Source organism: Pseudomonas sp. NPDC090233 (assembly GCF_044772285.1).
Classification (GTDB): domain Bacteria; phylum Pseudomonadota; class Gammaproteobacteria; order Pseudomonadales; family Pseudomonadaceae; genus Aquipseudomonas.
Genome location: NZ_JBIVYQ010000004.1, coordinates 56,248 through 110,567, shown reverse-complemented (window position 1 = coordinate 110,567; position 54,320 = coordinate 56,248). Strand labels below are relative to the sequence as shown.

Genomic DNA, 54,320 nt, shown 5'->3' with positions numbered 1-54,320 from the left:
GCGTACCAAGGCCGAGCCACAGGCCGACGGTTCCTACAAGATTTCCGGCACCAAAATCTTCATCTCTGCCGGTGAACACGACATGGCCGGCAACATCGTCCATATCGTCCTGGCCCGCCTGCCCGATGCACCGGCCGGCACCAAAGGTATCTCGCTGTTCATCGTGCCGAAGTTCCTGCCCAACGCCGAAGGCGGCGTGGGTGAACGCAACGGCGTAAGCTGCGGCTCGCTCGAACACAAGATGGGCATTCACGGCAACGCCACCTGCGTGATGAACTTCGACAGCGCCACCGGCTACCTGATTGGCCCAGCCAACAAGGGCCTGAACTGCATGTTCACCTTCATGAACACCGCCCGCCTGGGCACCGCGCTGCAAGGCCTGGCCCATGCCGAGGTAGCCTTCCAGGGCGGCCTGAAGTATGCCCGTGACCGCCTGCAGATGCGTTCGCTGACTGGCCCGAAAGCGCCAGACAAGGCGGCCGACCCGATCATCGTCCACCCGGACGTGCGCCGCATGCTGCTGACCATGAAGGCCTTCGCCGAAGGCAACCGCGCGATGGTCTACTTCACCGCCAAGCAGGTGGACATCGTCAAGTACAGCCAGGATGAAGAAGAGCGCAAGAAGGCTGACGCCCTGCTGGCCTTCCTCACCCCGATCGCCAAGGCCTTCATGACCGAAGTCGGTTTCGAAGCGGCCAACCACGGCGTGCAGATTTATGGCGGCCACGGCTTCATCGCCGAGTGGGGCATGGAGCAGAACGTGCGCGATAGCCGTATCTCCATGCTGTACGAGGGCACCACCGGCATCCAGGCGCTCGACCTGCTCGGCCGTAAAGTGCTGATGACCCAAGGCGAAGCGCTCAAGGGCTTCACCAAGATCGTGCACAAGTTCTGCCAGGCGCAGGAAGGCAATGAGGCGGTCAAAGAGTTCGTCGAACCGCTGGCGGCGATCAACAAGGAGTGGGGCGAGCTGACCATGAAAGTGGGCATGGCCGCCATGAAGGATCGCGAGGAAGTGGGCGCCGCTTCGGTGGATTACCTGATGTACTCCGGTTATGCCTGCCTGGCTTACTTCTGGGCCGACATCGCCCGCCTGGCTGCCGAGAAACTGGCTGCCGGTACGTCGGAAGAGGCGTTCTACACCGCCAAGCTGCAGACGGCGCGCTTCTACTTCCAGCGTGTCCTGCCGCGTACCCGCACTCATGTTGCGACCATGCTGTCGGGCGCCAGCAACCTGATGGCGATGGACGAAGAGCACTTCGGCCTGTCCTACTAAGCCGCCAGGCTTCATGGAAACCCGCCTGCCTTGACCGGCAGGCGGGTTTTCGCGTTTTTATCCCATGGGATCACCTGTCTTGCTCAAATTTCACAAACTTGCGCGATCTGTGTAGGAGCAATCCTGCGAGCCCCCAAAATCCGGTTACAAGAAAAGCTCAAGCCCTGCGCCCCGGCTGCCGTTAACACAGCGGTGTATTCATCAATTCATGTGCGCTGCCGATGAAGTAAAGGCACAATGCCATTATTGATCTGCCGGGTCGGAGATTACCCTTGTTTCGTTTAAACGCTGTACGCGCGAGCCACTTCCTGCCTTCGCTGATTCTGTTGGTGGCGGGGCTTGCGGCGGCTTACGTGAGAGACCTCAGCGTCTTCTTCACGTCCCTGTTCAACGTCCTGCCCACCTTGGTCCTGCTGCTGGGCGGCGCCTACTGCGCGGTGTACCGCCGCCAGCGCGAACTGTTCCTGATGGTCACGGTGTACATCGCCTACTTTTTGCTCGATACCCAGACCGACTACTACCGCGACAACGGCCGCGTGCGCGATGACGCGGCGGTGATTTTTCACCTGGTGTGCCTGTTGTTGCCTGCGTTGTATGGTCTTTTTGGAGCCTGGCAGGAGCGCACGCATCTTGCCCAGGACCTGCTCGCCCGCTTTGCCGTGTTGTTTGCCGTCGGTAGCGTGGCGGTGGCATTGGAGCAAAGTTTCCCCGAGGCACTGCTGGCCTGGCTGGCGGAAATCCGCTGGCCGTCGCTGCATGGCCAGTGGATGAGCCTGATCCAGATGGTCTACCCGTTGTTCATGGGCGTGTTCATTCTGCTGGTGGTGCAATACCTGCGCGAACCCAGGCCCTTGCACGCGGCTCAGCTCATCGGCCTGATCGGCATCTTCTGGATGCTGCCCAAGACCTTCATCCTGCCGTTTACCCTGAATATCATGTGCAGCCAAGTAATGCTGATGATTGCCGCGGCGGTGTCCCACGAGGCGTACCAGATGGCCTTCCGCGACGAACTCACCGGCCTGCCGGGGCGTCGCGCGCTCAATGAGCGCATGCAACGCCTGGGGCGCAACTACGTGATCGCCATGACCGACGTCGATCACTTCAAGAAATTCAACGACACCCATGGCCACGATGTTGGTGACCAGGTGCTGCGCCTGGTGGCCAGCCGCCTGTCCAAGGTCACCGGCGGTGGCCGCGCCTATCGCTATGGCGGTGAGGAATTCGCCCTGGTGTTCGCCGGCAAGACGGCAGAAGAATGCGTGCCGCACGTTGAAGCGGTGCGCGAGATGATCGCCAACTACACCATGCACCTGCGCGATCAGAATAACCGTCCGCAGGACGACTCCGCTGGGCGTCAGCGGCGCAATGGCAGCGCCAGTGGCACGGTGTCGGTGACCATCAGCATCGGCGTGGCCGAACGCCTGGCCGAACACCGCAACCCTGAAGAAGTGCTCAAGGCCGCCGACCAGGCGCTGTACAGCGCCAAGGGCGCCGGGCGTAACTGTGTCATGGTGCATGGGCAACAATCACGGCGCGGGGCAGTTCGCATGGCGTGACCATAGCTGACTATATGGTCGCGTGATGACCCTATGTCTCGCAAAAGTTGTTCGGTTACACTGAATTCAACCCCTGGATTCAACCCGTGCCGCGGTCCCCAGCGACCGCCCCGACCCGACTAGCGAGAGGTTGTCATGGCTGACTATAAAGCGCCGCTGCGCGATATGCGCTTCGTTCTGAATGAAGTCTTCAACGTGGCAGAGCAGTGGGCGCAACTGCCCGAGCTGGCCGAGGCGGTCGATGCTGAAACTGCCCTTGCCGTACTGGAAGAGGCCGGCAAGGTCACCAGCAAGTCCATCGCCCCGCTCAGCCGCGCTGCGGATGAAGAGGGCTGCCACTGGGACAACGGCGCGGTGCGTACCCCGGCTGGCTTCATCGAGGCCTACAACACCTACGCCGAAGGCGGCTGGGTTGGCGTAGGCGGTGACCCGCAGTTTGGCGGCATGGGCATGCCCAAGGCGATCTCGGCCCAGGTCGAAGAGATGGTCAACGCTTCGAGCCTGGCCTTCGGCCTGTACCCGATGCTGACCGCTGGTGCCTGCCTGTCGATCAACGCCCACGCCAGCGAAGCGCTCAAGGAACAATACCTGCCGAACATGTACGCCGGCGTGTGGGCCGGTTCCATGTGCCTGACCGAGCCGCATGCCGGCACCGACCTTGGCATCATCCGCACCAAGGCCGAGCCCCAGGCCGATGGCAGCTACAAGGTCAGCGGCACGAAGATCTTCATTACCGGCGGCGAACATGACCTGACCGAGAACATCATCCACCTGGTGCTGGCCAAGCTGCCGGATGCGCCGGCCGGGCCCAAAGGCATCTCGCTGTTCCTGGTGCCCAAGTTCATGGTCAACGCCGACGGCAGCCTCGGCGCACGCAACCCGGCGACCTGTGGCTCGATCGAGCACAAGATGGGGATCCAGGCCTCGGCCACCTGCGTGATGAACTTCGACGAAGCCGTTGGCTATATCGTCGGCGAGCCTAACAAGGGCCTGGCGGCGATGTTCACCATGATGAACTACGAGCGCCTCGGCGTCGGTATTCAGGGCCTGGCCACGGCCGAGCGTTCCTATCAGAACGCCGTGGAGTACGCCCGCGACCGCTTGCAGAGCCGTGCCCCTACCGGCCCGCAGGCCAAGGACAAGGCCGCCGACCCGATCATCGTCCACCCTGACGTGCGCCGCATGCTGTTGACCATGAAAGCGCTGATCGAAGGTGGACGTGCGTTTTCCACCTACGTGGCGATGCAGCTGGACAGCGCCAAGTACAGCGAGGATACGGCCACGCGCAAACGCAGCGAAGAGCTGGTGGCACTGCTGACGCCGGTAGCCAAGGCGTTTCTTACCGACCTGGGCCTGGAGTGTGCGGTGCATGGCCAGCAGGTATTCGGTGGCCACGGATACATTCGCGAGTGGGGCCAGGAGCAGCTGGTGCGCGATGTGCGCATCACTCAGATCTACGAAGGCACCAACGGCATCCAGGCCCTCGACCTGATGGGGCGCAAGGTGGTGGCCAGCGGTGGCGCTTACTACAAGGCGTTCTCCGACGAGATCCGCCAGTTCATCGCCAGTGCCGGTGGTGATTTGGACGAGTTCGCCAAACCGCTGGGAGCTTACCTCGATCAACTCGACGGCCTGACCGAGTGGGTGCTGCAGCAGGCCAAGGGCAACCCGAACGAGATCGGCGCCGCCTCGGTGGAGTACCTGCACGCCTTTGGTTATGTGGCCTATGCCTACATGTGGGCGCTGATGGCGCGTGCAGCGAAGGCCGGCGAGGGCGATGAAGCGTTCTACTCGGCCAAGCTGGGGACGGCGCGGTTCTACTATGCGCGGTTGTTGCCGCGGGTGGATTCGCTGGTGGCTTCGGTGAAGGCGGGCAGCGAATCGCTGTACCTGTTGGATGCCGAGCAGTTTTAACGGCGGTCAACATGTTTGTGAATGTGTCCTTTTTGTAAGCGATCTCCTACATGCCGTGGTGACTTTTCGCCACTGGTGTCAGATTGGATCCACGGCTAATCTTTGTACATGGACGTTGCGCAGGAAGCGCAAAGGACAGAACAGGGACAACGAAGGATTTCCTGCCAGGACGGTGGGGCGATAGGGATGTCACAGGGAAACAGTCTGGAAAACCCCGCTTCGGCGGGGTTTTCTTTGTGCGCGTGTTTTATCAGGAGAGCGCGGTGGCAACCACTTGCCGGGTGTCCGTTTCTTCTTCGAGCAAGGTACGCAGCAACTCCACCGACGCCTGTTGGCGCTGGGCGTCGCGGAACACCAGGCCCACCTTCAGCGGCACCCGTGGCTCGCTCAACGGCTTCCACAGCAAACCTTGGTCATCTTCTGCGGCATCCTTGGCCCGTCCTGGGAGAATGGTGGCTAGTGCGGTGTGGGCCAGGCTGTCGAGAATGCCGCCCATGTTGTTCATCTCTGCCTGTACCTGTGGCCGACGCCCTTGGCTGGCGAGCTGTTCCTTCCAGATTTGACGAATCTGGAATTCTTCGCCGAGCATCAGCATCGGCAATTCTGCGGCTTGTCTGATCGACACCTTCTTGAAATCCTTCAAAGGGTGAGTATCGGGGATGACCAGCTGAAGCTCATCTTCATACAGCAGCATGCCATGCAGCCCTGGTTGGCGTGGCGGTAGATAGCTGATGCCAATATCCAGGTTGCCATTGAGCAGCCGACGTTCGATTTCCAGCCCTGACAATTCATAGATCTGCACCACCAGGTGCGGCTGGGCCTTGCGTAGCCGCTCCAGCAACTGCGGGACCAGGCTTGGGCGCACGGTCTGCAGCACGCCGATGGCCAGCGTACGCAGCGATTGGCCCTTGAAGTTGCGCATGGCTTCGTGGGCGCGTTGCAGCCCGTCGAGCAGGGGCAGCGCATGGTTGTAAAGGGTGTGCGCGGCCAGGGTCGGCAAAAGGCGCTTGTTGCTGCGCTCGAACAGGTTCAAGTCGAGACTGTGCTCGAGCTGGCGGATCTGCTGGGACAGGGCTGGCTGCGACAGTGACAGGCGCTCGGCGGCGCGGCCGACGTGGCCTTCTTCGTACACCGCGACGAAATAACGCAGTTGGCGAAAATCCATAAGTAATACTTATCGAAAAAGCTGAAAAAACGAAATGGCCGCAGGGGCTGGCGAAGCCTAGTCTATCGCCGTATTCCAACGGGTTACAGCAATCAATCAGCACATTGTTACCTCGTTTGAAAAACACTTTTGATAGGCAAGACAAAATATCAAGCGCCGGCATAGAGACCGGCTGCTGGCCCCCTTACCGTGCCTGGCTGGAGCCCCGATGAACCTGTTCAACCTGCGTCGCTCGGCCCCCGCCGCAGCTACCGAGCCCAAGCGTGCGTCGGTGGTCGTGGCGGATGCGCCGCCGTTGTCCCGCGAGCGCCTGATGCCGAGCACAGAACGTGCCGCGCAAGTGTTCGTGCGTGGCCAGGGCTCCTGGTTGTGGGACAGCGAAGGGCACGCTTACCTGGATTTTACCCAGGGCTGCGCAGTCAACAGCCTCGGTCACAGCCCCGGCGTGCTGGTCAAGGCGCTGGGCAACCAGGCCCAGGCTTTGATCAACCCGGGCTCGGGCTTTCACAGCCGTGGCCTGCTGGCGCTGGTCAACCGCCTGTGCCAGAGCACCGGCAGCGAGCAGGCGTATCTGCTCAACAGCGGCGCCGAGGCCTGCGAAGGGGCGATCAAGCTGGCGCGTAAATGGGGCCGACTGCATCGCAACGGCGCCTATCACATCATCACGGCCAGTCAGGGTTGCCATGGGCGCAGCCTCGGCGCGTTGTCGGCATCCGACCCGCTGCCGTGCAACCGTTGCGAACCGGGTCTGCCGGGTTTCAGCAAGGTGCCATTCAACGACCTGGCGGCGCTGCATGCGCAGGTCGACTCGCGCACCGTGGCGATCATGCTCGAGCCGATCCAGGGTGAGGCTGGCGTGATCCCGGCTACCACGGAATACCTTCAGGGCGTCGAGAAGCTGTGCCGTGAACTGGGCATCCTGTTGATCCTCGACGAGGTGCAAACCGGCATCGGCCGCTGCGGCGCGCTGCTGGCCGAAGAAACCTACGGGGTGCGCGCCGACATCATCACCCTGGGCAAGGGCCTGGGCGGTGGCGTGCCGTTGGCTGCGTTGCTGGCCCGTGGCACGGCCTGCTGCGCCGAGCCGGGTGAATTGGAAGGCAGCCATCACGGTAACGCGCTGATGAGTGCTGCCGGACTGGCCGTACTGGACACCGTTTTGGAACCGGGCTTTTTCGAGCAGGTCCAGGACAGCGGTCGCCACCTGCGCGATGGCCTCAGCCGTCTGGCCGGCCGCTACGGCCAGGGCGAAGTACGCGGCCAAGGCCTGCTATGGGCCTTGCAGTTACAGGAGCCTTCGGCCAAAGACCTGGTGCAAGCGGCCTTACACGAAGGCCTGTTGCTCAATGCACCGCAAGCGGATGTGGTGCGCTTCTCTCCGGCGCTGACGGTGAGCAAAGGCAATGTCGACGAAATGCTCCTGCGCCTGGCCCGGGCCTTTGCCCGCCTGCATGCGCAACAGCAGCAGGCCCGCCGCGAAGTGTCGGCGTAACACGAATTCAACGAACCGTCTGGCGTTTCTGCGCATCGCCTCTGGCCTGCTTCACTTGGCCCGGGGCGTTTTTTTTGCCTGGGTTGAAACTGGCGCGGGCTGCAAAGTGCTTGTCGGGGGATTTTTGGCGCCCATGAGATCGAGCGCCGCGCGGGCGGCGCTCGATCTCATGGGCGAAGCAAAACCTTCGACATGCGCTTGGTGGCCATCACACTGTTCATGTGGAACCTCTGCGATGCCCAGCTAGTCTCTGTTTAGACCCTTTGAGGAGATACTCGCATGGATTTTATTCGCATCATCATCGCCATCCTTCTTCCGCCGCTGGGCGTGTTTTTGCAGGTAGGGTTCGGCGGGGCGTTCTGGCTGAATATCCTGCTGACCTTGCTGGGGTACATTCCGGGTATCGTGCATGCGGTGTATATCATTGCCAAGCGATGAACCGTTGGGGCCGCCAAGCGGCCCCAACACTCACTGACCTAACACCCGGCAATAGAACTTCCATTCCTCCTCAAGCGCATGTGCCAGGTTCTCTGCCTGGCGGAAGCCATGCCGCTCCCCTGAGTAGAAATGCCCCTCGGCCTCGATGCCATTCGCTTTCAACGCGTCGAGCATCGAACGCGTCTGCTCTGGCACTACCACCGCATCCAGCTCACCCTGGAAGAAAATCACCGGCACCTTGATCTGCTGTGCATGCAACAGCGGCGTGCGGAGGCGATAACGCTCGCCATCCTGCTGCGGGTCACCAATCAGCCAGTCCAGGTAATCGCCCTCGAACTTGTGCGTGGCGCGGCCCAGCGCAATGGGGTCGCTGACCCCGTAAAGGCTCGCGCCGGCCTTGAACACATCATGAAATGCCAGGGCGCAAAGGGTGGTGTAACCGCCCGCGCTGCCGCCGCGAATGAAGGCTTTGCTGGCGTCGATCAAACCTAGCCCGGCCAGATGCTCGACCGCCGCGCAGGCATCCTGAACATCGCTCTCGCCCCAGTTCAGGTGCAGGGCCTGGCGATACTCGCGACCATAACCAGTACTACCCCGGTAATTCAGGTCGGCGACGGCGAAGCCGCGCTGGGTCCAGTACTGGATTCGCGGGTCGAGCACCGGGTAGCAGGCCGAGGTCGGTCCCCCGTGGATGAACACTACCAGCGGCGAGGGGCCTTTGGCACCGGCTGCAGGGTAGAAGAATCCATGGGAAAACTCGCCATCGTTCTCGTAAAGCATCGACTGTGGCAGGCTGATGCACTCCGCCGGCAGTAGCTCGGCGCCCCCCGCCAGGATGTGAACTTCGTGGCTCACCCGATCGATGGCGATGACGGCTGGCGGGCTGATTGGCGAGGCGGCGATGGCGTAGAGATGCTCGGCATCCATAGCCAGGTTGCGAAAGCGGGTGTAGGCGCTGGCGAAACGCTCCACCTGGCCATCGGCGGTACGCAACCCCAGCTGCCCGAAACCGGCTTCGAACCATGTGGCCAGGTAGTTTTGCGGCCCGAGTGCCTGCCAAGTGCTGGTACCGAGCTGCCAGGGGGCGGCAGCGTGATCCGCTGCTTTGGCGGGTAGAGCCTGCCATTGGCCGCAGAGTTCGCCCCACGGCTGCCAGAAACCGTTGCGATCTGACAGGCAATACAAGCGCCCCTCAGCGTCGAAGCGCGGTTGCTGCAAGGACTCGTCATCCCCTGCGATGCAGCGAGCCGTGCCCCAACTGCCATCACCGAGTCGTTCGCTACTCATCAACCGGGTTACCGTCCATGGCTGTGCCGGGCGGTCCCATTCAATCCAGGCCAGGCGTGCGCCATCGGCACTGACCGTGGGCGAGGCATAGAAGTCGGCACCTTCGGCGAGTACTTCAACACTGCCTTCGACCAAGGCCACCAGGCGATGCTCGACGCCCTCGCCATGGCGCTCCTCGACCGCCAGCACCTTGCTGTCGTGCCACTGCAGATCGCCGTAGCGGCACTGCTCATTGCGGGTCACGGCAAGCGGTGCTGCGTCATCCAGAGCTTGGCGGTAGACCTGCTGATCCTGTTCATTGACGAACCAGAGCGCGTCGTCACCCAGGCAGAAGCTGCCACCCCCATATTCATACACCCGGCTGCGCACGCTGAAACCATCCGGCGTCAGGCAGCGTGCCTGATGGTCGCGCCAGTGCCATATGCGGCAGGCGCCATCGGCGGGACGGAATTCGTTCCAGAACAGGCCGTGGGCGCCGACCTTGAGCTCGGCAAAGTCAGTACCTGCGGCTACGGCCTGCGCGGCACTGAGCTTAGCCGCGGGCGATGACTCGTGAGTTGCGTTCATTGCGGAAGGTCATCTGTTCAATGGCGAGTTGGGCAGTCTCTGCTTCCTCGCGGGCCTTGAGAATGATGCCGTGGTCAGCCGACTTGGCGCACACCGGGTCGGCATTGCTGGCATCGCCGGTAAGCATGAAGGCCTGACAGCGGCAGCCGCCAAAGTCCTTCTCTTTTTCGTCGCACGAGCGGCAGGGTTCGGGCATCCAGTCGTAGCCACGGAAACGGTTGAAGCCGAACGAGTCATACCAGATGTGGTGCAGGTCGTGGTCGCGCACATTGGGGAACTGTACGGGCAACTGGCGCGCGCCGTGGCAGGGCAGGGCGGTGCCGTCCGGGGTGATGGTCAGGAACAGGCTGCCCCAGCCGTTCATGCAGGCCTTGGGGCGTTCTTCGTAATAGTCGGGGGTGACGAAGATCAGCTTGCACGGGCTGCCGGCGGCCTTGAGCTTGTCGCGATATTCATTGGTGATGCGTTCGGCGCGCTCAAGCTGTTCGCGGGTCGGCAGCAGGCCCAGGCGGTTGAGGTGCGCCCAGCCGTAGAACTGGCAGGTGGCGAGCTCGACGAAGTCGGCTTCGAGCGCGATGCACAGCTCGATGATGCGGTCGATCTTGTCGATGTTGTGCCGGTGGGTGACGAAGTTGAGCACCATCGGGTAACCGTGGGCCTTCACTGCTCGGGCCATCTCCAGCTTTTGCTTGAAAGCCTTCTTCGAGCCGGCCAGCAAGTTGTTCACCTGCTCGTCGCTGGCCTGGAAGCTGATCTGGATATGGTCCAGGCCCGCTTCTTTGAACGCGGCGATGCGCGTTTCGGTCAGGCCGATGCCGGAGGTGATCAGGTTGGTGTAGTAACCCAGGCGCCGCGCTTCGCCGATCAGCTCGGCGAGATCCTGGCGCACCAGCGGCTCACCGCCGGAAAAGCCAATCTGCGCCGCGCCCATCTCCCGAGCTTCGGCCATCACCTTGAACCACTGCGCGGTGCTCAGCTCTTTACCCTGCTCGGCGAAATCCAGCGGGTTGGAACAGTACGGGCACTGCAACGGGCAGCGGTAGGTCAGCTCGGCCAGCAACCACAGCGGCAGGCCGACCGGTACCTCAGGCGAGGGTGATCCAGTGTTCGCCACGGGCCACCTCCATGAATTGCTCGATGTCGTCGGCGACTTCAGGCACACCCGGGAACTGCCGTTCCAGTTCGGTGATGATCGCTGTGACATCGCGTTTGCCGTCGATCAGGCCGCCGATCAGGCTCGCGCTGTCGTTGAGCTTGATCATGCCTTCGGGGTACAGCAGCACGTGGCCTTTCTGCGCGGGTTCATATTGAAAGCGGTAGCCAGGGCGCCAGTTCGGGACTTGCTTGCGATCAAAGCTCATAGGGCGATCCCCTTGTGCCACACCCGTTGCTGGGTGACGGTGTGATACGGCGGACGGTTCAGCTCGTAGGCCATGCTCATGGCATCGAGCATGCTCCAGAGGATATCCAGCTTGAACTGCAGGATTTCCAGCATACGCTCCTGGCCGTCGCGGGTGGTGTAGTGCTGCAGGGTAATGGCCAGGCCGTGCTCGACATCACGCCGGGCCTGGCCCAGGCGGGTGCGGAAATACTCGTAGCCGGCCGGGTCGATCCACGGGTAGTGCTGCGGCCAGCTATCCAGCCGCGACTGGTGGATTTGCGGGGCGAACAGCTCGGTCAGCGAACTACTGGCGGCCTCTTGCCAGCTGGCGCGGCGGGCGAAGTTGACGTAGGCATCGACGGCGAAGCGCACACCGGGCAGCACCAGTTCCTGGGAGCGCAGCTGGTCGGGGTCGAGGCCGACCGCCTGGCCCAGGCGCAGCCAGGCTTCGATGCCGCCCTCTTCGCCGGGGGCGCCGTCGTGGTCGAGCAGGCGCTGGATCCACTCACGACGCACCTCGCGGTCCGGGCAGTTGGCCAGGATCGCGGCATCCTTCATGGGAATGTTCACCTGGTAGTAGAAGCGGTTGGCCACCCAGCCCTGGATCTGTTCGCGAGTGGCGCGCCCTTCGTACATCGCCACGTGGTACGGGTGATGGATGTGGTAGAAGGCGCCCTTGGCGCGCAGGGCCTGCTCGAACTCGGCAGGCGACAGTGGCAATGCGTCGCTCATCAAGCCTCCTTACAACTCGATGCTCATGCCGTCGAAGGCGACTTCCACGCCGCGGCGCTGCACTTCGGCGCGCTCCGGGGAATCTTCATCGAGGATCGGGTTGGTGTTGTTGATGTGGATAAGCACCTTGCGCTGGCGCGGGAAACCATCCAGCACTTCGAGCATGCCGCCTGGACCGTTCTGCGCCAGGTGGCCCATCTCGCGACCGGTACGGGTGCCGACACCACGGCGTTGCATTTCATCATCCTCCCACAGCGTACCGTCGACCAGCAGGCAATCGGCGCCGTGCATCATCGTCAGCAGCTTGTCGTCGACCTGACCGAGCCCGGGCGCGTAGAACAGCTTGCCGCCGGTGCGCGTGTCTTCGACCAGCAGGCCGAGGTTGTCGCCGGGGTGTGGGTCGAAGCGGTGCGGCGAGTACGGCGGCGCGGCGCTGCGCAGCGGGAATGGCGTGAACCTGAGGTTGGGGCAGGCTTCGATGACGAAGCTGCCTTCGAGCTCGATGCGATTCCACTGCAGGCCACCGTTCCAGTGGCTGAGCATGTTGAACAGCGGGAAGCCGGTGGTGAGGTCCTGGTGGACCATGTCGGTGCACCATACCTGGTGCGGGCAGCCTTCGCGCAGGCTGAGCAGGCCGGTGGTGTGGTCGATCTGGCTGTCCAGCAGGACGATGGCGTTGATGCCGGTGTCGCGCAGTGCCCGGCCCGGTTGCATCGGCGCGAAACCCTGGAGCTGGGCGCGGATGTCCGGTGAGGCGTTGCACAGGATCCAGTGCACACCGTCATCGGAGAGGGCGATCGATGACTGGGTGCGTGCCGTGGCGCGCAGGCTGCCGTCGCGAAAGCCCTTGCAGTTGACGCAGTTGCAGTTCCACTGCGGGAAGCCGCCGCCAGCGGCGGAGCCGAGAATCTGGATGTACATGGCTGTTCTCTATCCGAACTGGGCATAAACCCTGTGCAAAAAACGACGACGCCCCGGCGGGCCGAGGCGTCGTTGCGCAAGCTGGGCTTAGCGGCTGGCGAAGTACATGGTCACTTCGAAGCCGATACGCAGGTCAGTGTAGGCAGGTTTGGTCCACATAATTTGCTCCTTCCGGATCAGGGTTGGGTGATTCAGCTACTGGATTTGAAGGCACCCCGCGCTGGAGGTTCCGTCGGCTGAGATAGCGTTATCTTACAAGAAAATTTTGTACCGAAAGGTTAATTCTTCGAAAAGCGCCCTTGCGGTAAATGTAACAATCCAGACGAAATCAGTGCCATGCCCCATCCGGCGCAGGCGCATTTGCCAGGCACAGCCAGTTGGATTGGGCGTTGAGCAGGGCGCCTGACAGGTCGTCCAGGTCCGCTTGTTGTGTCATCAGAATAGACCTGCGCAGTGCAGGCAAGCCGTCCGTTTGTGTCGCCAGGTGTGTCTGCCATGCCCATTCGGCGACATCGGCGTTGGCCATGGCCATTTCGTCGAATTGCTCGGCCAATGCTTGGCGGGCAGCGGGGTCAAGGTTCACGCCTTGGCGCAGCAGGGTTTGCAGATGATTGAGGATTTCGGCTTGGGTTGCGTGGGGCGATTGCACGCCGAACAGCAGGCCGCCGACGCCTTCGAGCTGACGAAAGGTACTGAACACTGCGTAGCCAAGCTGCAATTCCACCCGCAGGCGTTGGTACACCGGCCCCTGCAGCAATTGAGCGAGAAGACGGCCGCAAGCGTGCTGATCGGCCGGTACTGGGCAGAACAGCAACAGTGCGTGTTCAGTGCCCGGCACCTGCGCGTGGTGCCAGCGGCGGCCGTGCCAGCGGGGTACGGCAGCGGGGGCGCCGGCTTGCCCGGGGCACGCATGCAGCACGGCGCCAAGCGATTGCAGGGTGGCGGCATCGAAGCCGACGGCCAGGCCGTGCCAATGGCTCTGTCGCCAGGCATCGTCCAGCGTTTGCTGGTCGAGCATGGCGCCAGGTTTTGGCATTCGTGTTGGGCCGAGCAGCGCATCGGGCAATTGTTTGAGCAGGGCTCTGATCGGAATCAGCGCGGGTTCCTGTTCTGTAGGGAGTGTCCAGTCATCAGGTGAAATCAAGTGCGCCAGGGCGCATTCGACAGCGCGAACAACGGCTGCAGGCTGACCGCTGCAGCGAAGTTGCCAGCATTCACCCGCGCTGCTGAATTGCAGTTGCAACGAAGCGCGCCTGCAACGCTCCTTGAGCGGGTGCAGAGCGCGATCGAGCACGTCATACAAGGGCTGATGCAGTGGCGCAGGTACCTGCCAACGCAGATAGACCGCTGCGTACTGGCGGGCTTCGGGGAGTAGATCACTGACCGACAGTCCCGCAGGTAGTGGTCGAGCCTGGGTGTGGGGCGAGTCCGCAAGCAGCAGCGGATCGGGCGCAGGTAGCTGCCATTGTCCACGTTCACAGTGCGGCAGGTCTTCGAGTATCGCCCGCAGCGCCACCAGCCCTTGTGCATCCAATGCCGCAAACGGCTGCCCCGCACTGTCGCGGCGGGCCAGCTCAAGGGCGCTGGCGTTGCGCTCCTGGTTTTGTTGCAGCAGGCTGAATTCGGCGTTGAGTTGCGCAGGATCGGCCTGCCGGATGAAGCTGAACCAACCGTGCAGCAGGTCGCGGGCCTGCTCTGAACAGGCGTGTTCAACGAGCTTCAGGTCGATGTGCCAGAGCATCTGGCCGGCGAAGGCGTACAGTAGTTCTGCTTCGAACCCTTGCAGCCAGCCGCGCTGGCGCAAGGCATCCAGCCAGGTGCCCGCCCTGCTGTCGCTCAAACAGGCAATCAACAGTTCCAACGCGTGATAGGCGCCTTCGGGCAGGCTTTCGTGTGTGAAAACCAGCCCTGTATGCGTTCTGGTCAATGCTGGCGGCAGCATTTGCGCGGCCCGTTTCCCTGGCGCAAACACCTGCGCAAACTGCCTGCCGAGCTGTTCCAACTGGTCCAGCGTTTGCGGCCCGCACAGGCTCAAGGTGATCTGACCTGCGTGGTAGAAACGTTGATGAAAACCCTTGAGGGCTTGCTGGAATGCTGGATCCTGCAGTGCCAGGGTATGCCGATTGCCTGCATGAAAACCGCCCAGCGGATGCCGTGCAGACACTGACTGCAACAGGGTGAATTGTTTCTGCGCCTGTGGGTTGCGTGACCAGGCGATGAATTCGGCATGAATCACCTCCCGCTCACGGCGCTGGTGCTCGATGCTCAGGTCTGGCTCGGCGAGCATCTGGCACAAACGCTCCAGCCCACCGGCAAAGGCAGCGGGTGGCACTTCGAAGAAGAAATCGGTGGTGCGTTCGCGGGTGCTGGCATTTACCTGGCCACCGAGGGCCTGAACGTAGCGCATCAAGCCGTTTTCCAGTGGAAAACGAGCGTTGCCCAGGAAGAAAAGATGCTCGAGAAAATGCGCCAGCCCCGGCCATTTCACCGGGGCGTCGTGGCTGCCGGCGTGCACGCGCAGCGCTGCAGCCGCGCGCTTCAGTCGCGGCGCATGGCGCAGCGTGAGGTGCAGGCCGTTGGCCAGGGTGAGCGTGCGCGTGGGGTCAGGCATGGGGTTTCACTCAGCCCCTGCGCAGGTGCAGTTCCTGGCGCAGGTCAGCCAGATACGGGAACGCTTCGCGCCCGTTCACCACCCGCTCATGCTCAAGGTCCGCCAGCAACTGGCACTCATCGCGCCCGGCCATGGCCAGCAGGCTGCCATCCGGCCCGATGATGCTGCTCTGCCCGCAATACTGGATTTCGCCCTCGGCCCCGCAATAGTTGGCGTACACCAGGTAGCACTGGTTTTCCTGCGCCCGCGAGCGCACCGTCACCTGGCAGACGAAGTCGTAGGGGGTCATGTTCGCCGTCGGCACCAGGATCAGCTCGGCCCCGCTTAGTGCCAGGCGCCGGGCATTCTCCGGAAACTCGATGTCGTAGCAGATCAGCAACCCGACCTTCCAGCCTTCCAGCTCGATCACTGGGAAGTGGTCGGCCCCCGCGCTGAACATGGCGCGATCCAGCTCACCGAACAGGTGCGTCTTGCGGTAGTTGCACAGGCTGCGGCCATGGGCATCGATCAACTGCACGCTGTTGTAGATCGCCCCGTCATCGGCGCGCTCCGGATAGCCGTAGGCAATGGCGATTCGGTGCGCCTGGGCGATCTCCACCACCTCCATCGCCGACGGACCATCGTCCGCCTCGGCCAACCGTTCGACCTGCTCCAGGCCGATGTTATAGCCGCTCAGAAACATCTCCGGGCACACCAGCAACTGCGCACCACGCTCGGCCGCCCGTTGCGCCTGGTGGCGCAGCCGTTGCAGGTTGCCGGGCACGTCCAGTGGGTGAGGTGCGCCCTGGAACAGAGCGATGCGCATGCTGCCTCCTTGGTATCAATCGGCCAGGGCGATAGGCCCGAGTTCATCGAACACGTCGCCTGGGCCGGGGTTGTCGGGGTGGGTGTGGCCACCGAAGTGATTCATGATACCCCACACGGCATTGAGCGAGGTCTGCACCGCGCCCTCGACCCAGGCCGGCGTCCATGACACGTCGTCGCCGGCAATGAACATGCCGCGCTGTTCGGCCGGCATGTCCTGCTGCATGAAGTGCGCGTACATGCGCTGGTTATAGCGGTAGTGACCCGGCAATGCGCCCTTGAAGGCGCCGAGGAAGTGCGGGTCGGCCTCCCAGGAAATGGTGATCGGGTCGCCGATGATATGCCCGGCGATGTCGGTCTTCGGGTAGATCTTCTTCAGGGCATCCAGGGCCAGCTGCACGCGCTTTTCCACCGGGTGCGGCAGCATCTTCAGGGCGTCGCTCATCCACGCGTAGGACAGGCAGATCACCCCCGGTTTGTCGTCGCCGTTGTCGAACAGGTAGGTGCCGCGGGTCAGGCGGTCGGTGAGGGTCATGCTCATCAGGTCACGCCCGGTCTGTGGGTCCTTGTCCTTCCAGAAAGGCCGGTCGACCATTACGAAGGTTTTCGACGACTGCATGTAGCGGGTGCGGTCCAGGGCCATCCACATCTTCTGCGAGAACAACGACTCTTCGCAGTTGATCTGCGTGGTCAGCAGCCAACTCTGACACGTGGCGAGCACGGCGCCGTAGTGGCGGGTGTCACCCCAGTTGTCGGTCACAGCCAAGCGCCCATCGGCAGCGCGGGCAATGCGCTTGACCCCGGTGCGCGGCGCACCGCCATGCAGCGAGCTCAGGCTGGTGCCCTCGGGCCAATGTGCGCAGCGCTCCGGCACATGGCGCCATATACCTTGCGGCACCTGCTCTACGCCGCCGACGATCAGGTGTTGGTGGTCGTCGCAGTTGGTCATCACCACGCGGAAGATTTCCAGCATCGAGTTGGGGAAATCCGAGTCCCAGCCACCGGTGCCGAAACCGACCTGACCGAACACCTCGCGGTGCTGGAAGCTCAGTTTTGCGAACGAACGCGAAGTGGCGACGAAGTCATAGAAGGTGCGGTCGTCCCACAGCGGCACCAGCGTGTTCCACAGTGCTTTGAGGCGCGGAACATCGCGGTCGCGAATCGCCTGCTGGATATCGGCGAACTGCGCGCCGCTTTCCAGCGCGTCAGCCCAGGCGTCGGCCACCTCGTGGAACAGCGCAGGCAGGTCGCTGGCCTTCTCGGCGTAGTAGGTCTGGCCTTCGAGGTCGATGACCGTGCTGCGCGACGCTGGCGTCAGCGGGTTGGGGAATGGCTTGGTCTCCAGGCCCAGCTTGTCGACGTAGTGATAGAAGGCGGTTGAAGACACCGGAAACCGCATGCCGCCGAGCTCGGCAATGATCCCATCGGTACCGTTGAAGGCCTGCGATCGCAGCCGGCCACCCAGCTTCGAGGCTTCATACACCACTGGTTTGAGGCCGAGCTTCATCAGCTCATAGGCCGCCACCAACCCCGCGATACCCGCGCCGACGATGGCGACTTCTTCACCGTGCCTTGCTGCCGGGATGCTGCCAAGGCCGGCCGGGTGCTCCAGCCAGTCGTCAAAGCCAAACGGGAAATCCGGGCCGAAGATGGTAATAGGCTTTTTGCCGTCGGCGGGGTGGCGGTTGTTCTTGTTCATGAAGTGACCTTGCCAGAGCGGCTGCGCGGGGGCGGAGCCTGAGTATAGGAGATGCCTGATGGTCATTTTATGAAGCGGGGGGGACGTAAATAAGACGCAAATTAGCGTCAAATTGATCAGCTATGACTCAAAACGACGGTGCTTTGATTTATTTCGACGGTTACTCCCGAGTGCATAAATTTCAAACTGGCTGCCCACGATCCACCTTGCTGCTCAGGATGATCGAAGTCGTGGTCTTCTCAACCCCCTCGACGCTGCCAATCTGGTCCAGTAATTGGTCGAGTTGTTCCGGCGAATCGCTACGCAGCCAGGCCACATAGTCGAACTCGCCGCTCACCGCGCAGAGCTGCTGCACCTGCCCCATGGCACTCAGGCGGCGCACCACCTCCTTGCCTGAGCGCGGCTGCACCTTGATCCCGACATATGCCTGCAGTCCGCCACCCATCAGACGCTGGCCCAGGCGCACGCCATAGCCGGTGATGACCTTGCCTTTCTCCAGCCGTGCCAGGCGCGAGTTGACCGTGGTGCGCGCGATGCCCAGTTGACGGGCGAGGGTGGCGACGCTTTCGCGGGCGTTGATCTGCAACAGGGCGATCAACTGGTGGTCGATTTCGTCGAGGGTGATGGTGCGGGAGTCCGACATGACAAGTCTCTGCGGTGGGCTCGCTAGCCTAGCCAGCCAATGGCAGGCAGATCAAGGCCAAGGGCTGCACCGCTGCCGATATTGCGGCATTATGGTCTGGCAGTCTCAGTGGACCCACGTTGTGAATCTCGAAATCTTGATGGAATGCTGGCGACAGGAAGTTTCCAACAAGACAAAGCCCGGACGCAGAATCAGCCTGCTGTTCAACGTCCTGCGCCGAGCGCGCAAGGACAACAAGCTGCGCTTCCTCTTCGCCTACCGCCTGGCGCAATACCTCGATGCCTGCGGCGGCCTGGGCAGGCGCTACGCCCGTGGCATGCAGCAGCGGCTCAACCTGAAGTACGCGGTGGATATCGACATCGGTGCGCAGATCGCGCCGGGCCTGCGTATTGCTCATCTGCCTGGCGTGGTGATCACTCGCCACGTGAGCATCGGGCGGAATTTCTTCATCCGCCAGAACTGCTCCATCGGTATCAAGACATTGGGCCTGGAGCGTTACGCGCTGCACATCGGCGATAACGTCAGTCTCGGTGCCAATAGCTGCATCATTGCCGATCAGATCGACATCGGTGACAACGTGGTGATTGGCGCCATGACGCTGGTCACACGGGATATCCCGGCCGATTGCACTTTTTACAATCCGCGAGAAACCAGGATGGCTGCGCGAAAGCACTAATACTAAGTTACTTGATGGCTTTGTGATGCTATCGGCTGCCCGTTATCATCCGTGCGGGTTCGCTAATGCGTAAGACAGGCTCGATTTGAAGGATGGGTGGGTGAGCAGGGTTCACTTCGACGTAAATGCCGTCTATTGCATTTCGCTGGATACACGCGCTGACCGGCGCGCATTGTTTGAGCAAAGCATTGCCAATCAGCTCGCAAACCCTGTGACGTTTCACGTGGTGCAGAAAGACAGCGATCCGAAACGGGGCTGCTACGAGTCCCATCAGCAGCTCGCACAGCGTGCTTTGGATGAAGGGCTGGAGCGGATTCTGGTGTTCGAGGATGACGTCAAGGCTTATGAGTTGAAGGCTTCTCGGGTCCGTTGGGTAAACCGCTTCATGGGCTCGCATCGCTTCGAGGCACTCCACCTGGGTTACTCGATGGGCCGTACCTGGCTCACCTGGTTTCCTTTCATTGCCCGAGGCCGAGTGGTTGCCTTGCATGCCTATGTGCTGTCGCGCGAGGGCTGCCGGATACTGGCCAATACGCCTTACGCGGGCGAGCCGGTCGATGTCATGTTCAAACGCCGGATCAAGCAGCACTGCGTGTTTCCGATGATGTTCCGTCAGCATGCAGCGGAAGTGACCGGGAGTGACCTGGAAACGGTCGTGTGCAATGAAGATGCGTGGTGGGAAAAGAATTGGCGCAAGCACTGGCGTTCGCCGTTGAAGAATCTGTGGCGAACCGCGCTGCGATTGAATTTCTGAACGCTGAAATGACAAAAGCCGCGTAAACGCGCGGCTTTGTCGTATCTGGAGGTGCAATCGCCTGAGCATCAGATCGAATGTTCCGCGGTTTCGCCAGTCTCGGAGGCGGTGATAGACCGTCGCTCAAGGCCCGAAAGCGCTTGGGCATATCTAGCCAGGCTACTCCTCAGCAGAGAGCCCAGAGCCGATCAGAAGGCTGAGTCAGCCCGTCCCGATGGGATCACGTTAGGCCAGAGATCTTGGTGATGAGCGCACCGAAGTAGGTAGTCGTCAGCCCCATGAACAGCAACCCATAGGCCGTTCCCACCAGCTCTTGCCCTCTCCCGGTGGCATCGGCAAGCTCAGAACGACAACACTCGCCGGCTGGTTGATCACGGTTTGCGAGGCGTGCGGCAGCATCGAACGTAGCCAAATCTCATCTCGAGCCTTTTTTCTGATCACAGCTACATCCTGTGCGAGCTCTTTGCCGCAGTCACGTATGTAGGCGCCTGTTACAAAAATCATCAGGATACCGAACAGCAAAAGGGTATCCACATGAAGCGGATCGTAGATGTCAATGCGGGGAGTGATGCTCCAGAGCGGCATGAGAAACGATGTTTCCTGGAAAATCAGATCGCACAGTTCCTGAATCGCGTTTCCCGGCGTTGCGAGAAGGGGCTTCAAGTGCTCCCCGAAATCATAAGCGAAGAGTACGAGGAACATTGCGAATTGGATAGCGGCTCCCAGCATGAGCGCCCATCCGAAACGCTTCATTCGGGTAGCCTTGCGAATAGCTTCCATGACCGTCATTTTAAAGCTTCCTTTCGATACTCAGCGTCCGCTGGCTCAATCGCCGTACGCCGTTTGCAAAAAAAAGCCGCGCATTCGCGCGGCTTTGTCGTATCTGGTGGGCCCACACGGACTCGAACCGTGGACCAAAGGATTATGAGCCCGAAAAAATCAACTGTGTCCGTTGGTAAAACCCTTGATGTGGCTGATTTTATTGGATATCCGATCTTATTGGGGAAGGGTTTTCGATTTCGGTGTGGACACATTGTGGACACATCGTAGGTACCGGACTGCACAGTGCTTCAAATGTTTGCACAGTGTGCAATGCCCTGTCGCTCTACACGGCCCCCGCCGGGCCTGCCCCGGTGGCGGCTTGCACCTGGACGGGCCTTTGCACTATTTCGCGACGCGAAGCGCGTCGGCGGGAGGGGGATAAGTGATTTTCTCCGCCGTTTTTTTTCCCCAGACAGAATTTTCCACGGGGCGTAGCTAAGGTTCATGCCCTGGCCCTGCTGCGAGGGCGCCGACTCGACGGGGCCGCCTGTGCCGCCTGTCACGTTGGAAGGGTGCGGCTAGTGACTAAGCTGGACGCTATGAGCTTTTCCGGGCATCGTCTGCCGCCGATGGCCACGGCCTGCACTGGGCGCTTGGCTGGCCGAAGGAGGGGGGCTATCGCTTGGGATTGCCTGCGCTAGCCGGTACCCGTATTGACATAAAGGGCCTGAAAGGCCACTATTAGGGCGCTTAGCGAGAGCGCCGTTGTTGAGCCAAAGGCGTGCCATCTCTAGCGAAACCGACAGTTTTTAACTATTGGAAAGCAAGAAAGGAGATTAACATGAGCGGCGACGCATCGTAATTTAGCAACATAAATCCTTAAAAAGGCGCTTGTTTGGCGCCTTTTTTGTGCCTGAAAATTGGGGTTTTTTGTGAAACGGATATTTGAGTATTTAGGTTATTTAGGAGTCATGGCTACTTTACTAGGCGTCAGCGCCACGACGCTAATGACCGATAGTATTAAAGCTTGGGTGGCTATTTCTCTCGTCGTAGCAACTGTGGCTTTTATATTCTTTCAGGTTTACCGAATCACAAAGCGACAAATGGAAATGCAACACCCCACCGGCTTCTTAGCGCTATCTGCGTTTATGAGGTACGAAAGCACTGACGGGAAGAATATTACCTACGAGCTTTTCAGGCATGTTCAGATTAAAACTCCTTGCCAGAGCTATTTCGAGCATAAGTTTATGTGGACTGGGTCTAATCAACCGAGGTGCGAATCAGACCTGCAGGAGATCGGCAGCGTAGACAGCATCAAGGGTGAACATACCAAGTCTATCAAGCTGAAATTCAAACGAGCAAAGGTTTACAATGATGTTGAAGTTGTCCACCTAAGAATGACCATGGATGATTCGGATCAGAAATCTGGGACCTTTATTCAACAAATCGTAAATGCACCTTTAAGTGTAATCTGCTTCAGGGTTGACCTGCTCCACGCTGATGCCAGATATTTTGGCAGTAAGGCAACCTTAACGCGCACAGACTCTTCAAAAGGCCATCGAGCAAGTCGTGAGGTTGTGGGTTACTACAATTTCGATGCTAGCGGAAAGTCTTATAATTGTAGCGTGGCTGAGCCGGAGCCTGGCTACACGTATAGACTGAGTTGGGATAGACCCCCAGCGTGAGTGTCAACTTTTGTTGGTAAAGAGAAGGCCCGCATTAAGCGGGCCTTATTGTTTCTGCGAGGCGGGTCTGCCTTTATTTAGACAATCTACTTTAGAGATTTTTAGAGTGCCATCGATCGCTGGATCCAAGAAATGGCTTGGCCCGCATTGCGGGCCAAGGCTTAGGTGTAAGCTGTGCTAGGCAGTTTGTATTGGTATTGTCGAGTAAATCATATCAATCTGTTCTTTTAATTTTTTCCTGCTATTAACGCCTTCACCAATAAGTATTGAGGTCTCAATCAATGCGTCTGCAGCCCATTTGCTTACAGCTGTAATGTGCTTGATGCATACATGGTCATGATGAGCTTGATGGACTGCAACGCATCTTAAATCGTACATATCTGTGATTTGTTTTTCAAAATCAAAATGCGGGGATGGGTCCGTGTCTCGATACCTCTTGTGGAGTAAGGATCGTAAGCCCTTTTTGATTCTTAGTACTGTGTCCTTTTTGTCGCTGAGTGCAAAGATACATTCGATGCAGCTCCAGAATTTAACGAACCTCATTTCTAAAATAGGGTCAGTTTGAGCGTCAAAAAACCAATATAACGCTCGTTGGACCGCACTCGCTAAATCATTCTGGGGGACATCTGTTTGCGCGATAGTAATAAGCGCTGGTAGCCATGGTGTTTCTTCTAGAAGCGTTTTAACTTCCTTTGTAAGTGTTAACGCTTGTATCCCTTGCATGTCAGTTTTAGTGCGGAGATTGTTTGAGTTTTTATCAATAGATAGCCACGTGACGGTTCTGGGGCGCATTCGTCCTTCTATCGAAGGAATGAGGCTTACAACCGCTCCACCTCGCTCCAGAAGCAACGAAAATGCAAGAGCAAGTAGGCCTAAGCTGGTTTTTACTATTTTAAAAAATCTTCGCTCCGCGAAATCTATACTTCCGTTAATTTCAGATGTTATCCATAAATAACTTTTCATATCTGCCCAGGCGTTCTCAATTTGGCCTTCTCGAGCAATCGCACTGTCGAGTATTTCTTTTTGAGGCAGAAGCAGGGTTAAAGAGCCTAGGTTTAACTCTGTGATGTTGTCAAAGTTAAGTCCGGCCATAGAGGTGATGAATTTATGGGTGCTTATTGGTTTTTGTGATGCATCCTCGGCAAGTTGGATGAATTGGGCTAGTTCGAGGTTGTTTGGCTCATTTTCATATAAGTAGCCGAGGGCGTATCTGCATGACTGGCAAATGTCACCGTCGTCAAGAATTTTTCTATTTGATAAATACTTTGCTGTGATTTTCTTAAGGCGTACGAAGCAATCCATTGACTCCTTTGATAAATAGACTTTGATTCCTCCCGGGGTCCTGATCTCTCTTTCTAGACTTGCAAGCGATCCTAGCTTTTTGAAGGCATCGTATTCGTTCATCAGCTTTAATTTGAAAAGCGTTGCTAGGTCATAGCCAGCTGATCTTTGATCTTTAGAAGAAATAATCATTGCATTCCCTTTGCCAGCCTGCGAATTAAGAAATCAAGGATGGCACAAGGAGGGCTTGTGGGCGAATAGGTGATGCCAATCAAACCTGCGGTGGCCTAGCAAAGACCCCGCTAATGCGGGGTTATCTTCAAGCCGATTCGAGTGAGTTAACGATGTTCCTGGCCATTAGTGAGTACCCTAAGGAATTGGGATGGAGTCCATCGTTTGCCAGTACGTTGATGTCGATAGCCGACAATGCTGTGTAGTTGTCGATCATGTCCAGCTTGCGGGACTGAGCAGCCCGGTAGATGGTCCCCCGGACATCCTGCATCGTGAAAGAAAACGTTTCGGGGTTTTCATCTGCAGCCGGGTTGGCACACATCAGAATCACATCAGCCATCGGCTGAAGTACATCCAGGAGCAGCCCCAGGTTATAGGCGTACTCATTCACGCCGCTCGCGAACTGAACAGAGCGGATCCGGTCGTTGGTACCGAGCTGGCAGAACACGTAGTCGTCCTGAGCGCCTACAGCTACGCCGTCTCCAAAGCCTGCCCCAGTGGGTGGCAGATTGTAGCTACGGTACGTCCTGGAGCTGGCACCGTTGATACCCTGGTTGGTGATCCGGATCTTCTTGTTGATGAGGATGGCTTCGGGCCGGAATACCTTGCTGCCAGTGGTTTGCGACATCCGGCGCTTGGTACGCAGCTCGATCACTTTGTCCCGAATGTAGCCAAAGGAGTGCGCCCGCCGGCGGTCGTTGCCGTAGGTCAGTCCATCCTCGCCCTCGGTGGTGGTGAACACGCCCTGGCTGACCCCGTCCACAATCAGCTCATAGTCCAGCGAGTCACCCACCACCCCGAACGAAAGAGTGAAGCCGGTGCCCGTGAATCGGAAGCTGATCGTGTGCGAGCTCGTGCCCGCGCTGTTCCCATCTGCCAGCTGGAACTGTGCGCCGGTCAGCGCTCCCCCGGCGGTCAGAACTACCGTGTTGGACATGGATGGCCCAACGGTGGTGAGCGTGAAAGCGCCACCGCGTGGGAAGAGCGTCACCGGCACGGTGTACTCAACCGTGGATTCTCCGCTTGGGCTGGCGGGCCAGTTCGACAGCACCGGATCTGCTCCGAAGGCGTACCGCTCGCCAATGTAGCGCTTGAAAACGTTGACGTACGAGCCGGTCCCGAACCAGTCTCGGGGGTCGGACAGCGTTCTGTCACGGGGCTCGGTTGGGCCTTGCTCGGTGCCGTTGCCGCTCCCCCAGGTGATCGAATCGCCGATGAAGACGATGCTGGTGATCTGTTCCAGCGGATTACCCAGCGAGGCCTTGAGCTTCGACAGCTGGCCACCGAAGCGGTGGACGTAGGGCGGTTGCGACACGAACGAGTTGAACAGCGAGGCCTGGCGGGTGAAGGCGCCGACCTTGAACGAGCCGTTGGTGTAGATGTTCTTGGTTGGGATCTTGTCCACCAGGTACTTGCTGCCGCCAAGGTCCACCTGGCGGCCTTTGATGACAGCCTCGAACGCTGTGAATGCCGCCGTGTCGTTGGTCACGCCATCCCCTTTGGCCAGGTAGGGCGAATCCTTGGGCGCCGGGTTATCGATCATGCGGTTGACGTGCTCGGTCACATCCAGGCACTGGACGCGGATCCGGCTATCGCGTGCGCCCTTGGTGATGCGTAGGTCATACAGTCCATTGGCTGCGGCGAACGACACCTGCCCTTTGTCATCAGCAGTGAAAGGGTTGACCAGGGCGGTGCCGTCCGCTGCCTTGAGATTCTTCACCAGGATCTCGGTACCGCGATCATAGAGGTAGCAGATCGCGTTCGGCAGGATGTTGCCGGCGTCGTCCTGGGCGAAGTAGTTCTTCAGTTCCATTCAAGCTCCTGTGATGGGCTTCATCTGCCCAGAAAGTTGTGTGCCGGTAGCTGCGTGCGCTGTGAAGGCGGCGGCATTCGAAGGGGCGGGGCTCGGCCCGTGGGTGTGGCCGGCCAGGTCAGTGTTCATCAGCACCACCAGATCGATCAGGTCACAGAGCACCTGCAGGACGTTTACGTCCTCCGACCCGATCCAGGTGGTCTTGGCGATGCTCTTGCGGGCCTTCTGGATCCGCTCGACCAGGTCGCCACCTACGGCCAGGTTGAGTTTCTGAGCCACCACCTGGTTGAGGTCGCGGCCGGTGGCCAGATTCAGGTCGTCCACCGCTGCCAGGTTGCCGGTACCGCCGGACAGCAGCTGCAGCGCGCCCAGCGCCTCGATCTTTTTGGTACCACCCACGGATTCGGTGGAATGGTCATCGATGGTGCGGCTGTCGCTCTGGTACCGCTCTGCATTGGTCAGGCTTTCCACCTGGCGGTCGGTGGATTTGTCGGTGATCCCGCCGTCTGTCTGGCGGGTCCAGCTGCCATCCGACTCGACGCGCTGTTGCGAGGCCTCGCTGTGCTGCCAGACTTGGTCGCCTTTGGGTACCCGGGGCAGGGACAGCCCGTGGGGCAGGATGCACTGGATAAAGGGCTTGTGCGGCAGGCCTTGGGCGAACCCGACGACCACGGTGGTGCCTTCCTCGGGGAAGCTGAAAAAGCCCATCTCATCGCCGCCGGTGGGCACGGGCAACGGTACGCCGGCCAGCGTCGGCAGCGCCTCGTCGGGCTCGCCGTTCTCGTCCAGGACCTGCAGGTCGACCGCGAAGCGCGGCCGGTAGTCGTCGCAGATGGTTGCGCCGGCGGGCGCATCGGCCACGCCGACAACCCGGGCCATGCGCGGCAGGTGGTAGCCGCCGCTGAGTTCCGGGTACATGCGCTCTATACAGCGCCGGATTGCGTCTTCCATTTGATCGCCATTTCGCTACCGACAAGGGCCACGGACGTGACGCGCTCGCCTTGGTTGATGGTTGCACCAGGACGAAGGCCCGGAAGGGCCGCGATCACGGCGCTCTGGTTGCCCTGGTAGTTGTTGAACAGCTCGACAGGCAGCTGTAGGGGCGACCGAGCGCCGAAGAAGCTGTGTTCCCAACTCCCCACGAACACCTCGCCGTCGCCCTGCTGCTGCCAGATCAGGTCGGGGATCGAGAAAACCCGGGCCAGGCTGTCCATGGCCTGGAAGCCGGACGCCAGGCTGTAGAAGAACGGGGCCTTGGCCGACGCATAGGCCTGCGCCGGCACACGGAAACGCAGGCCGGTCTGTTCGCCGATCGCTGCCAGCACGGTGCGCAGATCGGCATGGCGCAGGTTCAGCGGCAGCGGCTTGGCCAGGATCGCGGCCAGCTCGCGGCAGTACAGGACCTGCTCCACCTGGTTGACCGAGGTGGACCGCTCCACGTAGCCGATGAAATGGCGCTGCAGGGGCGAATCGTTGTAGCCGATGTCGAGCGTGACCAGGCCCGACACGGGCCCGGTGGACTTGATGGTGAACTGGGCGCGGCCGGGGGTGGCCAGCTCCAGCCGGACATCATCTTTGACCAGGTCGTGCACGGTGCCGCCGATGCTCAGGACTTTATGGAGTTTCATGTGGCGCTCCCCAGCCAGTCATCGAGCTTTTTCAGGGTGGACTCGAAGCCCGTCAGGCCTTGGCCGGTACCACTGCCATCGGCGGCGCCGGCACCACTGGTGGTACCGCTGACACCTTGCCCCGGGGCGCTCTGGGTCTTGACCGCGTTGCCGGCCCTGCGCTTTTCGACGCGCTCAGGGTTCGACAGCTTCTCGGTGAGGGTGAACTGGATACGCCAGGCCAGCAGCGTGTCGTCTTCCCGGGCGCTGACCCCGTCCGAGAACTGCACCTGGCGCATGCCCATGGCAGTCGCGGTGTCATTGACGATCCGGTACGTCTTGAGCTGGCCACCGCTTTCCGTGGCCTCGGCCAGGCGCATCAGCGTGCGCAGGTGTTCGGCGTCGACGAAGGCGATCAGCAGCGTGACGGTCAGGGTTTTGGGCTTGAAGCCCTTGTGCGCGGTGTCGGTGTTGCTGGTCTGCCCCGACATGTCGCCGCTTTCGATTCGCAGGTCTCCGGTGACCTTCATGCCACGGCCCCGGATCCGCTCGCCGTCCAGGAGCAAAGTCATAGGCCCACCAGCTCGCGCACGAAGCTCAGCCCTTTGAGCGAACCCACCAGCATGACGCCGGCCGACAGCGGCCATTCGTGCCCTGGTGCTATGCCGGCCAGCAGTTGGCGGCGCAACTCGGCGGCATTGCCGGGGCCGATCAGTCGGGCGCTGATGGTCGTATCTGCCGTGGCCCCGTCGAACTGGGCCTTGAGATCGGCCAGTTGCTGGGCTTGCGCGGCGGCGCGCTCAGCCTTGCGAGCGACCATCGCCTGCAGGTCGGCCATGGGCGAGCTGGCTGCGAAGCTCTCCAGCGTGGCCAGCTGGCTGGCCATGGCCTGGCTCGCTGCCCGGGTGATGGTCGAACGCTCCAGCGGAAGACCGCCCCAGCGTGGCAGGGTACCGGCGTTCGGCAGCTCCCACTTGGTGGTATCCAGCTCGAACAGGCGTCCAGCCCGGTTCTGCGCTCGCTGCAGCTCGGGCAAAGGCAGCACGGCATTGAAGCGGCCCAGCGTCGAGGCGAACCGGTCGTACCGGGTGCCCAGGAACAGGACAACCAGGGCGTACTGCTCGCCGCTCGGCCGGCTCTGGTCGCTGGAATCCTCCAGTTTGCTGCCCAGATGGCGGACCAGGTTCGGCGCCGACAGGTAGCGCTGCAGGCCTCGGCCCTGGCCAACCCCACTTTGGAATGGGGTCACGACCAGGCACGCCGGCACTTCGCCCAAGACATCGGCCATGGCCTCGCGCCCGGCCGCCACGGCTGCTGCGGCCATTTCGCCCACCTGGCTCGGTGCGGTGCTGACCAGGTCTTTAAGCGCGGTGATCCGCTCGCCGGTGCTGGCCAGCTCGCTGAAGGCCAGCGTTTTCGCGGCATCGAGGTCGGCCAGCCAACTGGTGGTCTCGCCCGGCCAGCGCATGGTGACGGGACTCCAGGTCATACCGCGACGGTCTCCCAGCTGATGGCCGTCAAGGCGCCAATGTCCTGGGCATCCCGGGCCTCCTGCAGCTGCAGCTTGAGCTGATAGGCCTGCTCCAGTCGGCCCAGGCGGAACACGGTGAAATCGCCCGCCAATTGACGCAGCTGGTCGGCCGTATGAGGGCGGAACGCCTTGATGCCCTCGGCATCGAGGCAGGGATAGGTGAGGTCGGCGCCGCTCAACGCGGCGCCGGTCAGGTTCATCTGGTCCTCGAGCGTGCTGCTGTAGCGATGGCGATCACCCAGCACCTGCGACCAGAACCCTCCGGTGATCTCCTGGCTGCAGCCGGTATCAACGGCCAGAAGGCGCTCCTGGTACAGGGTCTCGACTACGGCGGGGACGTCATCCACCCACTGGCCGAACTCCCAGACTTGCCCCGGGCCGGGGGCTTCGAGGGTGTAGCCGTCTGGGAGCGGGCCCACGCGGTCGATCACCAGTGGTTCGCGGGTGGCGGTGTTGTAGGCGGTCAGGCCTCGGTAGCAGTCGATCAGCTTCCAGTTCAGGCCGTCCCACCGTGCGGCCTGGCCTTCCGGCGCGCTGGGCGGCTCCTGCTCCACACACAGGGCCGGGATCAGCCACACACCAGGTTCAAGCGGCGAAGCGTCGGCAATCGCCAGGCCGACATAGATGCCCAGCTCGTCGGTTTGGTAAACGGTCTTGGTGGTCATGGGAGCCTCAGTACTTGATGAACAGCGGGTAGGCGGCGTTCACTGGGCGGGTTTCGGTACCGCCGGCCGCGTTCACGGTGATGGTGTGGGTATGGTCCGCGACGCTGTTCACGGTGATGGCGTGGGTATGATCCGCTGCGGGGTTCACGGTGACGTTGTGCGTGTGACCGCCGGCGCTGGAGGTGGTGGAGTAGTTGTTGATGCCAGTGGTGAGGTCGTCGCCCGAGGACAGCGTTTCGCCTTGACCTGTGACGACCCCCACCGTGCCCTCTTTGACGTTGTGGGTGTGTGCGCCTTGGGTATCGGTGCTGGCCGTGTGCGTGTGGCCCCCAGCTGCTGCAGCGGATGCTGTGTGGTTGTGGCCACCGCCTGCCGCCGACGTTGCGGTGTGCGCGTGGCTTCGCAGTTCATCCGCCTGCAGGCTGCCCAGGACTCGGCCGACATCGAGGCCTTGGCCATCGTCCAGAACTCGCAGGAAGCGGCCGCGTGGGTTGGGCAAGTTGAAGGTTGTCACGCCGTCGCCGGCGCCGTAGAAGGTGCCGATCTGGGAAAACAGTCGGGCGTAGGCCGTCCTGGACACGGCGGCGCCATTACAGCGCAGGAAGCCCGTCGGCGTCGTGCTGGTGGGGTAGAACACCATCATGCCCACCAGGGCATTCTCCACTTGCGCCATGGCAGCCTTGACGGCGGCGGTCGTCGCCAAGATCTCGCTGCTATTGGTGCCTGGATCATCACTTTTCTCATTCGGCAGTTTCCCCAGGCCTACGTCGGCCTTGGTCGTACCGCGTGCGCGAAGTGCCGGGTAGTCCCCATCCTTGACGGCGAAGTGATCGATCACCGGGCCGGTGATCGGCATGGTGGTGCGCAAGTCGGTGATCTGCCCGCTGGCATCGATGCTGGCCACCTGGATCAGGTAGTGGCGTACGCCCACCGAGTCAGTACGGTCGCCCTCGGCATTGGCGATCACTACTTTGCATGTGGCCAGCGCATCGTTGGCGGTGCGTTCCAGGGCGACATTCAGCCAGACCTTGGCCGGGAAGGCCGGGACGGTGAACTGCAGCGCGTCGACAAGCTCCAGGCGGATGCCCTCGACGTAGGCCCGCCCGGGCTTGAGCTGGAACACGCCGAAGCTGCGTTCCACGGCCAGGCCGTCACCGATGAACAGGGCGCGCCCGTAGATATCGCGGTTGCTCTGCCGCTCGCGCTGGTCGATCCCGGTCAGACGCACTGTGAAGTCATGCTGCCAGGTGCTTGCGTCGACGGTGATGCCAGTCAGCTGCTTGGCGCCGTCGAACTGGATCAGCATGTTGCGCGTAACGTTGTTGCCGATCTGCAGCGGCGGGATGTTCTTGCGCTTCTGCTGCAGGGGCACGTAGGCCACGGCCAGCAGCACGTTGTCGGCGGTTTCCAGGCCGATCCAGTTGAAGTCCCAGTCGCCGATATCGGACCCCAGCATGATGCTGTAGATCACCTGGTTCGGGTTGACGTAGCCCTTGCGGGTGTAGTCCTGGGTGTGGACGATCTGCGCCGCCGGCGGCTTGCCCGCCGAGCGGTTGACCTCCTGAGACGGGTTCAGCCCGGGCACGTTGGCAAAGATGAACCGAGCGATGTCCAGGCCTTCATTGGCCGCTTCTTTCTGCGCTATCAGGCGCTCGCCGGCGAGGGTGATGCTTGCTCCCATGGATTCCTCTCAGGGCTAACTGGCGACGGTGGCCAGCTCGTTGATAACGACCAGGCGGCTCGCGCTGGTGTCCAAGACGGCGCTCAGGGTGACCTGGTCGTCGTTGAACTCCACCAGGCAGACGCCCACGGATACAGGGGTGATGGTCGAGAACTCGTAACGCCTGCAGGTGCGGCCGTACTGCTGGATCAGCACGCGAAGCAGCACGGGGTTTTCGCTCAGTTGGGAGTCGGAAAGGAGCAGGGACACGATGTCCCAGTCCTGGTCGGGCAGGCGCTCCTGGATCTCGACGTAGCCGATGCCCAGGCGCTGGAAGATCCGGATCATGCCGGCGGTGCTGCCGGCCTCCACCGCGTTGATGAAGGCGTACTTAACGCGCAGGCGGTACAAGGTCTCCGGCTCGCCCTGGAAGCGCTGGATGTCGCGCTGCCAGGCCAGCAGATCGAGCACGGTCATATGGCAGGTTTCGGCATCGATCTGCAGCAGTGGCCAGTTCAGCCACTGCTCGACCTTTTCCCACCAGGACTGCGCAGCGTTCTTCAGCTTGGTCAGCTCGACGCCTTCCAGCCAGAACGGCAGCTTGAGCTTAATCACCGAGCACCACCTGGACCCCGGACAGGCGGGGAATGGTCAGCTCCGACAGGATGTCGTCATTGTCGAAGTGCAGCGACTCGATGCCGGCGAACTGCTCGTGCAGCTCCTCGCCCAGGCGGCTGAACGAGAACCGGGCCTGTGGATAGGTCAGGGTTGGCTGATAGTCCCGGTCCGAGCTTTCGCGGAAGGCCGCACGAATGAACAGCTCGATGTCATCGAGCAGCGCCTGCTGCCGCTCCGCGCCCACCGTGGCCCGGGGCCAGACCACCACCCGCACCGTGTGCTGGGTCGGCGGCATTTCTTGCACCAGGAGGTCGTCGCCGTGACCGTGCTGGCCCTGGTCGCGGATGTAGGCATTGATGGTGGCCAGGTAGCTTTCCGCCGGCGAGCCCGCTTCGAACAGGACGAAGGCATTGGCACTGCCAGGCCCGCGTGGCGCGTTGTGCTCGAAGTACACGCCATCGGGCTCCACCCCCGGGAACGAGGCGATGATGGCCCGGTACACGGCGTCGGTGTGCCACTGGTTCACGGCGCTGAACTGGTTGCGGGTGCGCAGGCGCAGATCGTCATCGTGCTCGGTATCGGCGCCGGGCGTGGTCAGCCAGCCATCGGCGTTCACTACCTGGATCACGCCCGGGATCGGCTCGGGCAGGATCGAGTAGTAGCCCGGGGCAAGGTTGTAGCCGCTGCCAGCCTCGGTGGCCTCGGCCGGGACCAGCGCCTGGGCGTCACCGTCCAGGAACTGTGCGGCGGCAGTGGTGACCAGGACATAGACGTTGCCGTTGATGGCCACCGATTGGACACGGGTGCCCGCTGGGATCTCCAGCACGCCGGCGACGGCGCTGCGGGTGAACAGCAGTTGGCCCTGGGCCTTGGTCGACGGCTTGCGGGTGACGTTCACCGCCCAAGCCAGCATGTCGAGCCAGGCCCCGGTCGCGGTCTTCACAAAGAAGTTCGGCAGGACGGTGCCGGCGATGAACTCGATCAGCCACATGACAGGCTTGGTCACGATGGCGGTCACCAGTCGCCAGAACGGCGACCAGGAGCTGGTGTTGCTCAGTTTGCTGCCCTGGGCGGCTACCTCTTTCTCCCAGGCAGCACGCAAGCCCGCCTCGGTCGTAGGCACGCCGGCGTCCTGCAGGGCTTTTTTGAAATCTACGTCACTCACAGGACTACCTCAGTGGTTCCGAATGCAACAGTGGTGGCAGTGACCAGGTACTTGCCGCTGCCGGTCTCGATGATCTGGACGGTGCCCGGCACCAGGCGCTCGTCTTCCTCCACCAGCAGCTCCAGCTGCTTGATGCAGTCAGTGCGGCGGTAGCGGTCGCGCTCGGCCATGAGCGTCACCAGCAGGCCGCTTTCGCGGATCATGTGGGCGATGTCCTGGGCGATGCTGGCCCGGTCGTCCACCAGGACGGGCTGGTTGGACGGGTCCAGGGTCAGGTCGTTGTTGATGATGAGCAGATCGACGTAGAGACTCATCAGCCGGCCGCCATCGCGATCATGTTTTCCAGCTCCAGTGGGCTCATGGGCTTGGCGGTGTTGATTTCCACCTTTTCCACATGGGTGCCACGGTTCTGGTTCTGGGTGTTCTGGATGCTGGTCATCAGGCCGCCGGCGGGCACGGCCGTGGCGCGGGTCGGGCTCAGGCTGCCGACTGGCTTGTGTTCGGCCTGGCTGCCGAGGCTGGCCACGGCGGAGGCGGTGCCAGCCGCATTGCCTCCGGCCGGCGTGCCGAGGCTCGCCACGTCAGGCAATGCACCAAAGTTCGCCTCGATCTCGACGCCCGGGATCTTGTTGAGCATCGCGATCACTTTGTCGAGCGACGACCGGAACACGCCGACGATGCCATCCCAGGCGGCTTTGGCCATGCCTGTCCACCCGCCCATGGTGTTGAACCAGGCGGTGAGCGCGCCCAGCTGTTCCAGCACCCACTTGAACGCGGCGGTGTTCATCAGGGCGGTGGTCCACTGGTCCCAATACGCCACGGCCGCGACCACAGCGGCCACCAGGGCGAGCACGCCTATGACGACCAGGCCGACCGGGTTGGCTGCCAGCGCCGCGTTCACCAGCCAGATCGCTCCCTGCCAGATCAGCATCGAGGCCCTGGCCACGGCGATTGACGCGACCATGCCCAGGATTCGCGCAATGAACAGGGCGCCCTGGACGGCGTGGGCGACAAACATGGCGATGCTCTTCCAGCCCGTCCAGGTGAGCAGGGTCCAGACCACGTTCAGGCCCAGCATGGCCATCTTGCTCAGGCCGACCACCACCGTCAGGGCGCTGATCGCGGCGGTGATGCCCAGCACCACCAGGGTGGCAATGCCCATAACCCGGGTAATGTTGGGGAACAGCTGCGTCCACCTGGTCATGGTCTTGCCGATGCTTACCAGCTTGTCCATCAGCGGCTGCAGCATCGGGATCAGGGCCTGGCCAAAGGCGATGCGCAGGGCCTGCACTGCCGCGCCGAACTGCTGCCACGGGTCGACCATGGCCGCTGCCATTTTCTCGGCCTGCTCCAGCCCTCGGACCTTGCCCAGCTGGTCGATACCGCCTCTCAGCCGATCGGTGTCCTGGGCCAGCGCGCCGATCACCTGGGCGCCTTCACCGCCGAATGCCTCGACCAGCTTGCTGTCGGCCGCGGCGTTGCGAAGGTCGCCGAACTTGCCCTGCAGCTTGCTGATGATGTCCAGCATCGGCAGGACCTTGCCGTTGGTGTCGGTGAACTTGAGGCCCAGCTTTTCCGAGGCGTTCCCTATGTTTTCGAAGAACGCCTTGTAGCGGCCGCCGGCGTCGCCGCCTTCCATGGTGCTGGACAGGCTGCCGATCACCGCCATCTGCTCGGCGAGATCGATCCCGGACGCCGAGGCGATCGCCCCGGCTTCCTTGAAGCCTTCCTTCATCTGCTCGCCACTGGTGCGGAACAGCTGCACAGCCAGGGCGGTCTGGCCGCCCAGCTTCTCGACCCACTGACTTTTGCCCATGGCGTCGGCCTGCTGCTTTTGCAGGTTGTAGAGCGTGCCGACGTACTCGCTCATCACGTCCTGGTCGGACTTGGTGGCCTTGGCCAGCACGGCACTGGTATTGGTAAAGGTGGCCAGCTGGGTGCCGGCCAGGCCTTTGATAGCGCCCTCGATCTTGTACGCGGAGGCAACAAAGGATTCGGCGCTGCCGCCGTAGGAGACCGAAAAGTCGAGAGCCTGGGCGTTGAGCGATGCCAGGGCATCCTCGGCCACGCCGAGCGAACGGACGTCGCCCAGGGCGCGGTTCACGTCCAGCGCTGGAGCCATCGACGCCTCGATCCCGGTCAGGGCCCCCCAGACGCCGGCGACACCGGTACCGATCTGCTTGATGTTGGCCTCGCCCTGGGTGGCCAGATTGTCGAAGCCCTTGGTCACCTTGGCCAAGGGCGCCGAGACCTTGTCGGTCAGGCTCAGGATGAAGTCCAGGCGGCTGGAAGCGTTCGCGCTCATGGGTCAGTTACCGTTGATTGCTCGTGAAATGCCGTTGGCTATGGCGAGTTCCATTCGCCGCCAGTGCTCGTCATCCAGCCACTTGGCTGTGCCCAGGGTCTCGGGCGATCGATCGGCACCAGGTAGCCAGTGATCGGCCAGGGCCAGCAGCTGGCCCAGTCCGTCCTCGGTCAGGCGCTCAGCGTGGCCGAGCGCTTTTTTACGGTGACTTCAACGGTCGGGGAGTACTCCTCGATCAGCGCGCCGGCAATCTGGATGGCGGTCATCGGGTTGGCCAGCAGCGGCTTGAGGGTGGCTTTCTGCTCCTGATTCACGGAGGACATGAGCAGGTTGTGCGCCGGGGCGACCTTGTTAGCCGGGGTCAGGCCGTTGATGTACCGGGTCATCAGGGCCGCATCCATGGCGAACTCAAAGTCTTGGCCAGCGACTTCCAGGGTGATTTCGGTGCGTTCAGTCATTTTCGGTTCCAGTGGTAGCGGGTTGGGTGGTGCAGAAGCTGCGGACGTGGTCCTGCAGCCCCAAGATCATTTGCTTGCTGACGGCGAGCTGATCTCGGAGGGTGAAATAATCCGATCGAGCGTCTGCTGCGAGTTCGGGGGCGCCTGCATCAGCCACGCCGGCGCCGGCGGTATCGGCGCGCACAGGGCAGGTGGCTTTGACGAGCAGCCGCTGATCGCGAGCGTCAACAGCACGGCGCAGATCCTGGTTGGCTTTGAGGGCATCGTTCAGTTCCTGGGTATGTTTGGTGTCGTTGGCCGCAGCCTGTGCCAGGCGCTCGGCGGTTTGATTGGCGACCCGGATAACGGCATCCCGCTCACTCAGTGCCAGGTCGCGCTCCGATCGGGCGTCCTGGAGCTTCATGGCGAGGATGACGACCAGGACGAACGAGGACAGGGTGAAGAGGAAGTCGGACAGCGTTGGGATCTTCATGCGGCGCACAACCTCGCTTCGTCCAGCTGGCGGGCGTGTAGGCCACGCACGAACACCTTGTTGCCCTTGGCATCGGTGACATAGGCCCACACGGGGCGGCCATCCGAGCCCCAAGCCAGCGCTCTACAGCCTTCGGCGATACGGCCCGCGTTGATGAGCACCAAAGCGCGGCTGGCACACGTCGACGGCGTTCCAAAGTGGTGGCCGTGGCTGCTGAGCGCGTCGAAGGTGTTCTGGCTGATCTTGTCGTTGGTCAGGCAGTCAGCCAGGGCCAGCTGGCCCTTCTCGACCACCAGCTGCTCCACCTCGGCACAGCGCGCCGGCGACCAGTAGTCGCCGACCACCACTGGGTAAGGGCTGGTGTAGCGGGTGATGCCCTTGCACACGGTCGGCAGACCCCGGGCCAGTTGGTCGGAGTAAACGACGTTCTGACCTTCGCCTTCCCACTTGCCCAGGAACGCCATCAGCGTGCTGCTGCTCAGCACAAGCGCAACGGTGCCGGTCAGGATCTTGTTGCGCAGGCTCATGGGATCAGCATCCGGAACAGGGTCGGGCCGAGCGCCTGGGCGATCACGCCCAGCACTGTCAGGGCGGCCAGCATGCGAGTGACCTTGGTACCGATGTCGGAAACGGTGGCGGTCAGCTCGCGCTGGCCATCGTGGAGCGCGGCCAGCTGAGCGCCCATGTGTTCGAACTCGCCTTCCAGGCGGGTGACTCGTCCAGGAACGGTTTCGTGGCGCTCGACCAGGTCGTTCACGCGCTGCTCGATCAGGGCCAGGCGCGTCTCCAGCTTGGGTTTCTGTGCATTGCGCAGGGTCATCAGCGGCGACCTTCTTCAAAGAGGGATTGGCACGGGACGCAACGGCTCTTGCCGCCCAGGGCGCGCCGCGCCTCGGGGATCTCGCCGCCGCAGTCCTCGCAGTGGGTCAGGCTCGGCCCGGTCGAGCGCGCACGGGCCAGGGCGGCAGTGATCGCCTGGTCACGCTGACGCTGCTCCAGGGCCTGGGCGCGATCGAACGGGCAGGTCATCAGCGCAGGCCCTCGATCTCAGTCGCGGCCAGGTACGGCACGCCGTTGATGCGGATGAAGTCCGGACTGGTGACGTCGAACGGCACCTTGTGCTTGTGCTTCTCGCCGCCCTTGGAGTCGATGTTCAGCAGGCTGGAGATCTTTGGCTTGCAGCCAAACGCTTCTACGCGCAGCTCATCGGTAGGGGTCTTGGCGTAGAACAGCGAGTCGAACGGCTCCAGCTGACGGAAGCTGCCGGCAGCGCGTGCCGCCTCGATCAGCAGGTTGAAGTTGGCGCTGTCCAGCTCGAATTCGCCGCTCGCAGCCACGTCGCCATCGACGTAGCCGTCTGGCACGCCCCGGCTTTGGGCCACGGCACTGTTGTCGGTGATGTCGAGAGTGACGGTTTCAACGTGGATCAAGGTGTCGCCCACGTTGATATCGAAGTTCTTGCCGCCGATCTTGGACATGGTTACTCCTCGTCGCTCAGGTCAAGAGCGATGTTTGCGGTGAGGTCTTTGGGGCAGTTGTAGGGGCGCAGCTTGAGGTACGCGACAACGGCGGTTTTGCTGGTCCAGACCAGGGTGATGGAGTCGTCGGACGGCGACTCGATGTCGCCCGGGAACTGGACCCCGGCGAACACGACCGAACGGGACATATCGCGCAGCGGCTTCATCAGAGCGGTCTTGTTCTGCGCCATAGAGGTCGCCGAGCTGTTCAGCTTGCGGTCGGCGATGCGCTGGATCAGCAGGATGCGAACACGGCGAGCGGCCTTGTCGGCGATGCGCAGGTACTCGACTACCTGGTAGTCACTGCCCGGGGCATCGAGCATGTTGCCGTCACCCCAGAACGTGCCGGGGTAGTCCGGATAGGTTTGCGGTACCGACAGCCGCGCCTTGTCCAGTTCGGCCACGATCGCCGAGGGCAGCGGGATGCCGTCCTTGTCCACCGGTACGGCACCCAGGCCGACCAGGGCACCGGTGGCCACCCGCATAGGGCTGTCCGCAATGCTCACGTCTGCCCGGGCCAGGCGACCGGCCAGCACGCCCAGGTTGTTGCCGTGCAGCTGCGGCACGCACAGCACACGCGGGGCCGCCACGCTGGCCACCTTGGCCTTGGCTTCGGAAAGGTAAGTAGCCCAGTCCTGGGCGGCGCTGATGCCGGCGATCGCCGACATGATGAACACCCGGCGCCCGTAAACGGCGCTGATGCTCAAGGCCTTGGCATTCATGGCGTCGAGGGTGGCCTTGTCCGCCACGGGCACGGTGATGACGATGGCCTCGACCGAGACGTTGTCCTGCTGCGCCTTATCCACAGCTGCGGCCCAGTCGCCGTTGGCGACGATCGGGGCAGCCATGCACGCCCACTTGTCGCCGCCGTTCTGCCGGGCAGCCAGGATCTGAGTCTTCAGATCGGACGCAGTAGCGCCCAGTTCGTTGTCCAGGTCGCTTTGAGTGTTGAGGGCCAGCAGCTTGCCGGTGTTCTTGCTCGCCGGGCCGATGAAAAGGAAATAGCGCTCGATCTCGGTCACGGCGCCCTGGCCGAGGTTGAGATTGTTTACGCCGACAGTGCCGAGTGCCATGGGATGCCTCTTAGCGTTGAGAGTTGAGGATTTGTTGCAGCACCAGGCGCACCAGCTCGGTGGTGTCGCGGTTGCTGTTCGCGCCGAGGAACTGGCGCTTGGGCAGCTTGATTTCCCAGCTGTCGGCGCCGGTGGTCTCGCCCCGGGTTTCGTCCAGGACGCGGATCAGGACACCGGCCTGCATGTAGCTGACGTGCTCCAGGATCCAGGCCACGGGCGGGCGGGACAGCCGCTTCTTGCCGGCCTGGCGCACCTTGAAGCCGAGGCGGCGCAGCCGCTTGGCTTGCTTGGGCGTCGACATCGATCCCTCGTCGACCTTGTTCCAGCGGCGCATTTGCTGGGCGGTGCGGCGCTCTGAGGCGCCGTTGTGCTGCTGGGCAGCGACCCAGGAGGTCAGGTTGTTCTTCCAGCCCAGGACGGCCTCGTCGGCTGTCACGCTGGTGACCTGCATCAGCTTGCCCAGGCCGGCCTCCATCTTTTTCTGGCCAGGCTCTGGGTTCTTGCGGGCGGCAAAGGGCGATCCGTCCAGGTTCTCCTGGCTGCGGATCCGCTTGCGGCTCATGGTGCGGACCCGCTTCGACACGTTGTTCAGCAGGCGCCGGCGCAACCGGGGCTCCAGCTGCAGGAGTGCCAGTTGCTCGCGCACGTCCAGAACCCCACGGGCATCGAAGTCAAACAGGCGGCTAGCCACGGGCCACCGCCTCGCCTTCCTCGGCTATCCAAAGGTCATAGGGTACGAACGCCCAGGTCTTGCCAAACGCCTGGAACTCGCCGTCGTCGTCTTCTGCCAGGTACTGGGGCTCGACAAACTGCAGGGTCAGCTCGACGTCAAACAGGTCGTTGTCCAGGTCGATCGGCTCGATGACGAACGCCGGCGCTGGCAGGTCCTCGCGGTCCGGGTCGTTCGATTCCAGCCAGGTGCCGACCAGGGCGAGCAGGCGGGATGGGGAGCCATTGAAGCGCTCCAGGTCGAAGATCGCCCGGTAGGTCATGTCGCCCATGTGCAGGCCGCGCTCGGTTTCCTTCCAGATCAGCTCGGAGTCCATCTGCTCCACCCAGCTTTCCAGCTGCTCGGGCAGCACCAGCTGCCGATCGAGCAGGTACGCGGTCAGGGCCTGGATCTTTCTCATACCAGGGCCGCCGTAATGCGGCTGCGGCCCTGCAGGGCACGCACAGCCTGTTGGCTGAATGCCAGGTAGGTTTCGGCACGCTCCGGCGCTTCCTTGCCAGTGTTCTCGGCCACTTCGCGGCGGGTGACGGTCGCAAAGTCAGTCAGGGCAGTGGCCTTGGCCCGGCAGTACACGGCGCGCTTGTACAGGGTCACCTTGTAAGCCCGCTCCTCGAGGAGCAGTGAATCAGCGGTGGCCACCTCGGTGATACCGAGGCCACGCCAACTGGCCATCAGCTTGGCCAGGTCCTGGTTCACCTCGCCCAGGGCGATGTTTAGATGAGTGACCAGCGTGTCGCTCAGGTACTCGCCGGGCAGGCGGTAAGCCTTCTGGTACTCCGCCAGGGAGAGGTTCGGCCAAAAGCCGTTGTTCTCGATGGTCTGGTCCACCACGGTCGAGGGTTTGCCTGAAAAGCTCATCGCTGGTCACTCGAAAAGGGCGGGAGACACCGCTTCGGCGGGGGCTGGCCATAAATGGCTGACTCCGCTTCACGGGTTCCCGCTGGGGGGGTAGTCGGTTATTCGGTACCGCCGGCGGCGGCTTCCTGGCGCGACAGCACGCGCCGGCATTTTTCAATGCGCGTACTGCAGCCCGCCTTCGGGTACAGCTCGGTTGCTCGCTGCAGATGCACCAGGGCGACATCCCACTGCTCGGCATCCATGGCACGCATGCCGATCAGCTTGTGGAACTTGCTCGGGATCTGTTCCGGTAGGTTCCATTCGCCATCCACGCGCTGCAGCAGGTCCGAAAGGTAGGGCTCAGGGCTGCGGCCAGCTTCGTACTCGGCGTAGGCCCAGTCGCCCACGGCATCAGCGACAAAGGTCTGGATGTCGCGGCGCTTGAAGCGCTCCGGCATCAACTGCCCCTGCGCCATGGCGATCTCGGCCAGCTCCAGCGCGTCATCGAACTGGGTGGTGTCGAACAGCCAGACCATTACCTGCACCAGGACGGGGTTCTGCATGACCTGGTCAGATTCGATGTAGCGCTGGATGTACTCCTGGTACTTGGGCAGCAGCTCGGTTCGCTTGAGGTCCTGCTTGCCGGCCAAGCTCGGGATTGCCTTCAAACGGACCAGGTCCGCGTCGAGGCTGGCCACCATCAGCTTCAGGTGCTTGCGAGCATTCGCTGGGCTGCTCAAAGCCTCGCCTGGGGAGTACGGCAGGGCCGCTGCAGCAGCCACTTGGGCTACTGCAGCGGTGCCTTGCTCCAGCACACGGCGTTTGTGCGCTAGGGCCAGGCTCATACCGTTTCCACCCCGTCGGATTCCAGGTAGGCGAACTTGCCCAACTGCTCGATCACGTAACCCTCGTTACGGCCGTTGTAGTCCTCGACGCGGGAGCGCTTCGGGTTTTCGAGCAGGTGGCGACGCCAGCTGGTGTCCTGGAAGTAGATCGACAGGTTGGCCCAGGAGGTAACCAGGATGCCCTTGGCCGGGAAGAACGGGATCAGGAATGCCGGCAGGCCGCCGTAGGTCGCGATCACCTGGGCATCTTCGATGCGTTCTTTTTCGGTCGGGGTCTGGCCCTGCGCGGCGTACAGCTTGCCCTTGTCATGGGCCAGCAGATCCGAGCCGATGATGGCGATCAGGTCGCCCTCGTCGCGGAACACCGGGTCGATCATCTGCTTGACGTCGTGCACCGCGGCATCGAGGTTTTCGTAATCGCCACCCTTGCCGATCTTGATCTTCACGGCCGGATCGGTGGGTTTCAGGACCTGCTCGGGGATCTGCTCACGCGCGATCTGCAGCCAGCCCTTGTTCACGTCCTGGAGCAGCGGGTAGTTGGTGATGTTGGTCTGCTTGGCTGCGTGGGTGCCGTTCCAGCCGATCAGGATGCGGTCCAGGGCGATGCGCTTCTGCACGGCCTCCAGGTACTTGCGAGCGAACTCGGGGAACTTGGACCAGGCATCGATGGTGGCGAACTTCAATGCCACATCGGTTTCGGTGTGGAACAGCTCGTAGAAGTTGTTCTGCAGGTCGAGCAGGTGGCGCGGCTCGCGGTCGTTCAAGTCGGTGTCGGTGCGGCTGGTCGCAGGACCGCTCAGGCCCAGCAAGACCTTCTCGCCCTTGATCTCGGTCACGCCGATGACGTTGATACGACCCAGAAACTCGACGCGCTCGGTGATCTGCTCGTTCAGCTCCTGGGCGTGGGTGGGCTCCACGGCAAAGGTGCGGGTGGCGTCATCGATGCTGTACGCCTCGGCCAGGTCGTCCTGGAGCTGCAGGTACTCCGCTGCAGCACGTTTCGACAGGGCGCCCATTAGCGCAGACCCCCGCCGCGTTTCTTCTCACCAGCCGCGCCCGTGGTGCGCTTGACCTGGCGGCGGTTCTGGGTCGAATTGAACATTTTAGTCATGTTCTCCTGCAGCTCCTCGATACGGGCGCTCAGTTCCTTAACCTCGTCCTTGCCGCCTTTACCGCCCTTGCCGTCCTTGCGGTTGAAATCGCGGTTTTCGTCCGCTTCATCCACCACGTCCTGGACGGCGGCGCCTACGGCATCGACCTGGTCCTTGTTGTCGGCGTCATCGACACCTTCAACGACGGGTTCCAGCACGGCCTGCAGGCCGGCCAGCAGGATCACGAATTGGTCATACAGCGCCTTGAGCGCCTTGGCTGTTGCTTCATCCATCGGTTTGGTCTCGTCGGTTGAGGGGGTGGTGGTGTCGGCGAAGCGCTTGCACAGGCCGGTCAAGGCGTTGAAAAAGCGGCGCAATTCGCCCGGCTGCTGGCTTCCCTCGCGAAGGGAGCCAAGCTCTACGGGGGCGCAGAAGTAGGAGGTTTTGTCGTAGCGGTTGCTTCTGCGGGCACGCATGGAGAAATACAGCTCCTGGGTGCCCAGACTTGCGGGTTCGTCAGTGACAGCCAGGCCGGTGAGGTAATGGCGACCGGAGTTTGCGAAGTTCGGCCGGATCTCAACGCTGGTGAACAGCTTTTCGCCCTGGTCGTTCAAGTGCAGCAACTTGTCGTTGGGCTTGAGCTGGGCTTCCAAGGCCACTTGGCCGGGCAGGAGTTCGGGATCGTCGTTCTCGGTCACCAAGCGCACGGCAAAGACAGTGCCGTGGGAGCCAGGCCAGCGCTCATGCTCGCTCCAGATCACGGCGGTGTACGTGGACAGCTTGTAGGTTTCGGCGCAGTCGACCAGCTCCTGCACGGTGATCTCGCGGTTGTCGGCGGTCGGGCCGCTGACAGCTACGCGCTTCCAGTAGGAGACAAGGGATCTGGGCATCGGTTGAAGCGCTCGGTGGTGGTCGATGAGCGCCACGATAGGCAGCCGATCGGCACCGGCCAATCGGTTTGCTTGAGCAGAATTCCTATTCGCCGAATCTAGGAATTTCGCTCACTTTTACACCGCGTTTGGGGCTGTTTCGGCGCATAGACTCCGCCCCATGAACTACTCGATCGAAGTCAAAGAGGCCGCCAAGCGGCTATACCTGCGCCGTGCCTCGGTGAAGGAAATCCAGGCTCAGTTGAAGCTGCCAAACGTGCGGATCATCTATTACTGGATTCGCCAGGGCAGCTGGGACGAGATGCTGACCGATGAGGAACCGCTGACCGCGATCAGCCGGCGGATCACGCTCATCTGCGAAAAGCAGGACACGCTGACGAAGGGCGACCTGGACGAGCTGGACCGGCTGACAGCTGTGCGGGAAAAGCTGATTAAGCAGGCGAGCAAGCCAGCCGCACCTGCGCCGGCGGCGAGCGAGCCAGCGCGGGAGCAGGGCGATCGGGAGCAGGGCCAGCGCCGAGAGCGTCGAGGTGGCGGTGGGAAGAAGCGGGAGAAACCCGCGAAGAACGACGTCAGCGGCTTGACTGAGGTGGATTTCCTAGACCAGTTCATTTCCAAAATGTACCGGTACCAGCAGGAGCTGTTCGCGGCGAAACAGAACCCGCTGACCTGCAGGCTGCGCAACATCCTCAAAAGTCGGCAGGTCGGCTTGACCTACTACTTCGCCGGCGAGGCCTTCATGGATGCCGTGCTGACTGGGGACAACCAGGTGTTCCTATCGGCCAGCCGCGCCCAGTCCGAGATTTTCCGCAGCTACATCATCCAGTTTGCCCAGAAGTGGTTCGGCATCGAGCTGACCGGTAACCCGATCGTCCTCAGCAACGGCGCCGAGCTGCGTTTCCTCTCGACCAATAGCAGCACGGCCCAGGGCTATCACGGCCATGTCTATGTGGACGAATACTTCTGGATCCGCGACTTTGAGAAGCTGAGCACCGTGGCCAGCGCCATGGGCACGCACAAGAAATGGCGCAAGACCTATTTCTCCACGCCCAGCGCTGTCAGCCACCAGGCGTACCCGTTCTGGACGGGCGAGACCTTCCGCAACGACAAGCGCCGCAAAAAGGCCGCCGGCGAGTGGCCAGCGGAGGCCGCATACACCCAGGGTGCGCTGTGCCCGGACGGTCAGTGGCGCAAGACGATCACCCTGGACGACGCCATTGCCGGCGGCTGCGACTTGTTCGACGTGGCCCAGCTGGAGCTGGAGTACGACGAAGACAAGTTCCAGCAGCTGTTCTACTGCAAGTTCATCGACAGCACGCAGAGCGCATTCGGGCTGAAAGACCTGGAAGGCTGCTACTCCGACCTGATGCTGTGGGAAGACTTCGACCAAGACGACGATCGACCATTCGGCAATAACCCGGTCTGGATCGGCTACGACCCAAGCCGTACCCGCGACGATGCGACTTGCGTAGTGGTCGCGCCGCCGGCCGAGCCGGGCGGCAATTTCCGGGTCCTGGAGAAATACAGCTGGCGTGGGCAGTCGTTCACCTACCAGGCGGCCCAGATCAAGAAGCTGACCGAACGCTTCAATGTCCAGCACATCGGCATCGACACCACCGGCGTCGGAATCGGGGTGTACGACGTGGTCTGCGACTTCTATCCGCGTGCGCAGCGGATCCACTACAGCCTGGAGACGAAAACGACCCTGGTGCTCAAGGCTCAGGACGTGATCCGCGCCGGCCGGATCGAATGGGACGCCGGCTGGACCGATATCGCGCAGGCCTTCCTGACCATCAAGCGCGGGACCACCAACGGCGGGCAGATCACCTTCAGCGCCTCCAGGACCGAGGCCACTGGCCACGCCGACATCGCATGGGCCGTGATGCACGCCCTGCACAACGAACCCCTGAACACCAACAAGCGGCGCAAGAGCCGTTACCTCACGAGCGGAAGCCATGCCCAAACGACAGAGAAAACACCACGCCAGACAGCCACAGGCACAGCAGCCCACGCGGGTGTTCACGTTCGGGGAGCCGGAACAGGTGCTGACGTCAAACATCGGCGAGTACCTGGGCATCTTTCCTACCGACGACGGGCGCCTGTTCAAGCCGCCGGTATCTCGCGCCGGCCTGGCCAAGCTGCTGCGGGCCAACGCGCACCACGGCGCCATTCCCAAGTTCAAGCGCAACTTACTACTGCGTGAATTCGTCCCCTCGGAAGGCTGCAGCGCTCACACAATGAGCTGTGCCGCCCTGGACTACATGGTGTTCGGGGAAGCCTACTTCCTGGCGCACGAAAATTTCCTAGGCCATGTCCTGGAGCTGGAGCACCTGCCGGCGATCAACATGCGGGTAAAGGTGGACGGTGGCTTTGTCCAGTTGCTGCAGAACGGTCAAGAGGAGGAGTTCGACCAGGACGAGATTGTCCACATCAAGGACTACGATGTAGAGCAGAACATCTATGGAATCCCGGACTATCTCGGCGGCCTGCAGGCGCTGCTGTTGAACGAGGCCGCCACGCTGTTCCGCCGGCGCTACTACAGCAACGGAGCCCACGCGGGCTACATCTTCTATACCAATGATCCGAACTTGTCCGAGGAGGACGAAGACAACCTACGCTCGCAAATCAGCGCAAGCAAGGGTGTGGGTAACTTCCGTTCGATGTTCGTGAACATCCCAGGTGGGCATGAGAACGCGATCAAGATCATCCCGGTGGGTGACTTCCAGGCGAAGGACGAGCTGGAGAAAGTGAAAAACATCACCAGGAACGACATCATCGCCGCCTGGCGTATGAACCCAGCACTGGCGGGCATCATCCCTGAGAACAGCGGCGGGTTCGGGGATATCGAGAAAATCGATAGGGTATATACCAGTAACGAGATTTTGCCGATCTGTCAGTTGTTCGATCAGGCAAATGAAGTTTTACGTGATGATCGTAAATTTACATGGCGGGAGCTTGTCCCGGCAAACTCTTGAGTCAATCGACCTGGGCGCTGCGGTCTTAACTATGTCAAAATAGTTCCATTACTGGAACCCTGGGGAGGGGATATGCGAGTGTATTGCAAGGAATGTAATGGGAAGGGGCGGATTTCATCTCGTAATGATATCTCGCGTGAGTTTTCTTCCCTGTATTGCACCTGCCTAGATTGCGGTCACCGCTGGGTTGCGCACCTGACTTTCTCACATACCCTGACGCCTTCTGAGCAGATGATGGATCGTTTGGTTTTCGACCAACTGCGGGCGTTACCCAGAGCAAGACAGCAAGAAATTTTTCAACTATTGGGAGCTATTGAGGCTCGATAGTTCTTAAGTTGAACTTCTATTTTCTGAAATTCCTCAAGAATAATTGATGAAAACTGATTAAGTCCTACTCGTCCTCTTTCCGAAAGTTGAGAAGATGGAAGTTCGGTTAGAAGGGCGAGTAAGTTTCCGTGATTCTCAAGATCATCAGCCAGCCGGGTGAGGCAGGGCGCTGGTTGTGTCATGGCTTAACTCCGTTTTGCTTGATGGCACATGGCCAATAGTTTGTGTGTCATAAACGGTCGCGTCAAGATCTTTATAAGCTTGAATTTTCAGTGGAAATATGACAGTTCGTTCTTGAGGAGTTTCAGTGGCATTGGAATGGATATCCAATGGATATGTTATGGATATGTTATGGATATCTTATTGGTATCTAATGGTGACTCAGTGGTGCGCCAATGGTGACTCAGTGGTGCGTTAATGATGCTTTGTCAGTGAGGTAAAGTAATACCGGAAATAAAATGGGCGCCGGAGCGCCCATAGCATGATGATAAGGATTGCGGCTAGTTAAATTGGGACCAATTTGACGGCGCCATATCTTCGGTCGCCATTTGTGTTTTCGAATGCCATCACAAAGGTATCAGCGGGCAGCGGGATGATGGCCAGGCCGTTGCCGGTGTCGTGGTACAGCTGCTGCGTTGCCTCGATCAGGAAGAAATCTAAGGGTAGCCCCAGCTGCGAACGAGCGTTTGCCACATCCTGTTCACACAGAGCCACCAGGCGTCCATCGATCAGCATTACGCGGCCTCCGCTTCTGGCTGCAGCTGAGCCTCAAGTTCAGTGATGCGCTGCAGGAGCATGCCGATCAGCTTGGTTTGTTCCTCGTTCAGCTGGTCTTGGGTGATCGAGCGCTTGAGGCGGTTGACGATCTCCGAGTTCATGCTGCGATCGTTGTCCTCGGCCAGCACGGCGATGTCAGCGCGCAGGCCGTCTGGCAGCCGAACGACGAACTTGTCGGCGGTGCGGGAGTTGGCGGTGGTGTATTGCTGTTGCATGGTCTTTTCCTCAGTTGAATGCGGTGCGTGGGTGTTGGGCCAGTAGTTGGCGGACGATGGCCGTGTCCTGGGCGCTCAGATCGCCCAGGCGACAGGCCATATCGGTCACGCTTTCCAGTTGTGTACGCGCTTCTGGTGTCTTGGTTACCAGGAAGCCGATCAAGGCCCCGCCGACGATGGCGGTCGCCTGCAGGTGGCGCGGCGTTGTGGTAGCCTTCGAACCGCTGCTGCTTGGGTTGAGTGCTTGCATGTGCTTCTTCTCCTGGTGGTGGTTGGTGCCAAGGAGCTGCAACTCCTTGGCACTGTCCTTTCAGCCCTAGTTCACGGCCTTGGCCGTAAATACGGGGCGCGTCACACTTCGAACCTCAAAGCTCCCCAGATCCGTGTTGTCTACGCTGTGCAGGTGCACTACACAGCACTCGGGCGGGGTCTGGTGATTGCGCCAGAAGTCGCTTGTCACCAGTTCGGCCAAGTCCTCTGGCCGAGCGACCAGCAGATAGGTCGCGGGCATCAGCATCGAGCCGGCCTGGCCATCGACGGTGTAGAGCACATTCATTCCAGCGTCTCCGGTGCCCATTGCTCGATCAGGCGCTGCCAGATCTGGCTGCCATTCGTGATCCGCTCATGCACCTCCAGGTCGGGCGTGTAATCCATCATCAGCACCTTCAGGCAGTCCTCGAACAACGGCAGGTCCAGGCTGCGCAGATCGCTCATGACAAAGGGGAAGTCTTCGCCGTTGTAAACGCTCAGCAGGAAGCGGCCCAGAACACGGCTCTGGCCGCTGTCACGCAGGGCGATCGGTACCAGTCGGTTGAGCGCCTGGGTACCTGCGATGCGGATGGCTGGAATTTGCGCTTCATGCGCCTGGATGGCGGCAAGAGCGGATGCCATGGAGCGGAGTCCGTTGCTCATTTCCCTTTACCTCCTTCTGCTACGCGGTGCAGCTGTCCTTCATGCAGCACGAACAGATCCACATCTGCCAGCCGGTATGCACCACCGACGCCGCCTGCTAAAACGTGATCGTCGTAGGGCGCACCTGGTGCCTGGAAGCGGACAGGGAAGGGATGCCCTATGCCGTCCCGGATGCACCACGCGATCTGGTGGTGGTACTTGCTGTCCTCGCGAATGCTCGCGAACAGCTGCCCGACAGGCTTAGGGTCGCGGCCAGCCTGGAACGCTTTGAACGCTAGCTGGACAGCAGGGTGGGCAAAGGCTTGGCCATCCATTTTCAGCTTGTCATTGCTGAGTCGTGCTTTCGCGAACTCGCGAAATTCGATCACAGCCAGTTGAAAGTCAGCGGTTGATTGCTCGGTTTGCATGCTCACTTCTCCTTTGTGCGCCAATCGGCGCAGTTGGGCGGTTTCCCGCCGGTTTTTCGAATGTGTCGGGTATGCGCCCCTGCCATCCGGAATATCTGGAAGAACCCGGTGAGGCAGGCCCTCCAGCCCGCGTGGTTGCTGGGCTGAGCTTTTTTTGTCTCCTTCCAGCAGGGGTGGAAGGTAATGGAAGGTCAATTTGCCAGTACTTAGCTGCAGGCCGCGCAGCGCTTGGGCTACAGCCGTTTCACGGAAGAACCCCCAAAGTGGAAGGTTGGTGGAAGATGGTGGAATGAAATTTCTTCCAGCCCCTTCCAGTGGCATGCAGCTTGCTGAACGACCGTAACCACCTGTATTCATTGACCTATTCCTCTTCCTTCTAGATATTCCAGATGATTTAAGGGATTACTCATAAACCCATAGAACACCGGGCTACCCCTGACTCCGAATCTCTTACCCTCGCGATGACGGGGTTATCCCCGCTTCTTGAACACCCAGCAGTTGAGGGACCGCTGCTCGATGCGAGAGTGGGTTTTTCGCGTCTCCAGGAATGGGTGAGTGCGGCTCTGTTTAAGCGCCCTCTGCAGCAAAATCGTCGGCAACATTTCAAGGCCGGCAGCGCGGCACGCGGCTTGGAAGTGCTGGAGGTTGACCGCGATCAGTTCTTTGTCAGAGCTGTGGTTCAGGGTCTCGCGGGTTTCCTGGCGGCGACCGTCTGCGTCCTCGATCGTGACGACCTGTTCGTTGAGGTAGTGGTAGGCCTGCCAGAACACCGAGGCCGTCTTGCTTTCGGCCGAGAGGGTTTGTTGACGATCAAGGGCTCGGGCTTCCAGGTGCTTGGCCAGGTTCTCCATCTGCCGATCGGTCCAGGTTGGAAACAAGGACTGGGTAGCCATTGCTGCGGCCAGGATCTGTGCGTGGACCTGGATGATCCGTGAATGCTCCACGCCACCCATGGCAGTGAAACGTTGCTCGCAGTCCGGGTAGACCTCGAAGTACCGGTCCAGCCAGGCGCTTTCCCGGCCGAGTACAGCGGGCAGATAGCCGGACAACTGCTCGACCGGCATGGCCTTCAAGCGATTGGCTACCGCTTTCAGCTCATCGGAGTGGTTATCCCGCGTCATGTGGAAATAGCCGATCCGGGTGATGATCGCCTCGGAACCTTCCACCATGGTGTTTTGAGAGATGCAGATAGCACCTCGAAAGATCAGTGCATCAGTGTCGCTATTACCGGACTTCACGCCCGTCACACGCAGCTTGGCGTTGATGTCGAACAGCGACTTGATTTCGTCCCAGGCGTATTGCTGGACCACCGTTCGGCCCATGGCGTCTGTGGTTTCCTTGTCCGACTCCAGGAGCACAACTGGCAGATTGCTGACAGCCGAAAGCGAACGCAGCAGGCCGATCGCCGAGGCGCCCGAGCCGCTGGGTTTGATGCCTTCCTCGTTCTTGCGGCCAACCAGGCGCCACAGGTAGCGGATCAGAGTGGACTTACCCGCGCCGGCGTCGCCCGTCAGTTCCAGGAAGGCCCACCCTTGCTGCACCGCCCGGATCTGCTCGGCAAACAGGCAGCCGGTCCACCAGGCCAGGCTGGCCACCCCGTTCAGTCCGAAGACGCGCTGGAAGTCGTCGAACCAGGACGGGTCGAACGACTCGCCACGGTGCATGGGGAAACTGCGAGCGGATGTCTTCAAGCCTTGCCCCTTAATGTCGAGATACCCGTGATCGTTCATCTGCATGGCCTTACCGTTGTGAAAGCCGAAGCCCGGATAGCAGTAGGCGCCGGTGACTTCGTCGTAGCCCACGAAGGGCAGCGTGCGGACTACGTTGGGGTTACGCAGCCAATCGCTCTTGAGCATGCCCAGGACTTTCTCCCCACCTTCAAACATGCCGCCTGGGGTGCGCTCCAGGAGTGCCTTCGCGAAACCGCGGGGCTCGGTGATGGAGCTGGGGGGCAGTGGTTCCTTGCAGTTCAGCCGGCGATTGGGGAACTCGAATTGGAAGAAGTACCGCTGCTCCCCGCTGATCGCGTCGCGCTCCAGGTACTCGAACCTGGGCACGCAGTTGGCAACCTGGCTGATGGTGGTGTGCTTGGCGAACTCGGTGCGGTACCCGCTTGGTGGGTCGCCAGGCTTGCGCGGCATGTCGTCCAGGTCTTTCTGCAGCTCGGATGTGTTCACCCGAGCCGAATACAGGCAGCTTTCAAACTCCACCAGGAAGAAGGGACGCGGGCGGCGGGTGTACAGCAGGTATGCCTTCTTCATCGCAGAAGAGGCGCAGAACAGCTGGCCCTGGTACAGCGCCTCGATCAGAAATTCGTCGTCCAGCTTCTTCTCGCGGTAGACGTCGTCCCAGTCCAGCTCGCCGGCGAGCGCGACCAGGCAGATCTCCTTCATATTGGCCAAGCGACCACGGTACTTGGGGATCACTTCGCGGCCGGCCGGGTCGTCATCCAGGGCGATTACCCAGCGCACGCCCTTGCCCTTGTTGGCCTCGATGATTTCCCAGGGGAAGTTGTTGCAGCTGATGGCCGCGATCGCCTTGTAGCCGGCCAACCAAAGCGCAATGGCGTGGAAGATGCCTTCGACGATGAACACCTGGTCGTCTTTTTCGTAGCACTGGCCCTTGGGTTCCCAGCCCTTGCCGGCGTACTTCAAGCCCTTGCTGATACCGGCCTTGTCGCCCTTGTTCGCAGCCACAGCGCTTGCATCGATGATGCGCTCCCAGTAGCCATCGCAAAGCTCAAAGCGGACGGTGGCAGCGTAGGAGTTGTCGTTCATCTGCCGGCGGGCCTGCTTGTACCAGCCGGCGATCCGAGCGGTGTCGAACCCGCGACTACGCTGCAGGTAGGCGTCTGCTGTGGCGTTTGGGTTCTGAGGCGTCGAAGGGAAGCGCTCGCTGAGGTTTTCGAACAGGTCGCGGTAGCGATCGCGGGTCTTTTCCTCGAACTGGCACTCGTTCAAGCGGTTGCACTTGAGCTGGAATGGCTTCTCCTTGCTGATATACAGGGTGCGTTCGCCGCACCCTGGGCAGATGCCCTTATTGAAGTATTTGGCGTTCGCATCCTTGGGTAGGAACGACAGCTCGCGGTCATGCTCAAGCGCCGGAATGACGTCCTCGAGGTAGATCCGATCGAACTGATCCTGACTGATCCGTGCGTTCATTCCCGGCCCTTACCGCTTACCGGCTTTGCGAACGCGTTCAGCCTGCTCTGCCGCTTCCATCGCCAGATGCACAAGGTTGATGAGGACCGCAGACTTCGAGCCTTCAACCTTAGGCCGGATGATGTAGCGGCCCAGTTCGATCTCACGGCGGATGGCCGTATCCGATTGCCCGGAGCGCTTGGCGTACTCGCCTACGGTGACGTAGGGCGTGTCGATGACTATCTGCATTCTGTTAACCTCTCGCGAATATTGGGGACCAAAGTTCCATATCTGGAACCAATCATGGTTCCAATATTGGAACCTGTCAAGAGAGGAGCAGCACATGGATATGCCGGCGAAGATGAAAGCGATTCGGTACAAGGAAGGGCTGACGCAGGGTGAGTTCTGCCAGTTGCTGGGCTTCAGCCTAAGCACCTGGAAGAAATACGAGGCGGGGATAACGGAGGTGGCGTTGGCACCGTTCCTGACTGTGGCCAACCACCCGCACTTCACGAAGTACGCGCTATGGCTAACCACAGGCAGGACTGCCGCTGAGATCGGGCAAGTGAGCCCGGAATAGGCCATGGGCATCAAGAAGCTGCCGTCCGGCATGTGGTTGGTTGACTGTCGTCCGGAAGGGCGAGAGGGTCCGCGTTTCCGCAAACGTGTCCAATCAAAGAACGAAGCGATGCACCTTGAGCGACGGGTGATGGGCGACGGTTCACGGGGAGAGTTTGAGGCGCCGTCGAAGCGGGATGATCGGCCGCTCTCGGAGTTGGTGAAGCTTTGGCACAAGCTGCATGGCCAGAACTTGAAAACAGGTGATGAGCGCCTGCAGCTGCTTCTCGCAATGGCCGAACGGATGGGTGACCCCAAGGCTCACAGTTTCAATTCATCCCACTTTGCCACCTACCGCGCCGAGCGGGCCGAGGGGAAGCACACCAGGGCGACTCCTGGCCGGGGGTTCAGCAAAGCAGAGGGGAAAGGCAAGCCCATCAGCGCGAACATGCTTAACCATGAGTTGGCCTACCTGCGTGCTGTATTCAATGAGTTGGCCAGGTTAGGGGAGTGGGTAGGGGAAAATCCGCTCGCGACGGTGCGCAAGCTGAAGTTTGACGAGACGGAGATGGCCTACCTTGAGGCGGAAGAGATCCGGCCCCTGCTCGATGCGCTGGCAGCGGAAGATTCCGACGCTGGCCTGATCGCGGAGGTTTGCTTATCCACAGGTGCGCGGTGGGGTGAAGCTGAAGGGCTGTTACCGCGTCAGGTGCGTAATGGCCTGATCCAATACCTCAAGACGAAGTCGAGTAAGAACCGATCGGTTCCGATCGCCACAGAGTTTGAGAAGCGCCTGCAGGCTGCGCTGCCGTTCCGGCCGGGGTACAACATCTTTCGGAAGGTGGTCGACCAGCTCAAGCTCGATCTCCCCGATGGCCAGTTAACACACGTTCTGCGGCACACCTTCGCAAGCCACTACATGCGCAATGGGGGAGACATCCTCACTCTGCAGCGGGTGCTTGGCCACGCCACATTGGCCATGACCCAGAAGTACGCGCACTTCAGCCCTGGTCATCTTGCTGATGTGGTCAATCTGAACCCCTTGGCTGGAGAGCGTGGACACATTGTGGACACTTCGAAGGAGTGTGAAAGGTGAGCGAGGTGGAAAATGTCAGGGCCTAGAAACGACAAAGCCGCGCAGTGCGCGGCTTGTAAGCTGGTGGGCCCACACGGACTCGAACCGTGGACCAAAGGATTATGAGTCCTCTGCTCTAACCAACTGAGCTATAGGCCCTCAGTAAGTGCCCGGATTATAACGAGGGTTTTGAAACCGTGCCATCCGAAAGATCGCTTAGTGCTATACGAAGAAAGGTAGCGGCGAACTCGTCCGGTGGCAGCGGCAGGCTGACGATGTAGCCCTGGATCTGTTCACACCCTTCCACAGCCAGAAATCGTTGTTGCGCCTGGTTTTCCACCCCTTCGGCGATGATCGTCAGCTGCATGCTGCGGCCCAGCGCGATGATGGCACGGGCGATCGCCGCATCGTGAGGGTCGTCTGGCAGGCCGCGGATGAAAGATTTGTCGATCTTGAGTATGTCCAGCGGCAGGCGCTTGAGATAGCTCAGTGACGAATAGCCGGTACCAAAGTCGTCTATGGCCAACTGCACGCCCAATTGCTTGAGCTGATGCAGCACGGCCAGCGCTTCCTCGGCCTGGCTCATGATGAAGTTCTCGGTGATCTCCAGTTGCAGGTCGCCCGCCTTTAGCTGATAAGTCTTGAGCAGTTGTTCAATGCGCTTGGCCAGGCCATGGTGACGCAATTGCGCACCCGCGAGGTTGATCGAGAGCGGGCCGAAGGCCTGGTAATCCCGCTTCCACTGATGCATTTGCCGGCAAGCCTGTTCCAGCACCCAGTCT

At 61.2% G+C, this 54,320-nt stretch carries 60 protein-coding genes, 1 tRNA gene and 1 pseudogene (2 of these 62 only partly in view); 13 read left to right on the top strand and 49 right to left on the bottom strand.

Going from position 1 to position 54,320, the window contains the following annotated elements; translation table 11 throughout:
• The 3 genes from ACIQUF_RS11880 to ACIQUF_RS11870 form a co-directional block, all read left to right on the top strand.
• A protein-coding gene (locus tag ACIQUF_RS11880) for a phenylacyl-CoA dehydrogenase (protein ID WP_403131582.1) crosses the window boundary here: on the top strand, window positions 1-1,276 show its 3' portion. Its footprint begins 530 nt before the window's first position; the window shows 1,276 of its 1,806 coding nt (coding positions 531-1,806); its start codon lies off the left edge, out of view; the stop codon is at window positions 1,274-1,276.
• A 272-nt stretch (window positions 1,277-1,548) separates the two neighbouring features.
• The gene (locus tag ACIQUF_RS11875) at window positions 1,549-2,832 is read left to right on the top strand and encodes a diguanylate cyclase (protein WP_403131579.1); all 1,284 of its coding nucleotides are present in this window, start codon (window positions 1,549-1,551) and stop codon (window positions 2,830-2,832) included.
• A gap of 135 nt (window positions 2,833-2,967) precedes the next feature.
• Complete coding sequence (locus ACIQUF_RS11870; protein ID WP_403131576.1) at window positions 2,968-4,746, top strand: acyl-CoA dehydrogenase C-terminal domain-containing protein; 1,779 nt, start codon at window positions 2,968-2,970, stop codon at window positions 4,744-4,746.
• Window positions 4,747-4,996: 250 nt separating this feature from the next.
• Here ACIQUF_RS11870 and ACIQUF_RS11865 read toward each other — a convergent pair whose 3' ends face one another.
• Window positions 4,997-5,911 (bottom strand): LysR family transcriptional regulator, encoded by a 915-nt coding sequence (locus ACIQUF_RS11865; protein ID WP_403131574.1) that lies wholly within the window; start codon window positions 5,909-5,911, stop codon window positions 4,997-4,999.
• Window positions 5,912-6,119: 208 nt separating this feature from the next.
• On the opposite strand from ACIQUF_RS11865, the gene ACIQUF_RS11860 reads away from it, so the two are divergent.
• The gene (locus tag ACIQUF_RS11860) at window positions 6,120-7,403 is read left to right on the top strand and encodes an aspartate aminotransferase family protein (protein ID WP_403131572.1); all 1,284 of its coding nucleotides are present in this window, start codon (window positions 6,120-6,122) and stop codon (window positions 7,401-7,403) included.
• A 279-nt stretch (window positions 7,404-7,682) separates the two neighbouring features.
• On the top strand, window positions 7,683-7,841 hold the full coding sequence (locus ACIQUF_RS11855) for a YqaE/Pmp3 family membrane protein (protein WP_003177654.1): 159 nt from the start codon (window positions 7,683-7,685) through the stop codon (window positions 7,839-7,841).
• A gap of 30 nt (window positions 7,842-7,871) precedes the next feature.
• Here ACIQUF_RS11855 and ACIQUF_RS11850 read toward each other — a convergent pair whose 3' ends face one another.
• From ACIQUF_RS11850 to ACIQUF_RS11805, 10 genes are all read right to left on the bottom strand, one after another.
• Window positions 7,872-9,695 carry an alpha/beta hydrolase family protein gene (locus tag ACIQUF_RS11850; RefSeq protein ID WP_403131570.1) on the bottom strand — a complete coding sequence of 608 codons (1,824 nt, stop codon included), beginning with the start codon at window positions 9,693-9,695 and terminating at the stop codon, window positions 7,872-7,874.
• Window positions 9,661-10,809 carry a pyrroloquinoline quinone biosynthesis protein PqqE gene (gene pqqE, locus ACIQUF_RS11845; RefSeq protein WP_403131568.1) on the bottom strand — a complete coding sequence of 383 codons (1,149 nt, stop codon included), beginning with the start codon at window positions 10,807-10,809 and terminating at the stop codon, window positions 9,661-9,663. The genes ACIQUF_RS11850 and pqqE overlap by 35 nt, the downstream gene beginning before the upstream one ends.
• Window positions 10,781-11,056, bottom strand: coding sequence for a pyrroloquinoline quinone biosynthesis peptide chaperone PqqD (gene pqqD, locus ACIQUF_RS11840; RefSeq protein WP_403131566.1), 276 nt, complete (start codon window positions 11,054-11,056; stop codon window positions 10,781-10,783). The genes pqqE and pqqD overlap by 29 nt, the downstream gene beginning before the upstream one ends.
• The gene (pqqC, locus tag ACIQUF_RS11835; protein ID WP_400798241.1) at window positions 11,053-11,808 is read right to left on the bottom strand and encodes a pyrroloquinoline-quinone synthase PqqC; all 756 of its coding nucleotides are present in this window, start codon (window positions 11,806-11,808) and stop codon (window positions 11,053-11,055) included. Before pqqC ends, pqqD begins: the two co-directional genes overlap by 4 nt.
• Before the next feature lie 9 nt (window positions 11,809-11,817).
• The gene (gene pqqB / locus ACIQUF_RS11830) at window positions 11,818-12,729 is read right to left on the bottom strand and encodes a pyrroloquinoline quinone biosynthesis protein PqqB (RefSeq protein ID WP_403131563.1); all 912 of its coding nucleotides are present in this window, start codon (window positions 12,727-12,729) and stop codon (window positions 11,818-11,820) included.
• An 87-nt stretch (window positions 12,730-12,816) separates the two neighbouring features.
• The gene (gene pqqA / locus ACIQUF_RS11825) at window positions 12,817-12,888 is read right to left on the bottom strand and encodes a pyrroloquinoline quinone precursor peptide PqqA (protein ID WP_008365141.1); all 72 of its coding nucleotides are present in this window, start codon (window positions 12,886-12,888) and stop codon (window positions 12,817-12,819) included.
• Between the two features lie 169 nt (window positions 12,889-13,057).
• Window positions 13,058-15,340, bottom strand: a complete 2,283-nt coding sequence (gene pqqF / locus ACIQUF_RS11820; protein ID WP_403131561.1) for a pyrroloquinoline quinone biosynthesis protein PqqF — start codon at window positions 15,338-15,340, stop codon at window positions 13,058-13,060.
• A 10-nt stretch (window positions 15,341-15,350) separates the two neighbouring features.
• Window positions 15,351-16,145, bottom strand: coding sequence for a carbon-nitrogen hydrolase family protein (locus ACIQUF_RS11815; RefSeq protein ID WP_403131558.1), 795 nt, complete (start codon window positions 16,143-16,145; stop codon window positions 15,351-15,353).
• 15 nt (window positions 16,146-16,160) lie between these two features.
• Window positions 16,161-17,843: a flavin monoamine oxidase family protein gene (locus ACIQUF_RS11810; RefSeq protein WP_403131556.1), complete on the bottom strand. Its 1,683-nt coding sequence runs from the start codon at window positions 17,841-17,843 to the stop codon at window positions 16,161-16,163.
• Between the two features lie 181 nt (window positions 17,844-18,024).
• The gene (locus tag ACIQUF_RS11805) at window positions 18,025-18,486 is read right to left on the bottom strand and encodes an Lrp/AsnC family transcriptional regulator (protein ID WP_403131554.1); all 462 of its coding nucleotides are present in this window, start codon (window positions 18,484-18,486) and stop codon (window positions 18,025-18,027) included.
• 121 nt (window positions 18,487-18,607) lie between these two features.
• Between ACIQUF_RS11805 and ACIQUF_RS11800 the strand changes: the two genes are divergently transcribed.
• Both ACIQUF_RS11800 and ACIQUF_RS11795 read left to right on the top strand, forming a co-directional pair.
• On the top strand, window positions 18,608-19,162 hold the full coding sequence (locus ACIQUF_RS11800; protein WP_403132502.1) for a serine acetyltransferase: 555 nt from the start codon (window positions 18,608-18,610) through the stop codon (window positions 19,160-19,162).
• Between the two features lie 100 nt (window positions 19,163-19,262).
• Window positions 19,263-19,916 (top strand): glycosyltransferase family 25 protein, encoded by a 654-nt coding sequence (locus tag ACIQUF_RS11795; RefSeq protein ID WP_403131552.1) that lies wholly within the window; start codon window positions 19,263-19,265, stop codon window positions 19,914-19,916.
• A gap of 36 nt (window positions 19,917-19,952) precedes the next feature.
• On the opposite strand, the pseudogene ACIQUF_RS11790 reads toward ACIQUF_RS11795, so the two are convergent.
• A pseudogene (locus ACIQUF_RS11790) lies at window positions 19,953-20,100 on the bottom strand (transposase); the annotation flags it as partial.
• 86 nt (window positions 20,101-20,186) lie between these two features.
• A complete protein-coding gene (locus ACIQUF_RS11785) occupies window positions 20,187-20,705 on the bottom strand; it encodes a YniB family protein (protein ID WP_403131550.1) in 519 nt (172 codons plus the stop codon).
• 944 nt (window positions 20,706-21,649) lie between these two features.
• On the opposite strand from ACIQUF_RS11785, the gene ACIQUF_RS11780 reads away from it, so the two are divergent.
• Window positions 21,650-22,363, top strand: a complete 714-nt coding sequence (locus ACIQUF_RS11780; protein WP_403131548.1) for a hypothetical protein — start codon at window positions 21,650-21,652, stop codon at window positions 22,361-22,363.
• A gap of 177 nt (window positions 22,364-22,540) precedes the next feature.
• On the opposite strand, the gene ACIQUF_RS11775 is transcribed toward ACIQUF_RS11780, so the two are convergent.
• The 26 genes from ACIQUF_RS11775 to ACIQUF_RS11650 all read right to left on the bottom strand — a co-directional run bounded on the left by ACIQUF_RS11775 (window position 22,541) and on the right by ACIQUF_RS11650 (window position 43,152).
• Window positions 22,541-23,836, bottom strand: coding sequence for a hypothetical protein (locus tag ACIQUF_RS11775; protein ID WP_403131546.1), 1,296 nt, complete (start codon window positions 23,834-23,836; stop codon window positions 22,541-22,543).
• 127 nt (window positions 23,837-23,963) lie between these two features.
• Window positions 23,964-25,688 (bottom strand): GDSL-type esterase/lipase family protein, encoded by a 1,725-nt coding sequence (locus ACIQUF_RS11770; RefSeq protein WP_403131544.1) that lies wholly within the window; start codon window positions 25,686-25,688, stop codon window positions 23,964-23,966.
• On the bottom strand, window positions 25,689-26,639 hold the full coding sequence (locus ACIQUF_RS11765; RefSeq protein ID WP_403131542.1) for a phage baseplate assembly protein V: 951 nt from the start codon (window positions 26,637-26,639) through the stop codon (window positions 25,689-25,691). It lies immediately after the preceding gene.
• Window positions 26,612-27,316, bottom strand: a complete 705-nt coding sequence (locus ACIQUF_RS11760) for a hypothetical protein (protein WP_403131540.1) — start codon at window positions 27,314-27,316, stop codon at window positions 26,612-26,614. The genes ACIQUF_RS11765 and ACIQUF_RS11760 overlap by 28 nt, the downstream gene beginning before the upstream one ends.
• Entirely contained in the window at window positions 27,313-27,867 is a 555-nt protein-coding gene (locus tag ACIQUF_RS11755; protein ID WP_403131538.1) for a DNA-binding protein, read from the bottom strand. Before ACIQUF_RS11755 ends, ACIQUF_RS11760 begins: the two co-directional genes overlap by 4 nt.
• Window positions 27,864-28,784 carry a hypothetical protein gene (locus tag ACIQUF_RS11750; protein ID WP_403131536.1) on the bottom strand — a complete coding sequence of 307 codons (921 nt, stop codon included), beginning with the start codon at window positions 28,782-28,784 and terminating at the stop codon, window positions 27,864-27,866. The genes ACIQUF_RS11755 and ACIQUF_RS11750 overlap by 4 nt, the downstream gene beginning before the upstream one ends.
• Complete coding sequence (locus tag ACIQUF_RS11745) at window positions 28,781-29,491, bottom strand: phage tail protein (protein ID WP_403131534.1); 711 nt, start codon at window positions 29,489-29,491, stop codon at window positions 28,781-28,783. Before ACIQUF_RS11745 ends, ACIQUF_RS11750 begins: the two co-directional genes overlap by 4 nt.
• A 7-nt stretch (window positions 29,492-29,498) precedes the next feature.
• Window positions 29,499-31,172 carry a phage tail protein gene (locus ACIQUF_RS11740; RefSeq protein WP_403131532.1) on the bottom strand — a complete coding sequence of 558 codons (1,674 nt, stop codon included), beginning with the start codon at window positions 31,170-31,172 and terminating at the stop codon, window positions 29,499-29,501.
• Between the two features lie 15 nt (window positions 31,173-31,187).
• Complete coding sequence (locus ACIQUF_RS11735; protein ID WP_403131530.1) at window positions 31,188-31,766, bottom strand: phage tail protein; 579 nt, start codon at window positions 31,764-31,766, stop codon at window positions 31,188-31,190.
• Complete coding sequence (locus ACIQUF_RS11730) at window positions 31,759-32,934, bottom strand: baseplate J/gp47 family protein (protein WP_403131528.1); 1,176 nt, start codon at window positions 32,932-32,934, stop codon at window positions 31,759-31,761. Before ACIQUF_RS11730 ends, ACIQUF_RS11735 begins: the two co-directional genes overlap by 8 nt.
• Window positions 32,931-33,248, bottom strand: a complete 318-nt coding sequence (locus ACIQUF_RS11725) for a DUF2590 family protein (RefSeq protein ID WP_403131526.1) — start codon at window positions 33,246-33,248, stop codon at window positions 32,931-32,933. Before ACIQUF_RS11725 ends, ACIQUF_RS11730 begins: the two co-directional genes overlap by 4 nt.
• The gene (locus ACIQUF_RS11720) at window positions 33,248-35,239 is read right to left on the bottom strand and encodes a phage tail tape measure protein (protein ID WP_403131524.1); all 1,992 of its coding nucleotides are present in this window, start codon (window positions 35,237-35,239) and stop codon (window positions 33,248-33,250) included. The genes ACIQUF_RS11725 and ACIQUF_RS11720 overlap by 1 nt, the downstream gene beginning before the upstream one ends.
• A gap of 3 nt (window positions 35,240-35,242) precedes the next feature.
• On the bottom strand, window positions 35,243-35,389 hold the full coding sequence (locus ACIQUF_RS11715) for a DUF6890 family protein (protein WP_403132498.1): 147 nt from the start codon (window positions 35,387-35,389) through the stop codon (window positions 35,243-35,245).
• A gap of 20 nt (window positions 35,390-35,409) precedes the next feature.
• Window positions 35,410-35,697, bottom strand: a complete 288-nt coding sequence (locus ACIQUF_RS11710; RefSeq protein ID WP_403131522.1) for a putative phage tail assembly chaperone — start codon at window positions 35,695-35,697, stop codon at window positions 35,410-35,412.
• Window positions 35,690-36,169 carry a lysis system i-spanin subunit Rz gene (locus ACIQUF_RS11705; protein WP_403131520.1) on the bottom strand — a complete coding sequence of 160 codons (480 nt, stop codon included), beginning with the start codon at window positions 36,167-36,169 and terminating at the stop codon, window positions 35,690-35,692. The genes ACIQUF_RS11710 and ACIQUF_RS11705 overlap by 8 nt, the downstream gene beginning before the upstream one ends.
• Complete coding sequence (locus tag ACIQUF_RS11700; RefSeq protein ID WP_403131518.1) at window positions 36,166-36,696, bottom strand: lysozyme; 531 nt, start codon at window positions 36,694-36,696, stop codon at window positions 36,166-36,168. Before ACIQUF_RS11700 ends, ACIQUF_RS11705 begins: the two co-directional genes overlap by 4 nt.
• On the bottom strand, window positions 36,693-36,989 hold the full coding sequence (locus tag ACIQUF_RS11695; RefSeq protein ID WP_403131515.1) for a hypothetical protein: 297 nt from the start codon (window positions 36,987-36,989) through the stop codon (window positions 36,693-36,695). The genes ACIQUF_RS11700 and ACIQUF_RS11695 overlap by 4 nt, the downstream gene beginning before the upstream one ends.
• Window positions 36,989-37,198: a TraR/DksA family transcriptional regulator gene (locus ACIQUF_RS11690; protein ID WP_403131513.1), complete on the bottom strand. Its 210-nt coding sequence runs from the start codon at window positions 37,196-37,198 to the stop codon at window positions 36,989-36,991. The genes ACIQUF_RS11695 and ACIQUF_RS11690 overlap by 1 nt, the downstream gene beginning before the upstream one ends.
• Entirely contained in the window at window positions 37,198-37,647 is a 450-nt protein-coding gene (locus tag ACIQUF_RS11685) for a DUF2597 family protein (protein ID WP_403131511.1), read from the bottom strand. The genes ACIQUF_RS11690 and ACIQUF_RS11685 overlap by 1 nt, the downstream gene beginning before the upstream one ends.
• A gap of 2 nt (window positions 37,648-37,649) precedes the next feature.
• A complete protein-coding gene (locus ACIQUF_RS11680) occupies window positions 37,650-38,759 on the bottom strand; it encodes a DUF2586 domain-containing protein (RefSeq protein ID WP_403131509.1) in 1,110 nt (369 codons plus the stop codon).
• Between the two features lie 10 nt (window positions 38,760-38,769).
• Complete coding sequence (locus ACIQUF_RS11675) at window positions 38,770-39,450, bottom strand: virion morphogenesis protein (protein ID WP_403131507.1); 681 nt, start codon at window positions 39,448-39,450, stop codon at window positions 38,770-38,772.
• Entirely contained in the window at window positions 39,443-39,889 is a 447-nt protein-coding gene (locus tag ACIQUF_RS11670; RefSeq protein ID WP_403131505.1) for a phage tail protein, read from the bottom strand. Before ACIQUF_RS11670 ends, ACIQUF_RS11675 begins: the two co-directional genes overlap by 8 nt.
• Entirely contained in the window at window positions 39,886-40,347 is a 462-nt protein-coding gene (locus ACIQUF_RS11665) for a head completion/stabilization protein (RefSeq protein WP_403131503.1), read from the bottom strand. Before ACIQUF_RS11665 ends, ACIQUF_RS11670 begins: the two co-directional genes overlap by 4 nt.
• 98 nt (window positions 40,348-40,445) lie before the next feature.
• Window positions 40,446-41,171: a phage terminase small subunit gene (gene gpM, locus ACIQUF_RS11660; protein WP_403131501.1), complete on the bottom strand. Its 726-nt coding sequence runs from the start codon at window positions 41,169-41,171 to the stop codon at window positions 40,446-40,448.
• The gene (locus ACIQUF_RS11655) at window positions 41,168-42,187 is read right to left on the bottom strand and encodes a phage major capsid protein, P2 family (protein ID WP_403131499.1); all 1,020 of its coding nucleotides are present in this window, start codon (window positions 42,185-42,187) and stop codon (window positions 41,168-41,170) included. The genes gpM and ACIQUF_RS11655 overlap by 4 nt, the downstream gene beginning before the upstream one ends.
• The gene (locus ACIQUF_RS11650) at window positions 42,187-43,152 is read right to left on the bottom strand and encodes a GPO family capsid scaffolding protein (RefSeq protein WP_403131497.1); all 966 of its coding nucleotides are present in this window, start codon (window positions 43,150-43,152) and stop codon (window positions 42,187-42,189) included. Before ACIQUF_RS11650 ends, ACIQUF_RS11655 begins: the two co-directional genes overlap by 1 nt.
• Window positions 43,153-43,312: 160 nt before the next feature.
• On the opposite strand from ACIQUF_RS11650, the gene ACIQUF_RS11645 reads away from it, so the two are divergent.
• The 3 genes from ACIQUF_RS11645 (at window position 43,313) to ACIQUF_RS11635 (ending at window position 46,454) form a co-directional block, all read left to right on the top strand.
• On the top strand, window positions 43,313-45,355 hold the full coding sequence (locus tag ACIQUF_RS11645) for a terminase large subunit domain-containing protein (RefSeq protein WP_403131494.1): 2,043 nt from the start codon (window positions 43,313-43,315) through the stop codon (window positions 45,353-45,355).
• Entirely contained in the window at window positions 45,252-46,127 is an 876-nt protein-coding gene (locus ACIQUF_RS11640; protein ID WP_403132496.1) for a phage portal protein, read from the top strand. Before ACIQUF_RS11645 ends, ACIQUF_RS11640 begins: the two co-directional genes overlap by 104 nt.
• A gap of 72 nt (window positions 46,128-46,199) precedes the next feature.
• The gene (locus ACIQUF_RS11635; protein WP_403131491.1) at window positions 46,200-46,454 is read left to right on the top strand and encodes an ogr/Delta-like zinc finger family protein; all 255 of its coding nucleotides are present in this window, start codon (window positions 46,200-46,202) and stop codon (window positions 46,452-46,454) included.
• A gap of 504 nt (window positions 46,455-46,958) precedes the next feature.
• Here ACIQUF_RS11635 and ACIQUF_RS11630 read toward each other — a convergent pair.
• From ACIQUF_RS11630 to ACIQUF_RS11595, 8 genes are all read right to left on the bottom strand, one after another.
• On the bottom strand, window positions 46,959-47,189 hold the full coding sequence (locus ACIQUF_RS11630) for a hypothetical protein (RefSeq protein WP_403131489.1): 231 nt from the start codon (window positions 47,187-47,189) through the stop codon (window positions 46,959-46,961).
• Window positions 47,189-47,446, bottom strand: a complete 258-nt coding sequence (locus ACIQUF_RS11625; RefSeq protein WP_403131487.1) for an Arc family DNA-binding protein — start codon at window positions 47,444-47,446, stop codon at window positions 47,189-47,191. Before ACIQUF_RS11625 ends, ACIQUF_RS11630 begins: the two co-directional genes overlap by 1 nt.
• Before the next feature lie 10 nt (window positions 47,447-47,456).
• On the bottom strand, window positions 47,457-47,696 hold the full coding sequence (locus ACIQUF_RS11620) for a hypothetical protein (protein ID WP_403131485.1): 240 nt from the start codon (window positions 47,694-47,696) through the stop codon (window positions 47,457-47,459).
• A 66-nt stretch (window positions 47,697-47,762) separates the two neighbouring features.
• Entirely contained in the window at window positions 47,763-48,002 is a 240-nt protein-coding gene (locus ACIQUF_RS11615; RefSeq protein ID WP_403131483.1) for a hypothetical protein, read from the bottom strand.
• Window positions 47,999-48,358, bottom strand: coding sequence for a hypothetical protein (locus ACIQUF_RS11610; protein WP_403131481.1), 360 nt, complete (start codon window positions 48,356-48,358; stop codon window positions 47,999-48,001). The genes ACIQUF_RS11615 and ACIQUF_RS11610 overlap by 4 nt, the downstream gene beginning before the upstream one ends.
• Window positions 48,355-49,122: a hypothetical protein gene (locus ACIQUF_RS11605; protein ID WP_403131479.1), complete on the bottom strand. Its 768-nt coding sequence runs from the start codon at window positions 49,120-49,122 to the stop codon at window positions 48,355-48,357. Before ACIQUF_RS11605 ends, ACIQUF_RS11610 begins: the two co-directional genes overlap by 4 nt.
• 113 nt (window positions 49,123-49,235) lie before the next feature.
• A complete protein-coding gene (locus ACIQUF_RS11600; protein ID WP_403131477.1) occupies window positions 49,236-51,926 on the bottom strand; it encodes a toprim domain-containing protein in 2,691 nt (896 codons plus the stop codon).
• A 9-nt stretch (window positions 51,927-51,935) separates the two neighbouring features.
• Window positions 51,936-52,154, bottom strand: coding sequence for a hypothetical protein (locus tag ACIQUF_RS11595; RefSeq protein WP_403131475.1), 219 nt, complete (start codon window positions 52,152-52,154; stop codon window positions 51,936-51,938).
• Between the two features lie 94 nt (window positions 52,155-52,248).
• On the opposite strand from ACIQUF_RS11595, the gene ACIQUF_RS11590 reads away from it, so the two are divergent.
• Complete coding sequence (locus ACIQUF_RS11590; protein WP_403131473.1) at window positions 52,249-52,485, top strand: helix-turn-helix domain-containing protein; 237 nt, start codon at window positions 52,249-52,251, stop codon at window positions 52,483-52,485.
• A gap of 3 nt (window positions 52,486-52,488) precedes the next feature.
• The gene (locus tag ACIQUF_RS11585; protein WP_403131471.1) at window positions 52,489-53,559 is read left to right on the top strand and encodes a tyrosine-type recombinase/integrase; all 1,071 of its coding nucleotides are present in this window, start codon (window positions 52,489-52,491) and stop codon (window positions 53,557-53,559) included.
• 61 nt (window positions 53,560-53,620) lie between these two features.
• On the opposite strand, the gene ACIQUF_RS11580 is transcribed toward ACIQUF_RS11585, so the two are convergent.
• Together ACIQUF_RS11580 and ACIQUF_RS11575 are read right to left on the bottom strand one after the other, a co-directional pair.
• A tRNA-Ile gene (locus ACIQUF_RS11580) sits at window positions 53,621-53,697 on the bottom strand.
• Between the two features lie 16 nt (window positions 53,698-53,713).
• On the bottom strand, window positions 53,714-54,320 hold the 3' portion of the coding sequence (locus ACIQUF_RS11575) for an EAL domain-containing protein (RefSeq protein WP_403131469.1). It continues 3,137 nt past the right edge of the window; only the last 607 of its 3,744 coding nucleotides appear in the window; its start codon lies beyond the right edge, outside the window; it ends in the stop codon at window positions 53,714-53,716.

Coding starts and splice junctions, on each gene's coding strand:
- ACIQUF_RS11865 (WP_403131574.1), bottom strand. CDS start 5,911: ATGGATTTTCGCCAACTGCGTTATTTCGTCGCGGTGTACGAAGAAGGC.
- ACIQUF_RS11785 (WP_403131550.1), bottom strand. CDS start 20,705: ATGACGGTCATGGAAGCTATTCGCAAGGCTACCCGAATGAAGCGTTTC.
- ACIQUF_RS11650 (WP_403131497.1), bottom strand. CDS start 43,152: ATGCCCAGATCCCTTGTCTCCTACTGGAAGCGCGTAGCTGTCAGCGGC.
- ACIQUF_RS11775 (WP_403131546.1), bottom strand. CDS start 23,836: ATGATTATTTCTTCTAAAGATCAAAGATCAGCTGGCTATGACCTAGCA.
- pqqC (WP_400798241.1), bottom strand. CDS start 11,808: ATGAGCGACGCATTGCCACTGTCGCCTGCCGAGTTCGAGCAGGCCCTG.
- ACIQUF_RS11740 (WP_403131532.1), bottom strand. CDS start 31,172: ATGGGAGCAAGCATCACCCTCGCCGGCGAGCGCCTGATAGCGCAGAAA.
- ACIQUF_RS11870 (WP_403131576.1), top strand. CDS start 2,968: ATGGCTGACTATAAAGCGCCGCTGCGCGATATGCGCTTCGTTCTGAAT.
- gpM (WP_403131501.1), bottom strand. CDS start 41,171: ATGAGCCTGGCCCTAGCGCACAAACGCCGTGTGCTGGAGCAAGGCACC.
- ACIQUF_RS11600 (WP_403131477.1), bottom strand. CDS start 51,926: ATGAACGCACGGATCAGTCAGGATCAGTTCGATCGGATCTACCTCGAG.
- ACIQUF_RS11745 (WP_403131534.1), bottom strand. CDS start 29,491: ATGACCACCAAGACCGTTTACCAAACCGACGAGCTGGGCATCTATGTC.
- ACIQUF_RS11680 (WP_403131509.1), bottom strand. CDS start 38,759: ATGGCACTCGGCACTGTCGGCGTAAACAATCTCAACCTCGGCCAGGGC.
- ACIQUF_RS11805 (WP_403131554.1), bottom strand. CDS start 18,486: ATGTCGGACTCCCGCACCATCACCCTCGACGAAATCGACCACCAGTTG.
- ACIQUF_RS11725 (WP_403131526.1), bottom strand. CDS start 33,248: ATGAGTCTCTACGTCGATCTGCTCATCATCAACAACGACCTGACCCTG.
- ACIQUF_RS11700 (WP_403131518.1), bottom strand. CDS start 36,696: ATGAGCCTGCGCAACAAGATCCTGACCGGCACCGTTGCGCTTGTGCTG.
- ACIQUF_RS11755 (WP_403131538.1), bottom strand. CDS start 27,867: ATGACTTTGCTCCTGGACGGCGAGCGGATCCGGGGCCGTGGCATGAAG.
- ACIQUF_RS11625 (WP_403131487.1), bottom strand. CDS start 47,446: ATGCAACAGCAATACACCACCGCCAACTCCCGCACCGCCGACAAGTTC.
- ACIQUF_RS11610 (WP_403131481.1), bottom strand. CDS start 48,358: ATGAGCAACGGACTCCGCTCCATGGCATCCGCTCTTGCCGCCATCCAG.
- ACIQUF_RS11615 (WP_403131483.1), bottom strand. CDS start 48,002: ATGAATGTGCTCTACACCGTCGATGGCCAGGCCGGCTCGATGCTGATG.
- ACIQUF_RS11670 (WP_403131505.1), bottom strand. CDS start 39,889: ATGAGAAAGATCCAGGCCCTGACCGCGTACCTGCTCGATCGGCAGCTG.
- ACIQUF_RS11590 (WP_403131473.1), top strand. CDS start 52,249: ATGGATATGCCGGCGAAGATGAAAGCGATTCGGTACAAGGAAGGGCTG.
- ACIQUF_RS11855 (WP_003177654.1), top strand. CDS start 7,683: ATGGATTTTATTCGCATCATCATCGCCATCCTTCTTCCGCCGCTGGGC.
- ACIQUF_RS11850 (WP_403131570.1), bottom strand. CDS start 9,695: ATGAACGCAACTCACGAGTCATCGCCCGCGGCTAAGCTCAGTGCCGCG.
- ACIQUF_RS11860 (WP_403131572.1), top strand. CDS start 6,120: ATGAACCTGTTCAACCTGCGTCGCTCGGCCCCCGCCGCAGCTACCGAG.
- ACIQUF_RS11655 (WP_403131499.1), bottom strand. CDS start 42,187: ATGGGCGCCCTGTCGAAACGTGCTGCAGCGGAGTACCTGCAGCTCCAG.
- ACIQUF_RS11685 (WP_403131511.1), bottom strand. CDS start 37,647: ATGTCCAAGATCGGCGGCAAGAACTTCGATATCAACGTGGGCGACACC.
- ACIQUF_RS11750 (WP_403131536.1), bottom strand. CDS start 28,784: ATGACCTGGAGTCCCGTCACCATGCGCTGGCCGGGCGAGACCACCAGT.
- ACIQUF_RS11635 (WP_403131491.1), top strand. CDS start 46,200: ATGCGAGTGTATTGCAAGGAATGTAATGGGAAGGGGCGGATTTCATCT.
- ACIQUF_RS11780 (WP_403131548.1), top strand. CDS start 21,650: ATGGCTACTTTACTAGGCGTCAGCGCCACGACGCTAATGACCGATAGT.
- ACIQUF_RS11630 (WP_403131489.1), bottom strand. CDS start 47,189: ATGCTGATCGATGGACGCCTGGTGGCTCTGTGTGAACAGGATGTGGCA.
- ACIQUF_RS11605 (WP_403131479.1), bottom strand. CDS start 49,122: ATGAATACAGGTGGTTACGGTCGTTCAGCAAGCTGCATGCCACTGGAA.
- ACIQUF_RS11810 (WP_403131556.1), bottom strand. CDS start 17,843: ATGAACAAGAACAACCGCCACCCCGCCGACGGCAAAAAGCCTATTACC.
- pqqD (WP_403131566.1), bottom strand. CDS start 11,056: ATGAGCTTTGATCGCAAGCAAGTCCCGAACTGGCGCCCTGGCTACCGC.
- ACIQUF_RS11770 (WP_403131544.1), bottom strand. CDS start 25,688: ATGGAACTGAAGAACTACTTCGCCCAGGACGACGCCGGCAACATCCTG.
- ACIQUF_RS11765 (WP_403131542.1), bottom strand. CDS start 26,639: ATGGAAGACGCAATCCGGCGCTGTATAGAGCGCATGTACCCGGAACTC.
- ACIQUF_RS11595 (WP_403131475.1), bottom strand. CDS start 52,154: ATGCAGATAGTCATCGACACGCCCTACGTCACCGTAGGCGAGTACGCC.
- ACIQUF_RS11710 (WP_403131522.1), bottom strand. CDS start 35,697: ATGACTGAACGCACCGAAATCACCCTGGAAGTCGCTGGCCAAGACTTT.
- ACIQUF_RS11645 (WP_403131494.1), top strand. CDS start 43,313: ATGAACTACTCGATCGAAGTCAAAGAGGCCGCCAAGCGGCTATACCTG.
- ACIQUF_RS11815 (WP_403131558.1), bottom strand. CDS start 16,145: ATGCGCATCGCTCTGTTCCAGGGCGCACCTCACCCACTGGACGTGCCC.
- ACIQUF_RS11695 (WP_403131515.1), bottom strand. CDS start 36,989: ATGACCCTGCGCAATGCACAGAAACCCAAGCTGGAGACGCGCCTGGCC.
- pqqF (WP_403131561.1), bottom strand. CDS start 15,340: ATGCCTGACCCCACGCGCACGCTCACCCTGGCCAACGGCCTGCACCTC.
- ACIQUF_RS11705 (WP_403131520.1), bottom strand. CDS start 36,169: ATGAAGATCCCAACGCTGTCCGACTTCCTCTTCACCCTGTCCTCGTTC.
- pqqB (WP_403131563.1), bottom strand. CDS start 12,729: ATGTACATCCAGATTCTCGGCTCCGCCGCTGGCGGCGGCTTCCCGCAG.
- ACIQUF_RS11585 (WP_403131471.1), top strand. CDS start 52,489: ATGGGCATCAAGAAGCTGCCGTCCGGCATGTGGTTGGTTGACTGTCGT.
- ACIQUF_RS11760 (WP_403131540.1), bottom strand. CDS start 27,316: ATGAAACTCCATAAAGTCCTGAGCATCGGCGGCACCGTGCACGACCTG.
- ACIQUF_RS11665 (WP_403131503.1), bottom strand. CDS start 40,347: ATGAGCTTTTCAGGCAAACCCTCGACCGTGGTGGACCAGACCATCGAG.
- ACIQUF_RS11720 (WP_403131524.1), bottom strand. CDS start 35,239: ATGAGCGCGAACGCTTCCAGCCGCCTGGACTTCATCCTGAGCCTGACC.
- ACIQUF_RS11620 (WP_403131485.1), bottom strand. CDS start 47,696: ATGCAAGCACTCAACCCAAGCAGCAGCGGTTCGAAGGCTACCACAACG.
- ACIQUF_RS11690 (WP_403131513.1), bottom strand. CDS start 37,198: ATGACCTGCCCGTTCGATCGCGCCCAGGCCCTGGAGCAGCGTCAGCGT.